We start from the raw sequence: 57,671 nt of genomic DNA, 5'->3' as shown, positions 1-57,671 counted from the left end.
TTGCCGAGCCGACAACGCTGGACATGGCGCCCCTTTGCGCGCGCTTCCCCCACGCCGTGCATGCCATCAACGAAATGGCCCGGGTGTTCAATGGCAGGCAGCGCTTTGGCCAATTCATCCGCCCCCGGCCCATCATGCTGGCAGGCCCCTCCGGATGCGGCAAGACCAGCCTGGCGCGCGGGTTCTTTGAACATATCGGCCTGCCGTTCGATACCAAGAACGTCGCCAGTATTCATGATACGTTTTACCTGACCGGCAACCACAAGGGCTTTTCCGAATCAGGGCCATCACAGGTGCTCGAGCGCATTGCCATGACGCGCTGCCCGAACATGGCGTTCATCCTTGATGAAGTGGACAAGGTCAGCAACAACCCCCAGCACGGTTGCCTGCAGGATGCGCTGCTTGCGGTGGCGGACAAGAAGGAGGCGGAACATTTCCGCGATTTCTGGCTCGATCTCGATGCCGACCTGTCGTGGCTGTCATGGGTGTTTACCGTCAATGACCTCGACAGGGTCAGCCCGGCGCTGCGCTCGCGCTGCACCATCATCCCGCTCGAGGCCCCGCAGCCTGAGCACATGCCCGCCATCGCTGCCAACCTGATGCGCGAAATCGAAGCCGAGCGCGGCCTGCGCCCCGGCTGGTACCATCTCTCCACCCTTGAACTGCGCGCGCTTGCCGAGGTTTTCAAAGGCGACCTGCGCACCTTCAAGCGCTACGTGGAAGCCGTGGCGGATGACCAGGAAGACAACATGGCCCGCGCCTAAGCCGCGCCGCGCCACCCCGCGCACCGTGGCAGGGTGGCCTGGAGCAATTCCACTGAACCCTGGCTCAGTGGAATTGCTCTCACTCATTGTTTATCGGGCATCTTCACCAGTTCGAATGGGTCCATTCAAACTGGATCTGCTCTAGCGCTGCACCACGGTGCGGATGGCGAAATTGCTCTGGATGCGGGCCACGCCGGGCATGCGCGAGAGTTCCTCCTTATGGATGCGCTCATAGTCCGCCGCATCACGCGCCTCGACCCGCACAAGGTAATCGGCATCGCCTGTCATCAGGTAGCATTCACGCACATCGGCGCATTCGCGCACGCGGGCTTCAAAGCGGCGGAGGCATTCCTCCGTCTGCCGTTCCAGCGTGATCTGCACGATAACGGTGGTCATGCCATGAACCGAGCGCTCATCCACCAGGGCACGATAGCCCCGTATCACCCCCTCTTTTTCCAGCATGCGCACGCGGCGCAGGCACGCCGAGGGCGACAGCCCCACCCGTTGGGCAAGGTCGGCGTTGCTCATGCGGCCATCATGGCGGAGGTGGCGCAGGATGGCATCTGTCAGCCGATCGAAGGGCATGGTGAATTTTCCGCTTATTTTCGCATATAATTGCGTCTGAGCGCTCATTAATTGCATGATCATGCACAAAACGACAGGACATTTTATTACCATCCGCATACGATCAGTCATGTTCCGCCCGATGGAGTAAGCGCCATGCCTGACCTGCCCTTCCCCCAGCCCATGGCTTCAGGCTGGGCCTTCGCCGGTGCAGGTGCCGCACTGGAAATCGACCTGGACGCCATCGCCGCCAATTACCGCCTGCTCGATGCCCGCACGGGTGCGGCCACCTGTGCCGCCGTGGTCAAGGCCGATGCCTATGGCCTGGGCGCGGACCGGGTCGCCCCCGTGCTGGAACAGGCCGGGGCGCGGGTTTTCTTTGTCGCCCACCTGGAAGAAGGCATCCGCCTGCGCCCGCATGTCTCGCCCGGCGTGCGGATTTTTGTGCTGCACGGCCCCATGCCCGGCACCGAGGCGCTATTCACCCGCCACGCCCTGCTGCCCGTGCTCAACAGCATGGAACAACTGGCGGGCTGGCGCGCCCATGCCGCGCAGGCGCAAAAGGCCCTGCCCGCCGCCGTGCAGGTTGATACCGGCATGTCGCGCTTTGGCCTGTCGGAGGCGGATGTGGCGACACTGGCGCAGGCCCCCGCCCTGCTTGAGGGCATCGACACGAAGCTGGTCATGAGCCACCTCGCCTGCGCCGACACGCCTGCGAACCCGGCCAACGCCATGCAGCGCGACCGGCTGCGCGCCATGGCCGCCCGGCTGCCCGCGGCACCATGCGCGCTTTCGGCCTCATCGGGCATTTTTCTCGGGCCGGATTACCATTTCGATCTCGTGCGCCCCGGTGCCGCGCTCTATGGCCTCGCCCCCAATGCGCAGGCGCCCAACCCGCTGCGCCCCACGGTCAGGCTGCGCGCGCGCATCGTGCAGCGCCGCGTCATTGCCGCGGGTGATGGCGTGGGCTACGGCCTGACATGGCATGCAACCGGCACGCGACGCATTGCAACGCTGGGCATAGGCTATGCCGATGGCTTCCTGCGCAGCGGGGCCAGGGATGGCTGCGCATGGCTGGGTGACTACCGGCTGCCCATCCTGGGGCGCATTTCCATGGATTCCACCACGGTGGATGTCAATGACGTACCTGAAAGCGTGCTCGACGCCGCAACGCATGTGGACATGATCGGCCCGCGCCGCAGCGTGGACGAGGTGGCGCACGGCGCAGGCACCATCGGCTACGAAGTGCTGACCGCACTGGGTTCACGTTTCCATCGCACATACCGGCAACCCGTCGCGTGCGATGCTTCTCCCTGCCAGAACAAGGCCTCCGTGTAATGAAAATCATCGTACTGGGTAGTGGTGTCGTTGGCGTGACATCGGCATGGTATCTCGCGCAGGCGGGCCATGAGGTCACGGTTGTTGACCGCCAGCCTGAAGCCGGGCTTGAAACCAGCTTCGCCAATGCGGGACAGGTCTCACCGGGCTATTCCTCGCCATGGGCCGGGCCGGGCGTGCCGCTCAAGTCCATCAAGTGGCTGCTGATGAAATACCGCCCCTTCGTGTTCTGGCCCATGCCCGACCCGCATCTGTGGAAGTGGCTGGTGCAGATGCTCGAGAACTGCACCACAAGCGCCTATGACCGCAACAAGGGCCGCATGGTGCGCATTGCGGAATACAGCCGCGACATGTTGATGGACCTGCGCGCCACCACCGCCATCACCTATGATGACCGCCAGCAGGGCACGCTGCAGGTATTCCGCACGCAAAAGCAGCTTGACGGCATTGCAGGCGATATCCGCGTGCTTGAGCAGTATAACGTGCCCTACCAGGTCCTCACGCGCGAGGGCTGCATCGAGGCCGAGCCGGGGCTGGCCGCATCGGCGCACAAGATCGTGGGCGGCCTGCGCCTGCCCGGTGACGAGACGGGCGATGCCTTCCTGTTCACCCAGCGCCTTGCGGCCAAGGCGGCGGAAGCGGGCGTCACCTTCCATTACGATACAAACATCCGCGCCATGACCGCCGATGGCGGCCGCATTACCGGCATCGAGACCAGCCGGGGCCGGATGGTGGCGGATTCCTATGTCGTCTCGCTCGGCAGCTACTCGCCCGCGCTGGTGCGCCGCCTCGGGCTCGACCTGCCGATCTATCCGGTCAAGGGCTACTCGCTCACCGCCGATATCGTGAACGAGCAGCGCGCCCCGGTCTCGACCATCATGGATGAGACCTTCAAGATCGGCATCACCCGCCTTGGCAGCCGCATCCGCATTGGCGGCACGGCGGAGCTTGCGGGCTTCAGCACCCGACTGCGCGCCCCGCGGCGCGAGACGCTGGAGCACTCGGTGACCGACCTGTTCCCCGGTGGCGGCAACATCCCCGCCGCGCGGTTCTGGACCGGCCTGCGCCCCATGACGCCCGATGGCACCCCCATCATCGGCCGCACCAAATACGACAACCTGTTCCTCAACACCGGCCACGGCACGCTGGGCTGGACCATGGCCTGCGGCTCGGGCAAGGTTCTGGCGGACATCATCTCCGGCCGCATGCCCGACATCCCGCATGAGGACCTGGGCATCGTACGCTACGGGCAGTAACCCCTCACGGGCCTGCCGGGGGCGCAAACCCCTCCGGCGGGCCCTCGCCGCGCGCGCGCACGACGCGATAGACCGTATTGCGCAGCCAGCGATGCACCGGGTCGCCATCGCGCCGCGGGTGCCACGCCTGGAAGGAATGCACCGTGGGCAGTGCGAAGGGAAATTCGAACGCGGCAAGGTGCATGGAGCGGATGGGCAGGTAATCGATGGCGATGCCGGGCAGCGGCAGGATCATGTCGGTCATGCGCAGGGTCTCGACCATGGCGTAATAGGTGGGCACCACCATCACCACATGGCGCCGCAGGCCGAACTGCTCCTTGAGCACCGTATCGATCGGCCCGTGCAGCCTGCCCCGGCGCGATACGCTGATATGTTCATACCGCGCGATGGAGTCCGGCGTGATCCCTTCCGCCAGGATGGGGTGATCGGCCCGCACGAGGGCGCGGAACGCGGTGGGGAAGATGCTCTGGCGGCGTATTTCAGGCCGCATGTCATCCGATGCGCCCAGATACAGGTCGATATGGCCTTCGCGCAGGGCGTTGCTGGGTTCCTCATCCGTCTCGGGCACAAAGGTCAGGGTGCAGCCGGGGCAGTCATGGCGCAGGGCGGCAAGGATGGCCGCGCCAAACGCGCCCACGATCAGGTCATTGGCGCGCAGCATGAAATGCGGCGACAGGCTGGCAATATCGGGGGTGTCCTGCTCTTCAAGCAGTGAATCGGCACCATCGACAATGGCGCGCAACCGCTCGCGCAGGCCGAGCGCAAAGGTGGTGACCACCATGCGCCGCCCCGATGCGACCAGAATCGGGTCATTGAACACCACGCGCAGCTTGGCAAGGCTGCGGCTCATGGCGGCCTCGCTCATCTGCAACCTGCGCGCCGCGTGCGAGACGCCTTCCTCCTCGATCAGGGCCTGGAGGCTGCGGAGCAGGTCGAGATCATAGCGTTTTCTCATGCTCCGTGTGTCTCCCCTTGGCCAGACCGGACCGGATGCGTAGCGATTATCCTAAAAAACCGGATTTGACCAATCCACAACCTTGCCAAAAACTTTTCCTGCCGTCATTCCACCCCCGCTTCCATGGCGCTCAGGCAGGCCGTGGCCGTGCGGGCTATGCCATCAAGGCAGGCCAGCACCTCAAGCAGGCGGCCATTGCCGGGGTCGGCCTTTTCCAGCCGGGCCAGCCGCCTGCGCGCCGCCCGCACCACGGCCACCCCGCGCGGGCTGATGGGCCGGTAGCGCACCAGCGCGCGCAGCAAGGTGGTGATGATGTCCGTCGCGCTGTCGCGCCGCTGGCGCTTGAGCCCGCGCAGCAGCAGGATGTTCAGCCCCACGGAGGAGAACATGAGCATGAGCCGGATGCCGCCACCCGCCGTATGATCGCCCGCCTGCGCCGCATGCCGCACCATGCGCCCGATCCGGTCAACGCTCGTGCCGATCCACCACTGGGGCGAAGGCAGCAGGGGCACGAGGCACAGCCGCCGCAACTCGCCACGCATATGCGCGCCAAAACGCAGCCGCTCGGCCCGTGCGCGAAATGGCAGCACGAGGCGGAACACTAGCACGCTCAGCCCGACGGCCAGCACCGTGTGCAGCGCGTTGTTGAGGAAGGCGATCTCATCCACCCGGCTCTGGTTGCCGGTCATGAGCAGGTTGGGCATGAGCAGCCCGTAGGCCGCAGCCGCCCCCGCCGTGCCCCGGTTGCACTTGGCAAGCCCACCCACGAACAGGAACAGGCCCAGCACGAAGGCCAGTTCCTCATAATCGCTCAGATACGGGATCAGCCACAGGCTGAGGCACCCCGCCGCCACGGCCGACCACACCGCGCCCGACAGGAAGCGCGTAGTGGCCACCACCGGGTTCTCACGCGTGGCGAACAGCCCGCACACCAGCGTGGTGATGGCGATGAACCCCATGCCGCCGGGCCATGCCGTGCATTCATACACAAAGGCTGCAAGCATGATGGCCACGGCCCCACGCAGCCCGTTATGGAATGCCAGGCGCATATCACGGTGGCCGCCGAGGTGAAAGCGGAAGCGGTCATGCGGCGGCGGGCTGAAAATGGCGTGGGCGTGGTCAAGCGCTGTCTGCAGGTCATCCATGGTGGCGGCCAGCACGCCATGGGTCACGCGGGCCATTTCATGCGTGCCGCGTGCCGCACGCTGCGCGAACAGGGCATGCAGATGCGTGACCTGCGCGTACAGATCATCCAGCGCGCCTGCCTCCAGGCGGCAGGTGGCCAGCCGGTCGCACAGATGCAGCAGTTGGCCACGCGTATCGGCCAGCGCTGCATCATCGGCCAGCATGGCCCGCTCCGTGCCGCCAGACAGGCCGACAAGGCGCGTGACCAGAATCGAGACCTCGGCCAGCACCGCGCGGGCATGATCGCCCGCGCGCACCTGCCGCCCCATCTCGATAGCCGGGAACTCCAGCCCCTGATGCACCGAGACCAGCATGTCGGAAAACTCACCGGCATGGACCAGCGTGTCGCGCTCATGCAGCACGATCTCGCGCAGCAGGCCGCCAAGCCGGTGCAGCACGTCTTCTACCTGCCCCACCATGGTGGCCTGCGCGCGCGTGGCGAGGTTGAAGGTGAACAGCACCGCCATCGCCGCTTCGCACACCACGCCCAGCACGATATAGCTGGCGCGCGACATGGCGATGAAAAACACGTTATCGGGCTGGGATGCCGCCGCCACCGCAATGATCGAGCACGTATAGCCCGACAGCACGAACGCATAGGAGCGGAAGTTGAGGCAGAACGTAGCCAGAAAGCTGCACAGCCCGATCCATGTCGCAACAGCGGGGAAAAACAGCCATGACTGCTGCGGAAACGCCCCGATGAACACCACGGCCGCCACCGCGCCGACCAGCGTGCCCACGATGCGCCACCGCGCCTTGGACATGCTCTCCCCACGTCGCACCTGGGCGACCGACCACACGGTGGCCACCGCCCATTGCGGGCTGTCAAGTTCCATCCACAGCGCAATGGCAAGGGCGATGAGCGAGGCCGCCGTATTGCGCAGCGCAAAACCCACCGCCTGCGGCGTGGGGCAAACCAGCCAGCGCAGCCAGTCCATTGCGGGTGGCCAGCGCAGCCGGGCGACCGGGTTGGACATGAGGAAGTGGGGCAGATCCATCTAGGCCCGCCTGCGCCTGCATGGCGGCCTCAGAACGCGGCTCCCCATCGGGTCGGGCGGCGTGCGGCACATGGCCCGCATCCACCCGCCACCGCATGCATGGTCGTTACGACCAGCAGGCACGGGACCGTCGCGCTCGCGCTGCTGGCGGAACGCCGCAAAAAAGGCGGCACCGGGGGGCTTTCATCATCAGGCATCAAGGCATTGCCCGCACACAGGCGACCAGACTTCAGGCTTTCTCATACGGGCGATAGCGCGCGGTCCATACCGCATCGCCCAGGGCCGCCTCGACTTCATGCGCCGAAGCCTGCGGGGCCACGCCTTCCTTCTGCCCCTGCATGATGACGGCGCGGGCAACGGCGGTAGCCACGAGCCGCAGTTCCGATACGGGGGGCAGCAGCGGCGCGGTGGTGGGGTCGGCAGCCCCGGCCGCGGGCGAAAGGGCAGCCAGCGCGTGGGCTGCGGCCAGAAACATGCCGTCGGTCATGCGCGTGATGCCACCGGCCACAACCGCCAGCCCCACGCCGGGAAAGACGTAGGAATTATTGATCTGGTCCACCGGGCGCATACGTCCGGCATAGTCCACCGGCGCGAACGGGCCGCCCGTGCCGATGATGGCGCGGCCCTGCGTCCAGGCCAGCAGATCGGCAGGCGTGGCCTCGATATTGGCGGTGGGGTTGGAGAGCGCAAAGATGATGGGCCGCGCCGCCTGCCGCGCCATGGGGGCCACGATCTCGCGCGTGAACGCCCCGCCCTGCCCTGATGTGCCGATCAGCATGGTGGGCTGCACATGGGCCATGACCTCGGCAAGGGTGATATGGGCAGCATCATCCACGCGCCAGCCCGATGCCACATCGGCAGGCTGGGCGAAGGGCTGCTGGCCCTCGGTCACGCCCGGCATGCCTTCGCGCACGAGGCCGTTGATATCAACCATGAAGAAGCGGCGGCTCGCCTCCTGCGCCGTCATGCCGCCCGCCACCATCATCTGCGCCAGCAGGTCGGCAATGCCGCATCCGGCACCGCCCGCGCCAAAAATGACGATCTTCTGCGCATCCAGCGCCGCCCCGCCTGCCCTGATGGCCGCAAGCAGCGCACCGGCGGTCACCCCTGCCGTGCCCTGGATATCATCATTATAGGTGCACATGTCGCCACGATAACGGCGCAGGATGCGCAGGGCGTCGGCACCCGAAAGATCTTCCCAATGCAGGGCGATGTCAGGCCAGCGCGTGTTCACGGCCTGCACGAATTCGGCAATGAAGGCATCGTATTGCGCGCCGCGCACGCGGGCGTGCCGCCAGCCGATATATTCGGGATCAGCCAGCAGGGTCTCGTTATCAGTGCCCACATCGAGCAGGACAGGCAGCGCGCGGGCGGGGTCGAGGCCGCCACAGGCGGTATAGAGCGAGAGCTTGCCAATGGGGATGCCCATGCCATTGGCCCCCTGGTCGCCAATGCCAAGGATGCTGCCGCCATCGCTCGCAACGATCACGCGCACGCCATCGAATTGCGGGCTGGCCAGAATCTCGGCAATGCGGCCGCGATGGTCGGCATAGTTCAGGAACAGGCCACGCGGGCGGGTCCAGATATGGCTGAACTCACGGCACGCCCGACCAATGGCGGGGGTGTAGATGATGGGCAGCCAGGCTTCGAGCGCCTCGTCGATAATGGCGTAGAAAAGGGTTTCGTTCCGGTCCTGGATTTCGCGTAGCGCAATATGTCGCGCAAAATTGTCCGGCAGGGCAGCCAGGCGGGCGCGGGCGAGGTCGGCCTGCTCGGCCAGGGTGGCGACGGAGGCAGGCAGAAGGCCATGCAGCCCGAACAGGTCACGTTCACGCCTGTCGAATGCATTTCCCTTGTTCAGCACAGGGCAATCCAGAAGTTCCCTGCCAGACAAAGCCGTTTTGAGGGAAGAGGAAAGCATGGTCCGCGCTGTATCCGACATAATGACCCGACATTGTGATAACGATTGAAAGAGGCGCAGGATACGGATCTGCACATCTTCGTGTAGGGCATGGGTGTGCACGCCAACCGTACGCCAAACGCAATCATGGAGCCGCCAGTTGCCCGATGAAATCAGTGACCTGAGATTTTTCTGCATCCTTGCCGCGGCGGGCAGCATTGCGGGGTGCGCGCGCGCCATGGGCCTCTCGCCCGCGGCCATGAGCCGCAGGCTGAGCACCATGGAGGCCCGGCTGGGCACGCGGCTGGTCACCCGCACCTCGCGCCATTTCGCGCTCACGGCGGAAGGGCAGCGCCTGCACGAGCATGCCGTGCGCATCATGCAGGAAGTGGATGAGGCGGAAGCCGAACTGACCGCGCGCGCGGGCATTCCGCGCGGGCTGCTGCGCGTGGGCGTGCCATCGGAGATCGGGCGCAAGATGCTGGCGGGCGTGGTGGCGGCCTTTGTGGAGCAGTACCCCGAGGTGACGGTGCAGCTTACCCTGTCCGATGCCGGGCTGGACGTGATTGACGACGGGCTGGACATCGCCATCCGCCCCGGCATGCCGCCCGATCAGGAAGTCATGACCACCAGCCTGATCAACAGCCGCCGCGTGGTCTGTGCCGCGCCCGAATACCGTGACCGCAAGGGCCTGCCCGCCACGCCGCACGACCTGCTCAAGCATGACTGCATCTGCCTGATCCGCCGCCAGCGCATCTTTAACGAATGGGTGTATTTTGATGGCAAGGCGCGCAAGGAAGTGCATGTCACCCCCCGCCTTGCCACATCAAGCAGCGAGGTGGTGCATGACTGGGCGGTGAGCGGGCGCGGCATTGCGCTCAAGGTGCTGTGGGACATTGCCGATGACCTGAAATGCGGCCGGCTGATCGAATGCCTCAGCACCTACAGGTGGGAGGACGTGACGCTGTGCGCGGTCTATCCCTCACGCACGCACCTGCCCTCACGCACGCGGCTGTTCCTCGATTTCGTACGCAAGGAACTGCGGCAGGCCTATTTCGGCACATAGGCCCCATCAGCCGGGCCGGGTGGGCGCGCGACAGACGCACACCAGTTCCGTCCCGATCAGGGAGAGCGCTTCCAGATCATCCTCGTCCGGCGGCGTGAGAAGCGCGTACCGGAGCAGGCAATCATGCGAATCTGACTGCCGGATGCCGAGCGGGGCGATATTGGCCGTGCCTTCGAGCCTGATCGCCCTTTTCCAGGGACTTGATGAACCGGGCGAGATATGTCGCGGCATCTGTCATGAAGAGACCCTTATGCACAAAACAGCGCCTCCGAAAGCAGTCAGGATCGATAATTACAGGGCATTCGCACTGCCCGGCAACCAGACCGTGCAACAGGTCCCCTGCCCCGGCGCGCTGGTGATGTCGAGCCGCCCGCCATGGCGATCAACGATATGGCGCACGATGGCCAGCCCAAGCCCCGTGCCCTGCTCGCCCCCTGCCCCCGGCGCGGGCGAGACACGGTAGAATCGCTCGGTCAGGCGCGGCAGGTGCTGCGGGGCGATGCCCGGCCCGTTGTCACGCACCGAGAGCAGCAGGCCGCCAGTCTCCTGCCACTGTGCCGCGATTTCGATGCGCGGTTCAATTGGGGGTTGTGGCCTGCCATAACGCAGGGCGTTCTCGCTCAGGTTGACCAGCACCTGCAGGATCTGGTCCGCATCGCCGCGCAACGTGCCTGCGGGGGCGGGGTGCAGCACCAGGGCCGCGCGATCAGCCTCGGGCTTGCCCTGCACTTCATCATTGAAACGGGCAAACAGGTCGCTCACCGCTATCATGCCCTGCGGGCGCTGGTGCTCGAGCATCTGCACGCGCGAAAGGTAGAGCAGCCGGTCGATCAGGCGCTGCATGCGACTGGCCTGCCGGGCCATGATGGCAAGGAATTTATGCCGCGCCGTGGCATCATTGGCCGCCGGGCCCTGCAGGGTCTCGATAAAGCCGATCAGCGCGGCCAGCGGCGTGCGCAGTTCATGGCTGGCATGGGCCACGAAATCGCTGCGCGCGCGATCGAGCGCATCACGCGCCGTGGCATCCAGCAGCACCACCACGCAGGCGGGCTGGCCGTGCCATATCCCGGCCCTGACAAAAGCCTGCACCACGCGGCGCACCGGCACGTCGGCCTCGATGGTCACCTCCGTTACCCCGCCGGGGCGCAGTTCGGCCACGGCGCGTTGCAGGGCGGGGTGGCGCACGAACATGCCCAGCCCCTCGGCAAATTCCACCTGCGCGCGGGCACCGGCATGTAAAAGCCGCCCACCGCGTGCCAGCACCAGCAGCGATACAGGCAGGTCGTCGACCTGCACCGTATCCTCATCCGTGCCCACGGGTTCGGCCTGCAGGCGCGCGGGGTAGCCCGACAGCCGCCCCACCGCGCCATAACGCCACGCGCCATACCCCCCCAGCAGCGCCCCCGCCGCGAAACCCATCACCACAAGCACCAGCGCCGACACACCCTTCTCCCCTTACGCGAGCCTGCCCCACGGCACCACAGGCGCGATACCATGAATGGGAGAACAGCGGAAACATCAATGATATGCGAAAGAAAATTACAATTTGTGCATCGCAAAATTAATATAGTTATGAGTTGTTTGACAATTTTATAATTTTAGGCCATGCTCCCGCAAGCCTGAAGATTGTTTGAAAAAGCCTGCCCCAAAACACCCGCAGGCCGCAACGGTAGTCAGATAACGTTTTTCACGAAAGCGTTGCCACAACACCGCCTGTAAAAAGACGGGACCTGAAAACTTTTATTCTTACCGGCGGTTTATTTTAAACACTCTTCTAAAAAACAAGAACAATGGTGCCTCAAATCATGACCCAGTCCCTCCCGCGCAACCGCGCGCCTGTCGTTTTTCCCGCCACGCTCATGGTCCAGCCCCCCGGCTGAGGCCTGCATCCCCTTTTCCCGGCATTCCTGCCCCGTCCCGTAACGGACCGGGCCGCGAGAAAATCGACAGACATGACAAGACACACTTCCCCACACGCCAGCAGGCGTGCGTGCGCGCTGTTCCCTCCTGCATGGGGGTGGCTGCTGGCCGCAGGCGCAACCGCGCTGGCCCTGCCCCGCCACGCCCATGCCCAGGCGGTCGATCCCAGCATGCGGACAGTGCCCTCCATCATGGCGCCCGGCGCGGTCTCGGCCATGCCCTCGACCGGCGTAACGCAGGAGGAACAGATCAGCATGCGCCTCGATGCCGAGCGGCTTGGCCCGCAGCCCGAGGCCATCCGCAGGCCACCCAACACGCCCATCCCGCCCAGCGGCGTGCCGGTCTACCCCTCTGCCGGCCTGGCCACCATGAGCGTGGCCCCCGTCAGCAGCCCCGGTGCGAGCAAGACCTTCCACCAGATCGAACTCGATGCGCTGACGCACCATGAAGGCCCCTCCGGCCTGCTGCCCGGCTGGATCGATGCCCAGCATGACACCGACCTGGAAGACCCGTACTACGTGCCCACCGCAGGCAGCGGCCACCTGGTGCCGCTGCTCGACCCGCTGCGCAAGCGCCTGCGCGACCACGGCGTGAGCTTTGCCTTCACCTACAAGGGCGAGGCGATGGGCGTGATCGATGGCGGCGTGGAGCGGGGCATGAGCTACGTGCATGAACTGACCGCGCAGGTGAACTTTGACCTGGAGAAAATGGCCGGAATCAAGGGCTGGTCGGTCCATACGCTGGTGATGGAACGCGCAGGCCATGCCGTGAGCCATGACCGGGTGGGCGAATATTACGTCAACTTGCAGGAAGTCTATGGCCTGTCGGGCAACGTTGTGGCGCATCTGGTTGACTTCTATGCCGAAAAGAAATTGCTGAACAACCATCTCGACATCAGCTTCGGCCGCATGGCGCTGACCCATGTGTTTGCCACATCGCCGCTGCTGTGCTCGTTCATGGTCACCTGCTCGGCTCCCGTGGCGCTCAAGCTCGACCCCGGCTTTTCGGTCTACCCCAAGGCCACATGGGGCAGCCGCCTGCGCCTGCGCCCCACGCGTGACACGGCCATCCAGTTCGGCGCCTATTCGGTCAATGCGCTGAGCGACAACCCCAGCGGCTGGGCCTGGGGCAGCGAGAAGGCAACCGGCGTGATGCTGCCAGTCGAGTTCACGTGGCAGCCCTTTCTCACCCGTAACCGCCTGCCGGGCCATTACGTGCTGGGCTATGCGCATGACACCACGCGCTACCCCGACGAGATCGGCATCGGCCTGCCCGCCGCCCTGCGCACGGCGGCAGGCCACCAGCGCTCGGCGCCGATGGACATGTTCTGGTTTGAAGGCGACCAGATGGTCTACCGCCGCGGCGGGCGCAACCAGATGGCCGGTGGCTACCTGATGGCGGGCTACATCCACAACACGCCGCATGTCACGTCCATCTCGGATGAAGCCTATGGCGGCCTGTCCTTCGCGGGCGTCATTCCATCGCGCGTGACCGACCGGCTGGGCATCATGTATTCGTGGTACCATGTCAGCCACCGCAAGGAGGAAGGGCAGATTTTGCGTTACGAGGCCGGTTATTCGCTCGGCACCTCGGTGCGCGCGCCGCAGACGGACTCCCACATCATCGAGGCCTATTACGCCATTGACGCCATGCCCGGCATACTGGTGCAGCCGGAATTCGAATACATGATCCGCCCCGGCGAGACAAAGCACATCCCCAACGCGGCCCTCGTGGGGCTGAAGGTCATCGCCAACCTCTAGCCATGTGGCTCCTGCCCCGCGCCCGGAACGGCGCGGGGTTTTTTATGCACCGTTAATGAGAATGCGAATTTGTTGCAATTATGTGACACATCATGACAAACCCCGCATGGGCATATTGCGACTAATTATCAGAATCGATATTGCAACCTTCTGCAATTAAGAGGCTGTTGCAATATGACCGATAAAACCATCCGCCAGAAACTCAGGCCATTCTCCCTGCTCACTGCCTCGATGGCCCTGGCCTGCGCCACCACCAGTGCCCACGCGGCACAGGACGCGCCGCCCGTAACCGATACACAGGCCACCACCACGCCTACGGGCGATACGCCGGCAAAGGACAGGAAGCACGATGCCTACAACCATGACGCCGAGCATGGATATGACGTAACCCACGTCACGGCCTCGCCCATGAATGTCCTGCATGAATCCATCGGCCTGAGCCGCATGCCGCAGGACGCCATGCACACGCCGCAGAACGTGAACGTGGTGCCGCAGATCCTGATGCAGCAGCAGAATGTCAAATCGCTTGATGAGGCGCTCAAAAATGTGCCCGGCATCACCGCATCGGTGGGTGAAGGCGAAGGCGGCATGGCGGGCGACCAGTTCCTGATCCGTGGCTTTGCGGCCCAGAACGACATTTATGAAAACGGCCTGCGCGATTTTGGCGTCTATGCGCGCGACAGCTTCTATTATGACCATGTCTCGGTCATCAAGGGTCCGTCATCAGAGGTGTTCGGCAATGGCACCACGGGGGGTGCGATCAACATCGTGACCAAGACACCGCACCTGGGCAACAGCTACCAGGCCAGCTTTTCAGGCGGTAGCGGGTCATATTACCGTGGCACGCTGGATGTGAACTACCAGATCAACAGCACAACCGCCTTCCGCCTGACCGGCATGGGCAACGAGAACAACGTGGTCGGGCGGGACTACATCTATTCCCACCGCTGGGGCATTGCGCCCTCCATCGCGTTCGGGCTGGGCAAGAAGGTCTCGTTCGTTCTGGAATACTTCCACCAGAACGACAACCGCATCCCCGATTACGGCGTGCCGGTCGTAACCCCCACCGGCGGCATCGGCTACCCGGTGACCGAAAGGGGCGTGAAGCGCACCAACTGGTATGGCACCACCTATGACCAGGACAATACCAGCGATGACATGATCACCGGCCGCCTGACCGCCAGGGTCAGCCCCATCCTCACGCTGTATAACGACATGCGCGGCGGCATCTTCCACCGCTATTTCTCGGCCTCGCAGGAGGCATGTTCCAACTTCAGCAGCGGTGCCACGCTCACCAACAACACGATCAACGGCGCGGCTCCCTCCTCCACCTGCCAATCGGATTACCTGTCCGGCAACGCGGCGAGCGCGCAGGTGGCGCGTAATGGTGGTGTGGGTGGCCCCGAGCCCTACCGGCAGAGCGACTGGTCGATTCAGGATGTATTCTCGGGTGTGGCACACCTCCACACCGGGCATATCCGCCACGAGATCATTGGCGGGTTTGACATTGAGTATGTGACCGACCACCGGCAGAACTATGCCTATGGCTCCAACCGCCCCAGCACCAGCCTGCTCGACCCCTCGCCCTACGTGCCCGGCCTGACGCTGGGCGACTGCAGCCAGTACCCCAACCGCCTGGTCAATATCGGCAACGGCGTGGGCCGCAAGTGCTACAAGGACAGTTCGGCGCTTGATGTCGGCTTCTTCCTGTCCGATCAGGTGTGGCTGACGAAAGACCTGTCGGTCAAGGCAGGCTTCAGGTGGGATCACTGGAACAGCACCTACAGTGCAACCGGCGGCAGCACGGCCACGCCCGATGTCAGCTATGGCCAGAACGAGACCACCATCAACCCGTCAGTCAGCATCATGTACACCCCGCGCAGCAACCTGATGGTGTATTTCAACTGGTCGGAATCCACCACGCCGCTCAGCCTTTACGTGACCAACAGTTCCGAGCCGATGACCTCCAAGAGCCAGAGCGCCGCCCCCGAGCGCAGCAGGCTGTATGAGGTGGGCGCCAAATACAGCGCCTTCCATGACCGTATCGGCTTTACGGCGGCCCTGTTCCGGCTCGAGAAGAACAATTCCACCCAGACCGACCCCACCACGGGCGATGTCAGCGCCACGAGCGACCAGGAGCGCAACCAGGGGCTTGAACTCAGCGTATCGGGCACGCTGCTGCGCAACTGGATGTTCTATGGCACCTATGCGTTGTATGACCCCACCATTACCAAGGCGGGTTCCACCTCATCCAGGCAGGGCGGGCAGATCCAGTACGTGCCCCATAACCAGGCCACCGCCTGGACCAGCTACGAGATCGCGCCGCGCAGGCCGTGGAACATGACCATAGGCGGCGGCATTACCTGGCGGCAGGGCGTGTGGCTCGACCAGCTCAATACCGCCCGCGCCCCCGCCACGGTGGAGTTCGACGCCATGGTCGCCCACCGCTTCAACAACAACTGGAAAGTGGCCATGAACGCCTATAACCTTGATAACCGGCTCAATTACGGCAGCCTGTTCTCAAACCGGGTTACCCCATCCGTCGGGCGGTCGTTCCTGTTCAACATCTCGGCGCAGTACTGAGCCGCCATTCCCAACCAAGGCTTAACTCCATGCTGCTGCACATCCCCGCCCTGCTCGATGCCGATGAACTCGCCCACTGCCGCGCCCGGCTCAAAAGTGCCGCATGGACCGATGGCCGCGAGACGGCGGGCGTGCAGTCGGCCAAGAGCAAGCACAACCTGCAACTGCCGCGCGATTCCGAGGCATGCCGCGAACTTGGCGAGATCGTGCTGCGCGCGCTCGGGCGCAATGCCCTGTTCAACAGCGCGGTGCTGCCCTACCGGGTCAGCCCGCCGCTATTCAACCGCTACGAAGGCGGCATGCGCTTTGGCGCCCATGTCGATAACGCCATACGCGGCATCGTGGCAGGCGGCATCCACACGCGCATCCGCACCGATGTCTCCTCCACGCTGTTCTTCTCCGGGCCTGATGAATATGACGGCGGCGAACTGACCATCCACGCCAATGGCAACGAGCAGGCCATAAAGCTGCCCGCGGGCGACATGATCCTCTACCCCACCACGGTGCTGCACAGTGTCACGCCGGTCACGCGCGGGTGCAGGCTGGCGGCCTTTTTCTGGTCGCAGTCGATGATAGCGGAGGAGAGCCGCAGGCAGATCATGTTCGACCTCGACATGCAGGTATTATCGCTGCGTGAACGGCTGGGCGATGCGGACCCGGCCGTGCTGTCACTGACCAATATCTACCATAACATGATGCGCCAGTGGTGCGTGCTATGAGCAATTATCCGGTGGGGTAGCGGAAATATTTCCGATTTTGTGAATATTTTACGTGCTATTTCCGGATAACCCCTATAGGAAGGTCCTCACGGCTGGACTTTTCAGCTACGGACAAGATTTCAGAGCAGCTACACCAAGCCGCCTTATGGCATCCCCGATAAAACGAAAAGTCTCGATCCCATGCATGTTCGCGTGGGGGTGCCGGTTATTCTAAGGAGGCCAAATTATGGCCGCAGGAACAGTTAAATGGTTCAACGCCCAGAAGGGCTTTGGATTTATCCAGCCTGATGACGGAAGCGCCGATGCTTTCGTGCACATTTCTGCCGTCGAGCAGGCTGGCCAGCAGACCCTGTCCGAAGGGCAGGCCGTGACGTATGACCTCGAGCGGGGCCGTAACGGCAAGTCTTCTGCAGTCAATCTCAAGATTGGCTGATGAACGCGGCAGGAACTTCGGTTCCTGCCGTTTTTATGTCCACTTCTTTCTGACACCACCTGATGCCTGCTTTCCGACTGATCCTGACAGTCCTGCTCTGCCTGCCCGCCTGCGTGGCCCGGGCGCAGATGCCCCAGCCCGGCGGCTGGAACGGAAGCGTGGCCCTGCCTGCCGCCCCCATGGGGCCAGCCTATACACCCCCTTCGCTGAACCATTTTGCCCCCCTGCCCCATGCGGGCCTGCCGCCTTCGCGCAGCCTCACACCCGGATCGGGCGGTGCCCCTTACGCTGGCGATTCATTACCCACCCCACAGCCTGACCGCTACGAGCAGGACTGGGCGGCGTTCGCGCAATCCGAACACGCCATAGCCCGGCAGATGGGCCGCAGATAGCAACGCCCCGCCCTGATCCCCGCCTTGTGGCGCAAGGCCGTTTCGGGTGGCATTATCTATAAGAAACCTCTGCCAGACGCGGCCTTGAAAAAAGCCGCTATCCTGGCAATCCTGTCGCTGCCACGGCCTGTGCAGGGGGCGGTTTGTGCCCCCCGTTGCTTTTCAGTCCCGTATCGCGGCAAGCGCCCGCGTGCTGGCCAGCGCGGGCAGTTCCAGCAGGTTGATCGCAGCCCCTTCGGCCTGCATGGCACGCGCCATGTCGCGTATGCTGTCGTGATGGGTGAACAGCAGCACCTGCGTGGTGCGGGCAAATTCGGCCAGCACGTTCAGCGTGCAGTGGCTGCGGGCATCATCAAACTGCACCAGCAGGTCATCGGCAATAAACGGCAGCGGTTCGGTGGCGCGGCAATAGGTCTCCACGCTGGCCAGGCGGAAGGCGAGGAAAAGCTGGTCGCGCGTGCCCGCACTCATCTCGCCCACCCCCACCGTGCTGCCATCGGGGCGCACGCTCCGCACCACAGGGTCGTTACTGGCATCGAGTTCGGTCTGTATGCCGGTAAAAGCGCCATCGGTCGCCTGCGCCATGAACCGGCCCGCCTGCCGCACCAGCGGGTCCTGCACCTGTGCGCGCACCCGGTCCATGGCTGCGGCAATCAGGTTACGCGCCAGGGTCAGTTCGGCATATTCCTCCACAACGCGGTACAGGCTGGTCATGGCTGCCTCGCGCCGGGCGGCGGCCTGCGGGGCATCGGTATTGTGCTCGAATGCGGCAAGGGCGCTTTCGGCATGCTGCTCGGTGCGCACGGCATCGTCACGGGCTGCGGCAAGCTGCGCCTGCCGGGCCTGCAATGCTGCAATTTCCGCCTGGAGTTCCGGCCCGTCACGCCCTTCAAGGGCTGCATGAAGCCGGGCGGGAGACTGGCCATCGGTCATGCAGGACAGGGTATGCAGCGCCTGTGCGTGGGCCGCAGCCACGCTGTCGCGCTGTGCCAGCCGGGCGGCAAGCTGGCGCAGCGCCTCCGGGCCCTGCGTGCCGGCGCGGGCCTGTAGCGCATCAAGCACGGCAGTAGCGGCCTGCACGCCAGCCTCGCCCTGCGCCACCATGTGGTTGGCCTTGTCCAGCTCGGGTTGCAGGGCCTCGCGCTGGTGGCGGGCCTTCTCGGCCTCGCGCCAGTGCTGTTCCAGTTCATGGGCAGCCAGGGCCGCGTCAGCAGGCAGGCTGAAGGCAAGATGGGGGCGCAGCCCGTCAAGCCCGCGTGCCAGTTCGGCTTCATCTGCCGCGGCCTGCGCCGTGGCTTCATCCAGTTCGCCCAGCTGGCTGATGGCGGCAGGCGCTGCCGCCCATTCATCGGCAAGGTCGCGGCCCGTCATGGGCAGGGCATCGGCATTCAGGCCAATGGCCTGCATGGCGGGCGCCCAGCGGGCAGCCCATTGCTGCCGTTCGGCCTCAAGGGCCTGCGCCTGCTGGCCAAGCTGGGCGCGCTGGGGCAGCAGGTCATCATGTTCACGCCGCAGCCGGTCATATTCCTCATGCGCGGTGGCATGCAGGCGCAGGGCACGGGTCACGCCCTCCACGCAGGCGGCGGGCGGCAGGTCAGGGTCCACGCCGAGCGTGCGGGCCAGATGGGCAAGCCTGTCACGCTGCACGGCCAGCCTGATGTGCTCATGCTCAAGGGCTGCGCGCTCGGTGGCGACCTGTTCGGCCTCGGCCAGCACGTCGCTGCGCTGCTGCACGAAGGTGCCCAGCGCCGCGGGGGTGGCCGCATGAGCGGTGATGGCAGAAAAGGGCGTGATGAATTCCTGCCAGTGCCGGGCGATCTGCCGTGCCGTATCAGTCACGGTGCGCTCATGGCAGGCAATCGTATCAGTGCACTGGGCCATGTCGTGGCGCAGCGCCTCGATGCGGGCAAGGCGGTCGGCCTGTGCCAGCAACTGGCGTGAGAGGCTGTCCACCTGCGTGAGGGCGCTCTCGAGCATGGCGGCGTTGTGCTGGCGCGTGGCAGGTGGCGTGGTGGTGTCCATGCCCAGATAGGCATCGCGGATGGTGTGCCATGCATCATCACGCCGCGCGCGTGCGGCGTGCAGCATTTCCGGCGTAATGGTGCTGCCCGCGTGCTCGAGGCGCGCGAGGGCCGGGCGCAGGCTGGCCAGCCGCTCGCGCTCCGTGGCCAGCGCCTGGATCATGCGCTCGTGCTGGATGCGCAGCCGCTGCTGGCCCTCGCCTGCCTCGCGCACGGCCTGCGTATCGGGACATGCCACGGCCTGCAGGGCCGCAACCGAGCCGACACCCAGCGCCCCGAGGCGCTCATCCAGCCTTTGCTGAAGGGTGGCAAGGCCCTCCCTGCGCAGTTCAAGGCGCCTGATCTCGGCAGGCAGGGCGGCAAAGGCGGTGGCATCCGCATCTACGGGCCGATCACGCCCCTGTGCCCGCAGGGTGTCGAGGCGGGCCGCCCTGCGCGCAAGGTCGAGGTCGGTGTGGGCAACCTGCTGTTCCAGCGCCGTCACGGCATTGCGCCACTGCATCTGGGCATCGGCCAACTGGCGTATTTCTTCCAGCACCATGCGCGCGGGCATGAACTGGCGCAGATCCGCATCCGGCCCCTTGTCGAGCCACTGGCGCAGGCTGGCAAGGCTGAGGTTGATCTGCTGGCGTTTGGCGTCACGTTCGGGCCGGGCCGCGCGCGCGCGGCGGACCGCCTGCCCTGCAGCGATAACATGCGCCACGCGCGCGCCCTGCGCGATCAGCCGGGCCTGCTCGGGGGGCACTTCCGTCTGCCGTTGCAGCCGCTGCGCCTGCGCGCACGCGGTGGCATGACTGGCCCGGGCCGCTGCAACGCCATCAAGGGCAGCAATAATGTCAGCCCCCATGCCGGTGGGCAGCGCGGCCAGGTCGGCCAGGGTTGCGCGCTCGGCTTCCAGCCGGGTCAGGGCATGAAGGTGCGGCAGCGCTTTTGCCAGTTGCTCAAGGCGCGCATGCAGGTGGCGCAATTCGGCCTGTTCGCGGTCAAAATCGGCCCGGTGCTGGCGGGCCTCGTCACGCTGCTGGCAATGGCGGGTATAGACATCATGCGTAAGCGAGGCATCGCGCAGGCTGTCCTGTGCCGCGCGGACGGCATCGGCGGCCTGATAGAAGGCCCGCTTGCCCGATCGATAGGGGGTAAAAAGGGCCGCGCGCCGTTCATCGATCTCGGCCAGCCGGGTCATGAGGGCGCGCAGGCCGCCGCCCGCCTCCACGATCAGCCGCCCGATATCGCCATTGGCCCTGAGCAGGGCCGCGCCCCCGCTGCGCAGGGTTTCGTCATTGAGGCCGAACAGGGCGGTAAAGCGCTCGCGCGTCATGCCGCCAAGGGCCGGGGCCAGCACGTCATCACTGACCGGCTGGCCATCAAGGCCGGCCAGCGTGCGGGTGCGGCCCTTGCGGCGGCGCAGGTCGAGCGTGGTGCCGTTGGCCAGCACAAGGCTGGCCTCAAGCTGGATCTTGTCATTGCCAAACACGGCGCCCGCGTCGGACTGGTTGGGAATGCCGAACAGGAAATCCGTCATGGCGGAAAGCGTGGTGCTCTTGCCCGCCTCGTTCGGCCCATGAATGACATGCAGGCCGGGAGCCGCGCCAAAATCCAGCTCCAGATCCGCAATGGCGCCATAACGGATGATGCGCAGGTTACGAAAATGCATCGCGGCTTTCTTCAGGGTTTTCCACCAGGGACAGGGCAAGATCGACCGCGCGGGCGGGGATGTCGGCTGCAAGCCCTGCCCGCAGGGCATCGGTGCGGGCCTGGGCGGGCATGCGCTCGAACACGCCAGCAAGAATGGCATCAAGTTCCGCGCGCAGGGCATCCGGGGTCGCGCTGGCGCGGATATCGGCGGCAATACGCCCGCCGGTGGAGGTATCAAGCACCGGCGCGCGGGGGGGGGCGTGGGTCTGGACCTTGAGGCGTTCAAGCCAGATTTCATCCGAGATGCTGGCCAGCACGGTCTCGACTTCAAGCGTCAGGTCATGCGCGTTGCGGATCAGGCCCGCATGCAGCGCCGTGGCCCCTGCCAGTTCCAGCCGCAGGGCGATGGGGCGGCCATCTGCCTCATGCACCACGCCCTCGACCGCATGGCGGATCAGGCCGGTCATCTCGCCGCGCGTGGTGGCGGCAGACAGGTCAACCCGCACGCTGGCCCAGCGCACCACGTCAAGCACCTGCGGGGCCACGTCCACCACGGCACCCGCGCGCACGCTCACCAGCGAGGCCCCCTTCGGCCCGGCCTCGCGCGCGTGGCGGCCCTGCAGGTTGCCCGCATAGACCACGTAGGGGTCGCGATGCAGGATCTCGCGGGTGTGCACGTGGCCCAGCGCCCAGTACTGGTAGCCATGATTGACCAGTTGCTCGACCGTGCAGGGCGCGTAAGGCTCATGCCCCTCGCGCCCCTGGCAGGCGGTGTGCAGGATGCCGATATTGAACAGGCCGGGCACCGGGGCGGGGTAATGCCGGGCGATATTGTCGGTCACGTCGCGGCGGCCGAAGCTGCGGCCATGCACGGCCACGCCAAGGTCGTCCATCACCTGTGTTTCGGCCTTGCGGGTATCGAACAGGTGCACGTTGTCGGTCACGTGCAGGTGGCGGACAAAACGGTTCTCGGCATCATGGTTGCCCAGGATCATGAACACGCGGATGCCCGCCTGCTTCAGCCGCGCCATGCCGTTGACAAAGAACAGCCCGCACTGCGCATCACGCAGGTCGCCATCAAACACGTCGCCCGCCAGCACGACGAAGCGGCATTCACTGCTGATGGCAAGGTTGATCATGTCGCTAAAGGCCCGGCGCGAGGCATCGCCAATCAGGCGGGCATACTCATCCGAGCGCGCGCCCAGGCCGCGCAGCGGGCTGTCAAGATGCAGGTCGGCAGCATGAAGGAAGCGGAATTCGTTCATGCCGCCATCGTACTCCATTGAAAGCGGATGTAAAAGTAATCAGGCACCCGGATCGGTAATGTCGGTGCAGACATATTTCATCTGCAGGTATTCATCCATTCCGTAGCGCGAGCCCTCGCGCCCCATGCCCGACTGCTTGATGCCGCCAAAGGGCGCGACCTCGTTGGAGATCAGGCCGGTATTATGGCCCACCATGCCATATTCCAGCGCTTCGGCCACGCGGCAGGCGCGGGCGTGGTCGCGGGTGAAGAAATAGGCGGCCAGGCCATATTCCGTATCATTGGCCATGGCAATGGCTTCCGCCTCGGTATGAAAGCGCATGAGCGGGGCCACGGGGCCAAAGGTTTCCTCATGGGCGATGCGCATCTCCGGCGTCACGTCGCGCAGCACGGTGGGGCGGTAGAACAGCGGGCCCGCCCTGTCGCGCGTGCCGCCGCACAGCACGCCCGCGCCCTTTGTCACGGCGTCGCGCACATGGGCCTCCACCTTGTCACGCGCGCCAGTGCTGATCAGCGGACCGATGGCGGAGCCGGGCTCGCTGCCCGGCCCCACATGCAGCTTGCCCACCACCTTGGCAAAGCGGGTGGCGAAGTCATCATAGATGCTGTCATGCACCAAAAAGCGGTTGGCGCACACGCAGGTCTGGCCAGCGTTGCGGAATTTGGCGGCGATGGCGCTTTTGATGGCCTGTTCGATATGCGCATCCCCGAACACGATGAAGGGCGCATTGCCGCCGAGTTCAAGCGACAGGCGCTTGAGCGTGGGAGCGGACTGCGCCATGAGAATGCGCCCCACCTGCGTCGAGCCGGTAAAGGACAGCTTGCGGATGTCGGGGCTTGCGCACAGCGCCTTGCCCAGCCGCACGCCATCACCGGGCAGGACCTGCACCAGCCCTGCGGGCACGCCTGCCTGGCGGGCGAGTTCGGCCAGCGCCAGGGCGGTGAGCGGGGTCAGTTCCGATGGCTTGATGATGATGGCGCAGCCCGCCGCAAGGGCGGGGGCGGCCTTGCGGGTGATCATGGCGGCGGGAAAATTCCACGGGGTAATGGCGGCGCACACCCCCACCGGCTGGCGGATCACGCTCAGCCGGGTGGCGGGGTTGGTGGGGGGGATCACATCGCCATAGCCGCGCATGGCCTCGGCTGCAAACCACAGCAGGAAGCTTGCGGCATAGCGGATCTCGCCCGCCGCTTCCGCGCGCGGCTTGCCCTGCTCGGTCACGATCAGGGTGGCGAGGTCATCAAGGTTGTCCATGACCAGATCATGCCAGCGCGCCAGAACCACCTGGCGCTGGGCCCCGGTGCGGTTGCGCCATTGTGCCTGCGCCACCACGGCCGCCGCAATGGCGCGCGCCGCATCGTCCGCCCCGCATTCCGCCACCTGCGCCACAAGGGTGCCGGTGGCCGGGTCGTGAACCGGTCGGCATGCGCCTTTCGCCGCCGGAATCCATTCACCGTTGATGAACGCTTCCTTGCGAAAAAGCGATGTATTGGCGAGATGCACGGTCATGTCAGGCTCCGATCAGGCATGGTGGCGGATTGGATGATGCTTACGCCATTCATCAGGGATCGCATCCGATGCCGTCAATGCCGCAGGGGGCGCAGACCTGCCCCGGCCAGTGCCTGCACCCCCGTTTTGCCTGCACGGGCGCGGATCGTGGCGGCCGTGCCGCCACGGCAGGCGTGCCATGCGCTTCATGAATATCATTTTGTCATGCCTTCCGGACCGCGCGCCGGGCGCGGGTGGCACGGCTGATCCATCGCCACGGGGTAGCCGCGCGGGGCCAGTGGTGCGCCATGCCATTGTCATATAAGTATGGGGCCAGCCTTATCAGGATGGATGTAGCGTGTTTCTGCGGCAGTTGACCTATCTCATAGCGCTTGATCGCTACCGGCACTTCTCCCGCGCGGCGGAAAGCTGCGGCGTGTCGCAGCCCGCGCTCTCCTCGGCCATACGCCAGCTTGAGGCCGAACTGGGCATTACCATCATCCGCCGCACCCGCCGCTTCAACGGCCTGACCGATGAGGGGCAGCGCGTGCTCGACTGGGCACGCCAGACGCTGGCGGCCCTTGATGGCCTGCGGCAGGAGGCCGCCTTCGCGCAGGCGGTGGCGGGCGGGTCGCTGTCGATTGGCGTCATGCCGCCTGCGCTCCAGGCCTCGCCCGTGCTGCTGGAAAGTTTCCGCACCGCCATTCCCGGCCTGCACCTGCAGGTGCGCCTTGGTTCCTGTGCCGACACCATCCACCGCCTGCGCCAGCAGCAGCTTGACCTGGGGCTGGTCTATCTTGACCAGATCCCCCCCGATGGCCCCTTTGAGGCCATGCCGCTCTATACCGAACAGCATGTGCTCGTGGCTGCCGAGCCGTTCGTGCTGCCCGCGGGCCGGCGGGAATGGCACACGCTGGCCGACCTGCCGCTCTGCCTGCTCAGCACGGAAATGCGCACCCGCCAGATCGTGGATGCGGCCTTTCGCGGGGCGGGCGTGACGCCTGCCATCGTCATGGAAACCAATTCGCTTGAAGTGCTGTATGCCGAACTGCTGGCCGGGCGCCTGGCCAGCATCCTGCCCGTTGCAGCCCTGCCCACCCATACGGGGCATGGCCGCCTGCAGGTGCGCCCGCTGGGGCCATGCGCCGCACCCGAAGTCGGCCTGGCGCGGCTGACGCAGTCCCTGCCTACCGCATTGAGCGTGCGGGTATGGGAGATCGCGGCAGGCATGGACATACGCGACATCTTCGCCCTTGGGTAAAAGGGCTGGCGGGCCGCAACCCTGTCTTTACGCCACGGCCCGGACCGTATTTACCGGCCCCATCCCTGACCGAACTGCTGCATCTGCTGCTGTTGTTGCATCTGCATCTGCTGGCGTTGCTGGCCAAGCTGGTCCTCCTGCTGGCGGAACTGCTGGTCCATCTGCTGGCGCTGCTGGTCGTGCTGCTGGCGCATCTGCTCGCGCTGGCGCTCGATCTGTTCGCGGCCGCCGGGCTGGTTGCCCATCTGCCGGGCCTGCTGGTCAAGCTGCATGTCCTGCTGGCGGTACTGCTGCTCCATCTGCTGGCGCTGCTGTTCACGCTGCTGGCGCATCTGCTCGCGCTGCTGGTCAAGCTGCATCTGCTGCTGGCGGAACTGCTGGTCCATCTGCTGTCGTTGCTGGTCGCGCTGCATGCGCTGCTGCGCGTCCTGCTGCTCACGTTGCATGCGCTGCTGCATGTCAGGCTGGGCATGGGCCATGCCTGCACCCATCAGGCAGGCTGCGAAAGCAGAGGCCGCAACGCGGCGGGGATACCGGATGGAAAGACGGGCCATGGCTGTTTCCTTCTGTTACAGACCCCTTCCTTCCTACAGGATCAGGGCTGGTAATCCAGCCCGATATCCATGACGCGCACGGTATGCGTAAGCCAGCCGAGCGAGATCAGGTCCACCCCGGCCTGGGCCACGGCGGTGACCGTATCGGGCGTGATCCCGCCCGAGGCCTCGGTTATGGCGCGGCCATTCACCAGTTTCACTGCCTCGCGCAGAGTCGCTGGCGGCATGTTGTCGAGCAGGAACACATCCACGCCGCCGGTCTCAAGCCCCTCACGCAACTGTTCCAGCGTGTCCACCTCAAGCTCGATGCGCACCAGGTGGCCCGCCGCCGCCCGCGCGCGCTCGACTGCCGGCCTGACGCCACCGGCAAAGGCGAGGTGGTTGTCCTTGATCAGGATCGCATCATCCAGGCCGAAACGGTGGTTGCTGCCGCCACCGGCCCGCACGGCGTATTTCTGGATGGCGCGCAGGCCGGGCATGGTCTTGCGCGTGCAGGTGATGCGGGCGTGGTAAGGCCGCACAAGGTCAACCACCGCAGCGGTGGCGGTCGCAATACCGCTCAGATGCGACAGGAAGTTCAACCCCACCCGCTCACCTGACAGGATGCCGCGCGCCGGGCCTTCCACCATGGCCAGCACGTCACCCGGCCCGACCTTGCCGCCATCACGCAACTTTGGGGTGAATGTGATGCGCCGGTCCATCAGGGCAAAGGACAGGCGCGCCATGTCCAGCCCCGCGATCACGCCTTCCTGCCGTGCGACGAAAGCGGCGCGGACGATGGTGTCGTCCGCCCCGATCACGGCATCGGTGGTGAGATCGCCCGCGCGGCCCAGATCCTCCAGCAGGCCCGCGCGCACGAGGGGTTCGAGCATGATGTCGGGCAAGGGATGGAGCATGGGGGCGTTTCTTTCCTTCATTGGGGCGTGGCCACGGGGGCAGCCACCTGTGCGTTCAGGCGGGTCAGGTCTGCCAGTGTCAGGCGCGAGGTGTGGGCCGTGGGGGCCGTGTGCGGATAATCGCTGCGGAAATGCCCGCCCCGGCTTTCGGTGCGCAGCACGGCCGCATGCATGATGGCGGCACAGACCAGCCGGGCATCGCCCTGTGGCTGGGCCAGCACCTGCCGCAGCCCGGCCTCAAGCTCCGCCCCGCTGCGGATGACACCGGCATACCGGCTCATGAGCCGCCGCAGGCCAAACGGCGGAGGCACCCAGGCGGGCGCATCGGCCTTCTCGCTGGCTACGGGCCTTGCCGGGCGGTCATGGCCGTCAAGCGCCTGGCCGATCCATGTGCCGAACGACACCGCTTCAAGCAGGGAATTGCTGGCCAGCCGGTTGGCCCCGTGCAGGCCGGTGCAGGCGACCTCGCCCGCGGCCCACAGGCCCGGCACGCCAGTACGCCCGGCGGCGTCCACCACCACGCCGCCCATATGGTAATGCGCGGCAGGCCGAACCGGGATGGGCTGCGTGAGCGGATCGATGCCGTGTGCCGCGCACAGCGCGGAAATGGCGGGGAAATGCTGCGTAAAGGCCGCGCCGATGGCCTTGCGGGCATCGAGATAGACCGTGTGCCCTGCCATCATGTGCCGCCACACCGCGCGCGATACGGCATCACGCGTGGCCAGTTCCTCAGTAAAGCGGGCGCCGGTCTCGTCAATCAGGGTGGCGCCTTCGCCCCGCACGGCCTCGCTGACAAGGCCCAGGCGCTGGCCATCCGCCCCGGCGGAAAGGGCGGTGGGGTGAAACTGCACGAACTCCATGTTGCCCAGCACGGCGCCCGCGCGCACGGCAATGGCCAGCCCGCTGCCCGTAGCCCCCGCGGGGTTTGTGGTATCGGCAAACAGCCCGCCCACGCCGCCCGTGGCCAGCACGATGGCGGTGGCGGGCAGGATGACTTCGGTGCCCGCAATAACGGCCTGCAGCCCCGCCACCGCGCCATCATGCAGCACAAGGTCACGCGCATGGGCATGCTCGATGACCGTAATGCGCGGGGTGCGCCGCACGCGGGCGATCAGCGCGCGCATGATGGCGGCCCCCGTCGCGTCCTCGCCCGCATGCACGATGCGGCGGCGCGCATGGGCGGCCTCCAGCCCGCGTTGCAGGCTGCCATCGGGGTTGCGGTCCCATGCCACGCCCAGGGCTGCAAGGCGCCGGACCGCGGCAGGCCCATCATCGGTGACCCGCGCAACGATGGCGGGGTCACACAGGCCCGCCCCTGCGGCCAGCGTATCGGCGGCATGCAGGGCGGGCGTGTCATCCGCGCCCACGGCTGCGGCCAGGCCACCCTGCGCCAGCCAGCTTGCGGCATGGGGCGGGCGGAACGCATCCAGCCGGCCCGCGCAGAGCAGCGCGCAGGGCCGCGTGGTGGAGAGCGCGGTCATCACCCCCGCCAGCCCCGCGCCCACGATGAGCGGCTGCCCCACCAGCGACGACAGGGGCGGGCGGGCGGTCATATCGCCAGCATGCGCTCGACGGCACGGCGGCCACGGCTGGCCATTTCCGGGTCGAGCGTGACCTCATGCGTCATGTTTTCCAGCGACTGGCGGATATTGGCCAGCGTGATGCGCTTCATGTGCGGGCACATGTTGCACGGGCGGATGAACTCGGTCTGCGGGTAGCGCACGGCCAGGTTGTCGCTCATGGAGCATTCCGTCACCAGCAGGATGCGCCCACCCTTATGGTCGCGCACGTAATCATCCATCATGGCGGTGGAACCGCTGAAATCCGACACCGCCACCACCTCGGGCGGGCATTCGGGGTGGGCGAGCACCACAAGGCCGGGATGGTCGGCGCGCATGCGCTCGATCTCGCCGGGCGTAAAGCGCTCATGCACCTCGCAGTGGCCTGCCCATGTAATCATCTTGATGCCGGTCTCGGCCTCGATGTTGCGGGCGAGATATTCATCGGGAATCATGATGACCCGGTCCGTGCCCAGGCTTTCCACCACGCGCTTGGCATTGCCCGAGGTGCAGCAGATGTCGCTCTCGGCCTTCACCTCGGCGGAGGTGTTCACATACGTTACCACCGGCACGCCGGGATAGCGCTGGCGCAGAAGGCGCACGTCGGCCCCCGTGATGGAATCGGCAAGCGAGCAGCCGGCCCTGAGGTCGGGGATCAGCACCGTGCTGTGCGGATTGAGCATCTTGGCGGTCTCGGCCATGAAATGCACGCCCGCCATCACGATCACGTCGGCATCGGTATTCTGCGCCTCACGCGCCAGGGCGAGGCTGTCGCCACGGATATCGGACACGCAATGGAAGATTTCCGGCGTCTGGTAGTTATGCGCCAGAATGACGGCGTTGCGCTCGCGCTTGAGGGTCTCGATCGCGCGGATGTCCTCGACAAAGGTTTCCCATTCCATCTCGGGGACCAGATGACGCACCCGGTCATACAGCCCGTCCGTTTTGCCACGTGGCGCAATCTGGTTCATGCCTGTTCTCCCTTCCCATTCCCGCATGCCATTTATGCTCATATTGAGTATAAGTCAGGCCGCAGGGACCGGCCCCACACTTCCAGAGCGAAACAGCCCGCTTGTCAATCAGGATTTTCGTGAGGTGTGCCCGGCCGCCCTCAGGGCTGCACCAGCGGAATCTTGGTGCCGACAAACTGCCGCGCCTGCCGCACCTCGCCACAGAAGCGGAAAAGACGGGCCGGGCGACCGCCGGTGCGTTCCTCGATTTCGCCCGTTTCTTCAACCAGTTGCTGCTGCATGATCAGGCGGCGGAAATTCTGCTTGTGCACATGCACGCCCGACAGGCTTTCCATCACGCGCTGGAGCTGAAGCAGGGTGAAAGCCTCGGGCATCAGTTCAAACACAACCGGGCGATAACGTATTCTTGCACGTAGCCGCGCCATGGCTGTTGCCAGAATGCGACGGTGATCATGGTGCATGGACTGCCCCGGCACGGCGCGATCGGGCGGGCAGCCTGCCTCGGCCACCAGCCCTGCCTCATACAGCAGCTCGTAGCGCTGGAGCACCAGTTCGTCATTCCAGGCCACCATGTCACCAATGGCGAACAGGCTGACACAGCGCTGCCACTGCCGCACGCGCTCGGCGGCATGGCCCATGCCCGCCACCCAGTGGCACAGCAGGCGCTCGATCAGCGCCAGGCAGGCGCGGCCCTCGTCGCTCTTGCAGTTCTCCCACGGGAAGTAGTCGTACCAGTCGCGCCACCCCGTCTCGCCCGCGTGGCTGCGCGTGAGGGCGAGATAGGAGATGGCGATCATCCGCCCCTGCGTGGTGGCAAGGATGCGGTCGTGATCGGCAAAGGTGTAAAGCTGCTCGACATGCCCGATGGGGTGGCCGGTCTGGCGCTCGACCCATGCCCTGACGCCTGCCTGCAACGAGCGATGCGTGCTTTCCAGCGGGCCGGAAGGCAGTTGCCGCCCATGGTCGATGGTCATGACCTGGGGAACATCCCCCCGCACGGCGGTCAGCACAGCGATCAGTTCGATCATCATATGGGTTGTCATGGCGGGCGGGAACCTATCACGCCCTGCCCCGGTTTGGGGAGGGATTTTCCTGGCCTTACCCCGCAGGCGGACAAATGGCGATGCGGAGGGGCCGGTCATTGATATCCGCCCGGATGGCGGTGTGGCCATGCGCGTCGCCATCGCTCTGCACAGGCAGGCCGGTGGGCGCGGGAATGGCAACCGTCTTGGCCCGCAGCACCGTCACGTCCTTCTGCCGTGGCAGGGTGCCGCACAGCAGGGCCAGCCCGTAGCGCAGGGTCGCCCATGGCCCGGCATTGCCAAACAGCACGACGGAAAACGCCTTTTCCCCCTGCATGGAAACAGGGGCAAGCACATGCCGGCCGGCATACAGCGCGCCTTTGGAGATGATGGCGGACGAGGCTCCATGCATCACGCCATCCACCTCCACGCGCAGGACCGGATAGCGGTAGCCCCACAGCGCCCGCAGCACGGACACCACATAGGCCGCGCGGCCCACCGCCTTCTTCAGCCGTGGCGAGACGGTGTGGACCACATGGGCATCAAACCCCACCCCCGCCATCTGCACGAAAAGCGATGGACCCTGCGCCGTATGCAGCACGCCCGGCCACACGGTGGTAGTGGTGCCTGCGATGATGCCGCGCGCAAGCGTTCTTTCATCAAACGGCAGATCGAGTTCGCGCGCCAGCACGTTGGCCGTGCCAACGGGCAGCACCGCCAGCACCACATCGGAGCCTGCCAGCCCGCGCGCCACTTCGGCCACGGTGCCATCGCCGCCGGTGGCCACGACATGACTGCACCCGCCATGGCGCACTGCCGCGCGCGCCAGCTCGGTGGCATGCCCCCGGTCGCGCGTGTGCACGATCTGCACCGCAACACCCGCGCGGCGCAGGGCCGCGGCAAGACGGGTGGCATGGCCCGAACGCCGCCGCCCGGCAGCAGCAGCAGGGTTGACGATAATGGTAACGGATCGTGACGCATTCATGGCCATAGCATGTAGAACACCCCATGCGTCATGACTACCGGGCCCATTGAACGCGCCATGCCCTGCAACAGGGCCGGAGGCACCTGCCTTCTACTGGAAAACCAGCGTGTTATGACATCACGGCCTGACCCTGCCGCCCTTTACAGGCCATGCGGCTTCCTGTCCTAATGGTGCGGATGAAAGTGAAACGGTTACAGCTCTGCCAGCAGGGCCACGCGGGCCGGGCATTGCAATGGGCGCCCGTTGAGACGCCTGTGGGGATGCATCCGGCCCAGGCATATTTCCGCCGCCCCGTTACGCGCTCCGTGCGGGCAGGATGGCAGGCACCATGACTGACGGCACGCTCCCCTGCCCCGCCCGGCCAGCCTCCATGCTCCGGCAGCGCCACATCATCATGATTGCGCTTGGCGGCGCGATCGGGGCCGGGCTGTTCGTGGGCAGCAGTGCGGCCATTGCGGCGGTGGGGCCTGCGGTGCTGCTGGGCTTTGTCGCGGTGGGCATGCTGGTCATGCTCGTCATGCGCATGCTGGGGGAAATGGTGATTGCAAGCCCGGGCAAGGGATCGTTCGTGGAATATATCCGCGCCGCCCACGGAAACGGGGCGGCATTTACCACGGGGTGGCTGTACTGGTTCTTCTGGCTGGTGGCGCTGGGCAGCGAGGCGATTGCAGGCGCGATCCTGCTGCAGGACTGGATCAGGCTGCCGGTGTGGGTGCTGGCCACGGCGCTGATCGTGGCACTGAACCTGATCAACCGCATGGCGGTGCATATTTTTGGCGAATGCGAGTTCTGGCTCTCGCTCATCAAGGTGAGCAGCATCGTGGCCTTTGTGGTGGCGGGCGGGTTGTACGTGGCGCATGTTTTTGGCCCCGGCGTGCCGGTCATGCGCAATGTAACGGGTCATGGCGGGATTTTTCCCCATGGCGGGCTGGGGGTGCTGTCCATCATCCCCACCCTCCTGTTCACCATGATCGGCTCGGAAATCGCGACCGTGGCCGCCGGTGAATCCGCCGAACCGGCCAAAAACGTAGCGCATGTCACCCGCAGCCTCGGCACGCGCATCATGCTGTTCTACAGCCTGTCCATTGCGCTGATCCTGATGATCGTGCCGTGGTGGACCATTGTGCCCGGCCATTCGCCCTTTGTGGCGGCCATGCAGGTCATGGGCATTCCGGGGGCGGCGGCGTGCATGCGGGTGGTGGTGCTGACGGCGGTGCTGTCCTGCATGAACTCCAGCCTTTACATCACATCGCGCATTCTGGCCGAACTCGCGCGCCATGGCGATGCACCCGCCCTGCTGCAACGCCGCAACAGCCAGAACACGCCGGTCAATGCCATCATGGCCAATTCACTGGCGGGGGGCGTGGTGGCGTTTTCCTCCATCCTGGCGCCGGATACGGTGTTCTCCTTCCTGCTCAGTTGCAGTGGGGGCGTGATCCTGCTGGTCTATTCGCTGATCGTCACGGCCTATGTGGTCACCCGCCGCGCGGTCATGCCCGCGGCACAGCGGGCCTGTTTCCGGCTGCCGTTCTTTCCGGCCATCAACATCGCAACGCTGGGGGGCGTGCTGGTCATTTTCGGGGCGATGCTGCTCACCCCCTCGCAGCGCATGACCGCGCTGGCCAGCCTGGGCACCACGGTGTTTTTCATGCTGATCCACGCCCTGCGCCGCAAAAACCCGGCGTGATGTTCACGCTGAAGCGGGGCAGGCCTGCGGCAGGATCTCGAACAAAATCTCCTTCGGCCGGCATGGGCGGGCCTGTGTGTCGGTCATGACAACGGGGCGGTTGAGCAGGATGGGGTGGGCGGCGATGGCATCAAGGATCTGCCCGTCACCCAGCGCGGGGTTATCCAGCCCGAGTTCGGCATAGGGTGTGCCACGCTCGCGCAAAAGCGCACGCACCGGCACGACCAGCCTGCTGGCCAGCACATCGAGTTCGGCCCGCGTGGGTGGTGTCCTGAGGTATTCCACCACGACCGGCTCGATCCCGGCCTCCCGGATCAGGGCCAGCACGTTGCGCGAGGTGCCGCAGGCACGGTTATGATAAATGGTTACGGTCATGGCATGCCCCACACGGCGCGAGAAGAACAACGAAGCGGGCCTTGCGGACAGGCCCGGGCGTGGTCGTCCACCATTTCCGCGCGGGCGTAAAGGGGCTGCTGTTCAGAAGGGAATTTCATCCGGATCGATCCCTGTTTTCCTTGCGATGTGGTAGGCCTCAATGCAGGGCACGTCACGCGGAAAGTGGAACTGCCGCAATGGGGGCGGCGGTGTGATGTCTTCCTCCGGCACATCAACGGGCAGGATGAGACCTGCCTTGAGGTTCTCCCCAGCCCTGTCAACCACAGGCGGAATATCCGCGCTGTTGATGATATTGGCCGTTGCAATGACATGCCCGCCCCTGAGCACGTAGGCATTATGCTGGCTGTCAAAGCGCACGCACAGACCGGCATCGATCTCGGCCACAGCCTTGCAGATGGCGGCGCGGATATGCCCCGTCTCCTGCACAAAGCCCACCCAGGCCGCCCTGATGGCCTGCATATAGGCGATATGATGGGCGATCAGGGTTCGCATGGGTGCGACATGCGCCCATACCTCGATGCCGAAGGAGGGGAAGACGATGCACCCCTCTTTTTCAAACCCGATGAGGCGCGTGCCACGCAGGGCCAGTTTCTGGCCTTTGTACAGCAGCAGGTCAAAATCCCCGGCCGCACCGGGGGGATAGACCTGGTCGACAAATGTGCTGATATCGGAAAAATCGCCACCCGAGACCATATCCAGCAGGAAATGCTCCCAGTCATCGCGGCGGTAAAAGAGATTCCCTGTCAGGTCATCCGTCATGTTTGCAGGTCCTGCTGGCGTTGTGGCGCATGGTGCATTCACGCCGCGGTTCGGCTATATAGCATGGCGTCATGTATCCGCATGCATGTGGCCGTTTCTAGCGCAGGGTTGCCAGAGTGACAGATCCATCCCCTTCTTCCGCGTCTTCTGTGGCAGACCTGCCCATCCGTGTCGCGGCCCTTTATCATTTCACCCCGTTTGCGGATGTCGCCGCCGTGCGCGAGCAACTGCTTGCCGCCTGCCACGCGCTGGACATACGCGGCATCCTGCTGGTGGCGCATGAAGGGATCAATGGCACCATTGCCGGAACGGATGCGGCGATTGACACCATGCTGGCCACCATCCGCGCCCTGCCCGGCTGCGCTGACCTTGAGGTCAAGTTCTCGCGCGCGCCCGCGCTGCCGTTTCACCGCATGAAGGTGCGCATCAAGCGCGAGATCGTGACCATGGGCATCGCGGGCCTCGACCCACGGCGCGACGTAGGCCATTACGTGCCGCCCGAGGACTGGAACGCCCTGATTTCAGACCCCGACACCATCGTGATCGACACGCGCAATGACTATGAGGTGGCGATCGGCACCTTTCGCGGCGCGATTGATCCGGGCATGAAAACCTTCCGCGAATTTCCGCAATGGTTCCGCGCACGCCACGCCGAACTGCTGCACGAAGGCCGCACGCCAAGGATCGCCATGTTCTGCACCGGCGGCATCCGTTGCGAGAAAGCCACCGCCTTTGTCCGCGCCGAAGGGGTGGAGGATGTGTTTCACCTGCAAGGCGGCATCCTGAAATACCTTGAAACCGTGCCCGAGGCCCAGAGCCTGTGGGATGGCGAATGCTTTGTATTTGACCAGCGCGTAAGCGTAGGCCACGGGCTGGCCCCCGGCACGTTCGACATCTGCCACGCCTGCCGCACGCCGCTCAGCGCAGCGGACCGCCACTCCGCCGACTATGAGGAAGGCGTGCGCTGCCCGCATTGCACGACGGACCGCACCGAGGCCCAGCGCCAGCGCTATGCCGAACGCGAACGCCAGATAAAGCTGGCCAGACGCAAGGGCACGCACCATATGGGCCTGCCCCTGCCCGCAAGCGCTGATACTAATGGGAACGGGCAGGTGGAAGCAGGCCCGGCGGCACAGCACGAAAAACCGGTTTCAGAGTAAAGGGTTACGGACGCTTTTAGCGCAGCGTTTCGAGCAGGCGGCGCAGGAGTTGCTTGCGGGGCTGGATTGAGGAAATCTGTATATGTTCATGCAACGTATGCGCCCCTGCCCCAACCGGCCCCAATCCATCCAGCGTTGGCACGCCGAGGGCTGCGGTAAAATTGCCGTCGCTGCCGCCACCGGATGAAACATCACGCAGGTCGATGCCCAGCTCCGCGGCAAGATGCGCTGCATGGTTGAACAGGGCCGAAATGCCCGCATCCTTGCTGTAGCCGGGCCGGTTGATGCCCCCGGTTACCGTAACCGTAACATCGGGATCATGGGCCTGACACGCCAGTATGCGCTCGACAACGGGCATGCCCGTGGCATTGTCGGGCATGCGCATGTCAATCTCCGCCGTGGCTTCTCCCGGCACCACGTTGGCGCCCGTTCCGCCATGAATGATGCCGACATTAACCGTAATGCCACGTGCCGGATCGGTCAGGGCTTCCAGATCGAGAATCTGCCGCGCCAGTTCCTTGACCGCACTGCGGCCCTGGGCATGATGCGTGCCCGAATGCGCCGGCCTGCCAGCCACATGCAGGCTGAAACGGGCCGTGCCCTTGCGCCCTGTCACCACCTCGCCACCAGGGCGGGCGGGTTCCGTAACCAGAACATAGCGTGCCTTGCGGCCAAGGGTTTCGATAAGGCCGCGTGAGGACGTGCTGCCGATTTCCTCATCCGACACAAAAAGCTGCCGGATTGGCAAGGGGGTCGCGCTTCCTTCGGCAATCAGTTCGCGCCATGCCGCAAGCGCCATGAGCGCACCGCTTTTCATGTCATAAATACCCGGACCAAAAGCCTGGTCGCCTTCAATACGGTAGGGCAGCTTATGGCTGAGGGTGCCAAGGGGATGCACCGTATCCAGATGGCTCAGCAACAGGATGCCGGGCCGGGTGCGATCATCATCGGGGGCAAAGACAAGAACGTGGTCCCCATAGCCCTGCGTGCCGGCAAATCGCTCATGGCCCAATCCCGCCCGTCGCGCGGTCTCCTGCGCAAGGTCCATCATGCGGTTGACGGCGGCGGAATTACTGGTCGGGCTTTCAGTTTCAACCCATGATTTTATTTCGTCGAGCAAGGATGTCATGATTGTACCCCGTCCGGTTTACTGGCGCAGAACGTCAAACTGTTACGTAAAATCATGATGAGACCAATACAGGCCACGCCATCGGGTCATGACACTCCCTGCCCGACACGTTCATGTTCACCTTCCTGTGTGGCGGGCATGCGCCACAGGAACACGAGAGACAGCGAGGAAACGAGCAGCATGCCCACGACAAAGTATATCCATGACAGGTTATTGCCGGTTCTGGAGATCAGCAGCGTGAATATGGGCTGCGCCGTACCGCCAAAAATGGTGACGCCGAGCGAATAAGACAGGCCGGTGCCAAGCGTGCGCACGCTCATGGGAAACAGATCGGGCAACACGCGCAGGCTGGCCCCGCTTGCCAGGGCATGCAGCGCCATGAGCACCATCAGCACAACGGTAAACACAAAAGGCGACGGATAGGCCAGCAGGAACATGAAGGCCGGAAAGAACAGAACACACAGGACCAGTCGTGCCGAGAGCGTGATGACATAGGGATTGTAATGATCACTCAGATACCCCCCCAGCAGCGCGGCCGGAAAACCGACCAGGCCAAGGGCGATATTGATCGATATTGAAAAAGTTTCTGGAAAGTGAAAATCATGTATGGCGAAAATGGTGCCGTAAAGGAAAAAATACTGTGAAATGGTCCCCCCCGCCGTAAGCAGGACGCAAAGGCAGATCCGCCCGGGCATGTGTGTAAAGATATGCCGGATGGTGGCCCCCATGCTGCGCAGGGTCTGGCTTGGCTGAAGCGTTTCATCCACATTGCGACGTATCCAGAACCCGACGGGCGCGATGATGGCCCCGAAGATGAAAGGCAGGCGCCACCCCCAGCCCGCAATCTGCGCCGATGACATGGTCAACCCCAGCGCAATGCCACAGATGCCGGAAATGATCGTGCCGACCTGCTGGGTGGCAATCTGCCAGCTTGCCGCAAGGCCAATGCGGTCCTGCGCCGAGGATTCGACAAGGAATGCCGTGGTGCTGCCCATTTCGCCGCCAGTGGAAAAACCCTGTATGAGGCGCGCCACCGTCAGCAGGATTGGCGCGGTCAGGCCAATGGTGGCATAGCCCGGCAGCACGCCAATCATGAGGCTGCCCAGCGCCATGAGCCAGATGGTCAGCGTCATGGCCCGCTTGCGCCCGTACTGGTCGGCAAACGCGCCCATCACGACCGCCCCGATCGGGCGGGAGAGAAAGCCGATGCCAAAAATGATGGTGGACAGAAGCAGCGCCAGCCCGGGATTGCCTACGGGGAAGTAAACCTGCGATATGATGGTAGAAAAGGCAGCGTAAACCGTGAAATCATAAAATTCCAGCGTATTTCCGATTGTTGCTGCAACGAGATTATGAATTTTCCTCGACTGACCCTGCAAAACGGCGGCTCCCCTGGATCTTGCGCACGCAATATGATGGCACGCGATGTCTGTTCTGGAAAAATAATGATGTATCCTGTTGATGGATTATTTATCTCATTCTTTCATCATTATGAATATCGTCTGGGCGGACACATAATGTTTTTTTGGCCCTCTGGCCATGTCTGTTGCCTGAAAACAACAAGCAGCGTGCACTGAATGCCTAAAAAAATCACGCATTTACATTTTTTAATAGCTGCCTTCACAGGCATGCAGGGCAATCTCATTGCTTGCCTATAACATATGTGAAAGACTTTACTTCTTCGTGTGCTATCATGTTGAACGATTCATGCTGTCTTTCAGTATAAATAAAACAGGCCAGGAACGAATGACCGCTCTCGAAAAAATCGGTACCTACCGAAAAGACCTGACGGATATCCGTCATGATTTCCATGCCCACCCTGAAATTGGCATGGAAGAATTCCGCACGTCCGATATTGTTGCCGGCCTGCTGCAGAAATGGGGCATTGCCGTGCATCGGGGCATTGGCGGCACCGGCGTTGTGGGCGTGCTGAAAAATGGCACCTCGCCTGCCGCCATTGGCCTGCGGGCAGACATGGATGCGCTGGCGATGGATGAACTGGGCGCTGTTCCCTACAAAAGCCGGAACGCAGGCCGAATGCATGCCTGCGGGCATGACGGGCACACGACCATGCTGCTCGGCGCTGCGCGTTACCTGGCGGAAACCCGGCAGTTTGATGGCACTGTCAACTTCATTTTCCAACCGGCGGAAGAAGGGCGCGGGGGCGCGAGCGCCATGATACGGGATGGCCTGTTCGAGGATTTTCCCTGCGATCATATTTTTGGCATGCATAACTGGCCCGGCCTGGACGTGGGAAAATGCGCCATCAATACCGGGCCTGTCATGGCGGGAGGCGGTTTTTTTGAAATTCTGGTCAAAGGCAAGGGCTCGCATGCCGCCCGCCCCGAAAGCGCGATTGATCCGATGCTGACGGCCTGCCACATCATTACCGCGCTGCAATCCATTGTTTCACGCAATATTCCCGCATCAAAGGAAGCCATTATCAGCGCAACCCGTATTGAAGGGGGGCATGCCTCGAACGTCATACCGGATTCCGTTACCATCAGCGGCACGTTGCGCTGCCTCGATACAGAGGTGCTGCATCAGATCCGCGAGCGCATGAAGGAGATCGCAACAGGCATTGCCAATGCTTTTGGCGCCACGGTCGAGATTTCACATCCGGTCGAGTTCCTGCCTACCGTCAATGATCCTGCCAGCACTAATATGATGATCCGGGCCGCAAGCCGTATTTGCGGCGCCAGCAACGTGAAATGCGATATGGAACCGGTCATGGCATCAGAAGATTTCAGCTATATGCTGCACAAGGTGCCGGGGGCCTATATGTGCCTTGGCAATGGTGCAAGCCAGATGCTGCATCACCCGGAATACAACTTCAATGATGAAGCCCTGGTTTACGGCGCTTCCATTCTGGCTGAAATCACCGAGCAGGGGCTGCCTGCCAGATAATTCAATCCTGCAATCCCTGCCTTGCCCGTTCGGCGTGCAAGGCAGGGCCATTGTTATTTTTTACTTCAGGGTGCAGGTATTGTTTCATAAATATCGTGCAGCCTGCCTTGGTGGTGGTTAACCCCGTTTTTTCAGTACTGGAAGCCAAAGCGGCCACCAACGAAACGCGGCGTGCCTGGAATCCAGAAATAGGTGGTCGTCGCCATGCCACCCGTGGTGTAGTAATCGCGATTGAGCAGATTGGTCGCATAGACAGACACCGTCCATGGCCCCTTGGTGGGCTTGAAGGTCGCATGCGCTCCCAGCAGGAAGTAGGCTGGCAGATGATAACCATAAGTATTCAGGCCACCAGGAATCATGGCCTGCTGCCCACGATACATCCAGGCAACACCCGGGAATCCGCATTTTCATCAATGGGTTGGTTTGAAATTTCCTTTATGATTTCAGGGTGTTTCTGGACCTGCCCTTTCAAACAGTCTTTAAAGCATTAAATGCATATTACAGTTATAATTTGTCGTTCATTAAAAAAATACTTTCCCGGCTTTATGTCAGCGTCTGATTTAATAAATATAGGAGAAAGACCATGCTCAAATACTTTGATGATAAATTCAAAAAAGATTCTTATTACTGCAGCAAAGAAAATAATACTGACCTATATCCTGCCAACATGGCGGGAAGTCTATGCCATCTGTTTAAAAATTATGGTGGGGACTCGTTTAACGGTGGCTTGTATAGAATTGTAAAGCCGAAAGACGTCAAGACATGGTCAGAACGCATTTGCAAGGCATTCCCTGCCTACGAAAAAACAATGGTATGCTTTGGATATGATTGGCTCGGCAGGGCATTTGCGACCCAAAACCCGCGAAAAGGCGATCATATATTGCTGTTTGAACCGGAAACAGGCGATGTGTTCAAGATTGAAGGCGATATTATTTCATTCCACAATGATGAACTGGTCAGATATGGCGATGCTACCCTGGCGGAAGGTTTCTTCGCGGAATGGCAGAAAGAAACCGGTTTATCATTGAAATACAATGAATGTGTTTCCTATAAAATACCTCCATTCCTGAGCGGAAAGGATGAACTCGATAATCTATACGTAGAAGATATTGATATTTCATGGTATATTATTGCACAAATACTAAACAAGATAAGGGGATAAAAAACAGGGGCCATTCAGGGTCGGTGCATGGATTTCATGTCCATGCCCCACGCATCGTGTACGACATGCCGCTTTTTTGAAAAAAGACGGTGCGTGAAACCTTTTTTGTCAATAAGTTGGTTTCAAACAGCTTTTTATCGGGAGCACAGACTGATTGAACGCTGAGACCCACCCGTCGCGCCCCTCTTCCCCCCGGCCCCGAATGCACCAGTCCCGAACGCATCAACCCTGGGCTGCGCGGCTGAAGCGGCGCTTTGGCGTATATGCCCATGTGCCGCGCATGTTCCGCCAGATCTGGCGATGCAGCCCGGCGCTGACAGTGGCCAGCATCGGCCTGCGGCTGGCGCAGGCCATCCAGCCGCCGCTGGCGCTGTATCTGGGCAAGCTGATTGTTGATGAGGTCATCCGCCTTAGCGGCCATGCCATGCCCGCCGGCTCACTCGCGCACTGGGCGCTGCATGGCCCGGCGATGCGGCTGGAACTGTGGATCGCGCTGGAATTCGCGCTCATCATTTTGTCGGACCTGACATCACGCGCCATCTCGCTGGTCGATGGGCTGCTCAATGAGCGCTACATCAATTCTGTCAGCCTGGCATTGATGGAACATGCCGCAACGCTCGACCTGCAGCAGTTCGAATCAAGCGAATTGCAGGACCTGCTCGAGCGCGCGCGCCGCCAGGCTTCGGGGCGCAACAACCTGCTGGTGCAACTGTTCAATATTGCCCAGACCGCGGTTACGGCACTGGTGCTGGCGGCGGGGGTCATGGCGTTTGCGCCGTGGCTGGTGGTGGTGCTGCTCATCGCCCTGCTGCCTGCGGCTGCGGGGGAGGCCCATTTCAACGCCGAGGGCTACCGCCTGATCCGCGCCAAGACCGCCGAGCGCCGCGAGATGGACTACCTGCGCCATGTCGGCTCCAGCGCGGAACATGCCAAGGAACTCAAGCTGTTTGGCCTTGGCGGCTTTCTGGTCGGGCGATTCAGCGCGGCTGCGGCCACCGTGCTGGAACAGAACCGCAGGCTGGCGCTGCGCCGGTTTGCGTGGAGCGGGGCGTTCGCCGCCATCGGCTCGGTGGCATATTATGGCGTCTATGTCGTGATTGTATGGGATACGGTGCGCGGACGCTTCTCGGTAGGTGACCTGACCTTCCTGTCAGGCTCGTTTTTGCGGCTGCACGGGCTGCTGTCGAGCCTGCTGCTGGGGGTGACGCAAACCGCCAGCCAGGCGCAGTACCTCGATGATTTCTTCGCTTTTCTCGACCTGCGCCCGGCCATTCTCTCGCCACCCGTGGCAAAACCCTTCCCCTCCCCCATCCGCCACGGCATTCATTTCGAGAATGTGGGCTTCCGCTATCCCGGCACGGACAGGTGGGCCCTGCGCGGCCTGAACCTGCACATTGGCGCGGGCGAGACGGTGGCGCTGGTGGGTGAGAATGGTGCGGGCAAGACCACCATCGTCAAGCTGCTCACCCGGCTTTACGAACCTGATGAGGGGCGGATCACGGTTGATGGCGTTGACCTGCGCGACATGGACCTTGCCGAGCTGCGCGCGCATATCGGCGTGATCTTTCAGGATTTCATCCGCTACAGCCTGACCGCATCGGAAAACATTGCCGTGGGCCGGATCGAGGCGCTTGATGATACCGCGCGCATCACCGCCGCCGCCCATGAGGGGCTGGCCGATGGCGTGCTGGCCAGGCTGCCCATGGGCCTTGACCAGCCATTGGGCAAGCGGGTGGCGCAGGGGCGCGACCTGTCAGGCGGCGAATGGCAGAAAATCGCCATATCGCGCGCCTATATGCGTGATGCCGACCTGCTGATCCTTGATGAACCGACCTCCGCCCTTGATGCCCGGGCCGAGACGGATGTGTTCGAGCGCCTGCGCGCGCTGCGCCGGGGCAAGGCGGCGCTGGTCATCTCGCACCGTTTCTCCACCGTGCGCACGGCAGACCGCATCGTGGTGCTTGAACACGGGCGCGTGCGGGAGGCAGGCACGCATGAACAGCTCCTGGCCCTGGGCGGGCGCTATGCGGAACTGTTTGAATTACAGGCGGCGGGGTACCAGTAGCGCCTGCCCCGCCGCCCGCGGCCTACTTGGTGGTGTACCCGCCATTGACCAGAATGGTCTGGCCGGTCATCCACCACCCTTCCGATACGATGAAACGGATATAGGGGGCTATATCCTCGATCTCGGTCAGGCCGGTCCGGCTGAAGGGCGAAAGCGCTGCGGCCGATTTGTGATAGGCCACGGCCTCGGGCGCTTCCTGCCCGTAAAAGAAGGGGGTATCCATCGGGCCCGGCCCGATCGCGTTGACCGAAATGCCGCGCGCGCCATATTCCTTCGAGGCCGCGCGGGTAAAGTGCTCGACCGCCGCCTTTGAGCCCGCATAGGTGGAATAGAACGGCGTATAGGCCCCAAGCAGCGAGGTGACGAGGGTGAGCAGCTTGCCGTTATCCTTCAAATGGATGCCCGCTTCCTTGATGAAGAAATACGCAACCCTTGTATTGACCGCAAACATGGCATCGAACTCGGCCTCGGTCGTCTCGGCAATCGGCTTCTTGAGCACCTGGCCCACGGTATTGATGGCAATGTCGGGGCGACCGATGGCGGCGACCGTATCGGCAAACAGCTTGGCGACCGCGCCATTTGCGGTCAGGTCGGCCTGAAAGGCCACGGCATGCACGCCAGCCGCCTTCAGCGCCGCGAGCGTTTTCTCGGCCTCGGGTTTCGCGGCTGCGCTGTGGTAGTGAATGGCAATGGCCTTTGCGCCATGGGCCGCAAGGTCATGCGCCACGAGCGCACCAAGGTTCTTGGCCCCACCTGTTATGAGAACCGTCTTACCCTTGATCCTGTGATCGACCATATCAAGCCTCCGTTCATGCGTGGCAAGCGCGGGTAGCGCTTTTGCTATCCGCACAGTATCAGTTAGGATCAGGCTATAAAGTTCCTGTTTCTGACAATACCTGTCAGGAATAACGAACAAACACCCAATGCGTGCCGGGGTTGCCATGGATCGTATCGACCTGTTCCGTATCTTCGCCCGCGTGGTGGAAACCGCAAGCTTCACCCGGGCGGCCAATACGCTCAACATGCCGCGCTCCTCGGTCTCGGCCGCCATACAGGAACTCGAGAACCGGCTGGGCACAAGGCTGCTCGCCCGCACCACCCGCTCCGTCACTCCCACGCCTGATGGCACCGCGTTCTATGAGCACTGCATCAGGCTGGTGGCGGATGTGGAGGAAGCCGAAACCCTGTTCCGCAAGGACCGCACCGCGCCGCGTGGCCAGTTGCGTGTCAACCTGCCTGGCCGCATCGGACGACTGATCGTAGCCCCGGCCCTGCCCGCCTTTTTGCGCGACTACCCCGATATCGACATCGAGCTTGGCGTCAGCGACCGCACCGTGAACCTGATCGAGGACGGGATCGACTGCGCGCTGCGTGTCGGCCCGCTGGCGGATTCAGCGTTGATAGCGCGGCAGTTGGGCGAACTGCCGCTCGTCAACGTGGCCAGCCCCGCCTATCTGGCCCACAGGGGCACGCCGCGCACACCTGCCGACCTGCCCCGGCACGAGGCCGTGCGCTATGCCTCGCCCGCCACTGGCCGGGTGGAAGCATGGGAATGGATGGCGGGCGGCACGGTGCACAGTTTGCAGATGCCGGGCCGGGTTACGGTCAACAGCGCCGAAGCCCTCGTGGCCTGTGCCCTGGCTGGGCTGGGGCTGATACAGGTGCCCGCCTATGACGTGCGCCACCATATTGCAGCAGGCGAACTCATTGACGTCATGCCCGACTGGCGGCCTGAACCCATGCCCATGGCGCTGCTCTATCCGCACCGCCGCCATCTGTCGCGCCGGGTGCAGGTGTTTGCCGACTGGCTTGCAACATTGCTGGCGAGCGTAATGGAAGACCGCCCCGGCAAGGCGAATTGATAAAGCAAACGTTTTTGGGTGCCCCCTTTTTTTTCAAAAAGGCGACGTGCTTTCCAAAGCTTTTTGAAAAAAGCTTCACCCAAAACTTCTATGGTCTGCCCCTGAAACGCAGCCACACCCAACCCGACAGCGCAGCGATAAGGGAGCCTGCGAATATGCCCAGCTTCGCCGCCCCCACCAGGGCCGGGTCCGTAAAGGCAAGGCTGGCAATGAACAGGCTGATGGTAAAGCCAATGCCGCATAAAAGCGAAAGCCCGAACAGCATGTGCCGCGAGGTGGCCTCCGGCAGGCTTGCCACCCCCAGCCTCGCCGCCAGTATGCTCGCGCCAAAAACGCCCACGGGCTTGCCCACCACCAGCCCCAGCATGACCCCAAGCGGCACGGGCGCCAGCAGCATGCCCATATGCGCCCCCGCAAGCGACACGCCTACATTGAGGAAACCAAACAGCGGCAGCACCCCCCATGTCACAACCGCGTTCAGCCCCGGTCGCGCCAGCGCGGCGGGCAGGCACGCGCCAATCGCCACACCCGCCAGCGTTGGCTGCACGCCCGCGCGCACGCACAGGCCCCATAACAGCACGCCACCCAGCCCGTACACACCCGCATTGACCACCCCGCAACGACGGGCCGCAACCAGCCCGGCCAGCACCATGCAGGCACCCCCCAGCGCGGGCCAGCAGGGCGCGGAGCCGTAAAAGACCGCAATCACCCCGATGCCCAGCAGGTCATCAAACACGGCCAGCGCCATGAGCCACACCCGTGCCGCAGGGGCCACGCGCGCGCCGAGCAGCACGATGATGGGCAGGGTAAAGGCGGCATCGGTCGCAATCGGTATGGCCCACCCGCGCGCCGCCTCCGCCGCGCCACGGGTCACGACAGCGTAGATGAGCGCCGGAACCACCATGCCGCCCACCGCCCCGATCAGCGGCAGGGCGACCTTGCAGCGTGAGGAAAGATGGCCATCGCTGATTTCGTGCCTGATTTCGAGGATGATGGTCAGGAAAAACAGCGCCATCAGCCCGTCAGATACCCAGGCACCCAAGGTGTCTGGCCCCTGCGCACCCAGAATGGAAACGCTGAGCGGCCAGTGCACCACCGCCCCGTAAGCCCCGGCCCATGGCGAATTGGCCAGCCCGAAGCCCAGAACGGATGCCAGCAGCAACGCGCAGGCCCCGCCTGCGGGGGAACATAAGAAAGCCCGCAGGCGCAGGGGCAGGAAAGCGGTCGGAACAGTCATCGCGTGGTCATTGCACCCGAACATAGCCGCATTGCAATAACCCGCCGCTGCACACAAACACGGTGGCAAGACACGTCACCACCAGACAGACAATCCAAAAACACGCTCAGATCAAAGCCCCTTCCGCCGTCATCTGCTGCAAATCGAGTTCATGTTCAAGCTGGTGCAGCACGGCGTCATGAATCTCCCCACTGCGGTGCAGGCGCAGCAGTTCGGCGCGGCCCGCCTTTATGGTGGCCAGCAGGGCGCGGTAATGGGCATCCTGCCGCCCCTGCAGGGCCTCCTGCTCGTGGCTGAAGCGCTCGGCCAGTTCCGCGCGGTAGGCATATTGCTCCAGCAGGCGGTCATGCACCAGTTGCCCATCTGCGTCATAGGCCAGATGCTGCATGACGCGCTCCTGCACGCGGGCGATCTGGGCGCGCGCCTGCGATACCGACAGGTAATGCCGCTGCCCCGCCACCTGCCCGCGCGCGCCCTCCGTCATGCGGATCAGCCAGCCAATGGTGGTGCCCTGCCCCAGCACGGTTGCCAGAATGACCACGAAGGTCGCGATCTGCATGATGTCGCGCTCTGGCATGTCCTCGGGCAGTGCCAGCACGATGGCAAGGCTGACCACGCCGCGCATGCCGCACCACCCCATGACCGCAACATAGGTCATGAACCCCCGCACGCCCGGCCGCCGGGAGGGTGGCACGCAGGCGATGCGCAGCCCCTCGGTCAGGGCCATCCACACAAAGCGCGAGAGCAGCACCGCCAGCACGATGCCCAGGACGGGGCCAAACACATCCTGCGCCACCCAACCCGTGCCCCTGTGGCGCAGCACGATGGCATGCAGCGCCATGCCGATCAGCACGAAGACGAGGGATTCAAGCAAGAACACCAGCACCTCCCACACCGCCGCCCAGCGCAGGCGCTCATCGGCACTGAACACGTCATGCTGCCGCCACCCCAGCACCAGCCCCGCCACGACCGTGGTAATGACCCCTGATGCCCCAAGCCACTCGCCGCCAATATAAGCCACCCAGGGCAGCAGCAGCGTCATGGTAATGCTCAGGATCCGGTCGCGCACCCGGCGCAGCAGCCTGATCCACAGCCACCCCAGCCCGCCGCCCAGCACCAGCCCGCCCATGGCCAGCCATGCAAAGGCGATGGTGGCATGCACAAGGCTGAACGATCCGGTCAGCACCGCGACGGTGGCAAAACGGTAGATGACGAGGCTCGCCGCATCATCCAGCAGGCTTTCGCCTTCAAGCAGCGTGGTGATCCGTTCGGGCAGGACCACATGCTTGAGCACGGCCTTCGCCGCCACCGCATCGGGGGGCGCGACAATGGCGCCCAGCACGAAGCACCCCGCCCACGGCATGGAGGGAATAAGCCAGTGCGCGGCCAGCCCCACCGCAAACGTGGTGAACGCCACCCCACCTACGGCAAGCTGCAAAATGCCGAACAGGTGCAGGCGAAACGCATGCCAGACGGAAAAATACGCCCCCGCCAGCAAAAGCGGCGGCAGGAACACGATCAGCACCAGGTCAGGGTCGATTTCAAGCACCGGCAGGCCGGGGGCGAGCGCTATGGCAATGCCGCCCAGCACAAGGGCCGCGGCAGGCGGCAGGCGCATCTTGCGCGCGGCAAGTTCCAGCCCGACGATGAGCACGATCAGCATGAGGATATACTCAAAGCGTGCTACATTCGACATGAACGTCATACCTGTCTCAGCCGGGCCTGCCCCCCCTTAACGCACAGGCCGCGCCATCGGTATCTGACAAAATATTCATGGCCATGATCGAAAATAATTCATGTCTTTTTGGTGTCCCGTTACACCATTAAGCCAATCATGAAGGCATGGATGAAATAAAATACCGCCGCCGCCATGAAACGGCGCCGCATGCCAGCCGTTCATGTCATGCAGGCAGCCCCCGTGCCCACGGCCCCTGCCCCGGATACACCTTCACCTTTACACCCGGATACACCTTCACCTTTACATCTGCCCACCCGCTCCAGACAAAGGAGGACAGCCGATGGATGCACCCCGCACCCGCCCGGCAAACGGCCCGGACAAGCCCGGGGCCGCAGCAGGCCCCCCATCCCGCACGCAGGCGCCCGCGCGCCCCGATACGCCGCCGGCACAAGCCAGGCCTTGCCTGTCGCATCTTCTCGCCCCCCAGGCGCAACAGACAAGGAAAAGCCTTTTCCGCAAATGAAAACACGCGGGCGCGTGGCGGTTCACAGCCCCCACGCCCCCGGCTGGAGCATGACATGAACGCCACCACACGCCCCTCTCGACCCGGTGGTGCGTTGCGCTCCTGGCTGGCGCGCCTGCCCCGGTGGGCCGTCCGACCGGCATGGCAGGACGATGCCACGCCGATCAGGGGCGAGATTTTTGGCCCCGAACGGCTCGAAGCCCATGCCAGAAGCCTGGCCGCAGCCCAGGCCATAACCCCTGACCCACGCGGATACGGGCAGCCCCTGTCACGCAGGCTGGCGCAGAACAGCGCCTTTCTGCGCGCGGCGGACGTGCGCATAGCCGAGGCCATGCAGGCAGGCAGGCAACTGACCCCCGCCGCCCAGTGGCTGGCCGACAACTATGCCCTGATCGACATGCAGATCCGCGAGACGGACCTCGACCTGCCGCCGGGCTATTACGCGCGCCTGCCCAAGCTGGCGGGTGGACCGTTTGCGGGCCTGCCGCGCGTATTTGGCGTAGCGTGGGCGTTCGTGGCGCATACCGACAGCAACATCCAGCCCGCCATGCTCTACGCCTACCTGCTGGCCTACCAGAGTGTCACGCCACTGAACATTGGCGAATTGTGGGCCGTATCCATCACGCTGCGCATCGTGCTGATCGAGAACCTGCGGCGGGTTACGGGCGCCATCATGGCCAACAATGCCAGCAGGCGCGAAGCCGATGCCCTGGCCGACCGGCTTGCGGCCTGCCGCCAGGACACGCCCGCCGCCCTGTCCGCCCTGCTTGCCTCGGTGGCGCCCCACACGCTCACCCATGCCTTTACCGCCCAGCTTGCCCACCGCTCGCGCGGGCTGGACCCGGACAGGGACCCCGCCCTGATCTGGCTGGCCCAGCGCCTGGCCGACCGGGGCACCAGCATGGACAACGCCGTGCGCGATGACCTGCTTGAACAGGGCGCGTTCAACGCCACCATCCGCAACATCATCACCAGCCTGCGCCTGATCGCGGGGTTTGACTGGACCGAGGCGTTCGAGCGGGTCTGCCTCGTCAACCGGGTGTTTGCGGCCTATGACAGCTTCACCAGGGCCGATTTTGCCAGCCGTGACCTGTATCGCAAGGCCATAGAGGAACTGGCACGCGGCAGCGAACTGGGTGAAATCGCCATAGCCGAACGCGCGCTCGCCCTGGCGCGGCAGGCGCAGGCCGCCACACCGGATGACTCCCGCCGCGCCGATCCCGGCTATTACCTGCTCATGGCGGGACGGGCGCAACTGGAGGAGGCCATCGGTTTCCGCCCGCCCCTGAAACTCACGCTGGTCAGGGCATTCTGCGCACGCGGCATTACGGCCTACAGCATTGTCGTCACCGCGCTGACGCTGCTGTTCCTCGCCGTGCCGCTCTGGCTGTGCGATGCCGCCATGGGGGGCAATTCATGGCTGCTGGCGGCCCTTGCCTTCGTGCCCGCATCCGAGGCGGCGGTGGCGTGCGTGAACCGCCTGGCGCTTGAGGTCATACAGGCCACCGCCCTGCCGGGGCTTGAGTTCCGGGAGGGGATTGGACATGCCCGGCGCAGCATGGTGGTGGTGCCCGCGCTGCTCACCGCGCCCGCCACCGTGGCCGCCCTGCTGGCCCGCCTTGAGGTGCATTACCTCGCCACGCGTGATGATGAAGTTCACTTCGCCCTCCTGACCGACTGGCCCGACAGCCCCACGCCAGACACGCCCGATGACCAGCCCCTGCTGGCCGCCGTGCTGGCGGGGGTGGAAAAACTCAACCACAGATATGGCCCCGCCCCCGGCGGCACGCGCTTTTTCGTGCTGCACCGCAGGCGGGTGTGGGTGGAAAGCGAGCAGGCATGGATGGGCTGGGAGCGCAAGCGCGGCAAGCTGCATGAACTCAACCGCCTGCTGCGCGGCGCGACCGACACCACCTTCATGCCAGCCCCTGCCGCCCTGCCGCAGGCCATAAAATACATCATCACGCTCGATGCCGACACGCGCCTGCCGCTTGAAACCGTGCGCCGCCTGATCGGCAAGATCGCCCACCCGCTCAATGCCCCGCGCTTCGACCCCGTATCGGGCCGGGTGCATGAAGGCTATGCCATCCTCCAGCCACGGGTCACACCGGCGCTGCCGGTGGGCCACCACAGCACGCTGTTCCAGCGCATCTATGCCAGCGCCAGCGGCATAGACGCCTATTCCGCCGCCGTGTCCGACCTGTACCAGGACATGTTTGGCGAAGGCTCATATGCCGGCAAGGGCATATACGACATCGATGCCTTCGAGGCGGCGCTGGACCAGCGCGTGCCGGACTCCACGCTGCTCAGCCACGACCTGTTCGAGGGCATTTTCGCCCGCGCGGGGCTGGTGTCGGACATCGAGGTGGTGGAAGATTTTCCTACCGACTACCTTGTCGCCGCCCAGCGCCTTCATCGCTGGACACGCGGCGACTGGCAGCTTCTGCCCTGGATCGTGTCGGGCGCGGGCCACACGCCACGCAGCCATGTTTCGGGCATCGCGCGGTGGAAGATGCTCGACAACCTGCGCCGCACGCTCAGCATGCCGCTGGCGCTTGCCGCACTGGCAGGGGCGTGGTTCCTGCCTTTCCACATGGCCCTTGTCTGGACCACCTTCATGCTGCTGGCCCTTGCCCTGCCCGCCTACCTGCCCGTGCTGGCCGACCTCGTGCCCCGGCGGGAATGGATCACGCTGCGCAGCTATTTCAGCGTGCTGGGCGCCGCCAGCGCCGAGGCAGGGGTGATGACCTTCCTCAACATCACTTTCCTCGCCCATCAGGCCAGCCTCATGATGGATGCGATCGGGCGCACGCTGGTGCGCGTGTTCATGACAGGGCGGAACATGCTGCAATGGGTGCCCGCCGACCAGTTGGGCGGGCGCATGCGCCCCGGCCTTGCGGGGTATTACGGGCACATGCTGTCCGGCCCGGTGCTGGCGGGTGGCATGACGTGTGCCACCAGCCTGTGGGCGCCGTGGAGCCTGTTTTTATGCGTGCCGGTGGCGGTGCTGTGGGGGCTTTCGCCCGCCATCGCCATGTGGGCCAGCCGCACGCCGGTCATTGCCGCGCGCTCGCGCCCCTCGCGCACCGATATCCGCGCCCTGCGCATGACGGCGCGGCGCACGTGGCGCTTTTTCGAGACCTATGTCACCCCTGCCGACAACATGCTGCCGCCCGACAATTTTCAGGAAGACCCCACCCCCCTGCTGGCACGCCGCACCTCGCCCACCAATATCGGCCTTTACCTCCTGTGCACCATCAGCGCGCATGATTTTGGCTGGGCGGGACTGGCTGATACCGTGGCCCGGCTGGAGGCAACCTTCGCCACCCTCGCCCGCATGCCACGCTACCGGGGGCATTTTTACAACTGGTACGCCACCGATGACCTGCGCCCGCTTGATCCCGCCTATGTCTCGAGCGTGGATAGCGGCAACATGGCCGGTCACCTCATTGCGCTGGCCAGCGCGTGCCAGCGCTGGGCCGAACGCGGGCCGGAAACCGATCCCTGGCGGGCAGGCATGGCCGATGCGCTGAACATCGCCATGGCCGACCTTACCTTCAGCAACGGCGCACGCCGCAATCACAGCGCCCCCGAGCGGCAGTTGCTGCGCCTGCTCATGGGGCTCAAAAACGCGGTCCTGGCCGATACCGCCCCCCGGTCAGACGCGGAACTGGCCCGCCTGCGCCGCCAGGCGGCAGCCGGGGTGGACCATGCCGACGTGCTGTACAGCAACCTGCCCGACACGGCGCCTGACACCGCAACCGACCTGCTGTTCTGGATCGCGGCCCCGCTGCGCACGCTGGAGAGCCACCAGCGTGACCTCGACCCTGACCTGCACGCAACCCTTGGTCCGCGCCTTGCCGCAATCGCGCAGGCAGCGCGGCGCATGGCGCAGGAGATGGATTTCAGGTTCCTGTGCGACCCGGCGCGCAAGCTGCTCTCGATCGGCTACCTCGTGGCGGAGGACACGCAGGATACGAACTGCTACGACCTGCTGGCCTCGGAGGCGCGGCTGGCGGTGTTTTTCGCCATCGCCAAGGGCGACATGCCCGCACAGGACTGGTTCCGCCTTGGCCGCTCCATCACGCCGGTGGGCAACGGGGCGGCGCTGGTGTCGTGGTCGGGGTCGATGTTTGAATATCTCATGCCCTCGCTGGTCATGCGCGCGCCCATGGGCAGCCTGCTCGAGCAGACCAATACGCTGATCGTGCAGCGCCAGATCGCCTACGGGCAGGCCCGCGGCCTGCCGTGGGGCATATCGGAATCCGCCTATAACGTGCGCGACCTGGAATATACCTATCAGTATTCCAACTTCGGCGTGCCGGGGCTGGGACTCAAGCGCGGGCTGGGGCTTGACCGGGTCGTGGCCCCCTACGCCACGGCACTCGCCGCCATGGTCGACCCGCAGAAGGCGGTGGCCAATCTGTACGTGCTGGAAAAAACCGGCGCGCTGGGCCGGTACGGCTTTTATGAATCCCTCGACTACACGCCCGGCCGCGTGCCGGACCGTAGTCCTGTCGCCATCATACGGGCCTATATGGCGCACCATCAGGGCATGTCGATCCTGGCCGTGGCCGATACGCTGATGGGGGGCATCATGCGCACGCGCTTTCATGATGATCCGCTCATGGCCTCGGCCGAACTGCTGCTGCAGGAGCGCGCGCCGCGCCGGGGCGCCGTGGCCCGCCCCCTGCCGCTCGAGGATGACAGCAAGGCCCCGGTGCAGACGATCACCATGCCCGCAGGCCGTTACCTTGACCGGGCCGACACGGCGCAGCCGGTCACGCACCTGCTGTCCAACGGGCGGTACACGGTCATGCTCACGGCGGCGGGGTCAGGCTACAGCCGCTGGCTCGGCCACGCCATCACGCGCTGGCGCGAGGACATGACATGTGATGAATACGGCCAGTACATCTACCTGCGCGACCGGGGCACGGGCCGGGTGTGGTCCGCCACGGCACAGCCAGTCGCCGCACGGCCGGATGAATATGGCGTGGCCTTTCATGAAGACCGCGCCGAGTTCGCCCGCCGCGACGGCAACCTGACCACGACGCTGGAGATATTCGTCTCCGCCGAGGATGACGCCGAGGCCCGCCAGCTTTCTCTCTACAACGCCGGCAGCGAGGCGATGGATCTCGAGATCACGAGCTACGGCGAGCTGGCCCTGCTGGGGCAGGATGCCGACCTGGCGCACCCCGCCTTCACCAAGCTGTTCGTGCAGACCGACTACCTGCCCGAAGCCCGCGCCCTGATCGCCACCCGCCGCAGGCGCGCGCCAGATGAAGACGGGATATGGGTGGCGCATATGGCGGTGTGTGACAGCGCGATCGAGGTGGAGACCGACCGCGCCCGCTTTATCGGTCGCCGCCATGATGTGCATGACCCTGCCGCCCTGAACCCGCGCGCGCGCCTGTCGGGTACGACCGGCACGGTGCTCGACCCTGCTTTCGCCCTCCGCGCCACGTTCTCCATCCGGCCCGGTGCGATGGCGCGCATCACGCTGTGGACCATGGCCGCCCCCACCCGCGCCGCCCTGCTGGACATGATCGACACCCATCAGGACGCCGCGGCCTTCGAGCGCGTACGCACGCTGGCCTGGACGCAGGCACAGGTGCAGTTGCGCCATCTCGACATCAGCCCCGCCACGGCGGATCTGTTCCAGCGCCTTGCCGCCCACATCCTTTACGCAGGCCCCGCCCTGCGTGCCGATGCCGCGACCATTGCCCGCGGGGCCGGGCCACAGCCACTGCTGTGGGCGCAGGGCATTTCAGGCGACCTGCCGCTGCTCGTGCTGCGCATCAGGGCGGCAGATGACACGGCCCTGGTGCGCCTGCTGCTGGTAGCGCAGGAATATCTGCGCCTCAAGCAGGTGGCGGTGGACCTTGTCATCCTTAACGAACACCCGTCCTCCTACATGCAGGACCTGCAGGTGGCACTCGACCAGATGGTGCATGCAACCCCGCGCTCGGCCAGTACGGCGGGTTCGGTGCGCGTGCTGCGCGCCGACCTCATCACCCCCGTGGTGCTGGACCTGATCCTTTCGGTTGCGCGCGTGGTGCTGGTGGCAGGCCAGGGGCTGGCCGAACAGCTTGACCAGGCCGCAGCCCCGCAGGCACGCTCCGGCCCCCCTGCGCCCCCCGTGCCGCGCCAGCCTGCCACCGCCTTTGCCGTGCCGCCCGTGCCTGCGCTTGAATTCTTCAACGGGCATGGCGGATTTGCGCAGGACGGGCGCGAATACGTGATCGTGCTTGGCCCCGGCCAGACCACGCCCGCACCGTGGGTCAACATCATCACCAACGAGACCTTCGGCTTTCAGGTCACGGCGGAAGGCAGCGGCCATACCTGGTCGGGCAACAGCCGCGAGCACCAGATCACGCCGTGGTCGAACGACCCGGTCAGCGACCATAGCGGCGAGATCCTCTACCTGCGCGACGAGAACAGCGGCACGCTGTGGTGCCCGAGTGCCGCGACACGGCGCGACGCGGCGGCAACCTATGTTACCCGCCACGGGCGTGGCTACACACGGCAGGACCGCGTGGCCCACGGCATTGCCAGCACGCTGGTGCAGTACGTGCCACCCGCCGATCCGGTCAAGATCACGCGCATACAGTTGCGCAACCTCTCGGCCCAGCCACGCACCCTGTCGGTCACGGCCTATGTGGAATGGGTGCTTGGCCCCGCGCGCAGCAGGGCCGCCCCTTTCATCCTGACCGAACGCGACGGCGAGACGGGGGCGCTGTTCGCACATAACCGCTGGCAGGCGGACTATGCCGGGCGGGTCGCCTTTGCCGATATGGGCGGCTACCTGAGTGCAAGCTCGGGGGACCGCACGGCCTTTATCGGGCGCAACGGCACGGTGGAAAACCCTGCCGCCTTCACCCGCCCCAATGGCGTGCAGGGCCGCACCGGCGCGGGGCTGGACCCGTGTGGCGTGGTGCAGACCATGGCCACCGTGCCACCGGGCGGCCGTGTAGAGATCGTCTTTCTGCTCGGTGAAGGCGAAAACGAGGCCGAGGCCCGCCGCCTCATCACCCACTACCGTACGGCCAACCTTGACCGCGTGCTTGAAGCCGCAACCCGCCAGTGGGAACAGGTGACCGGCTCCATACAGGTCAGCACGCCCGACCGCTCGCTCGACATCATGCTCAATGGCTGGCTGCTGTACCAGACCCTGGCCAGCCGGGTGTGGGCGCGGGCAGGCTTCTATCAGGCCAGCGGGGCCTATGGCTTTCGCGACCAGTTGCAAGATGGCATGGCACTGGCGCTATGCCGCCCCGAAGCCGTGCGCGCCCACCTTCTGCGCGCCGCCAGCCGCCAGTTCGTGGAAGGCGACGTGCAGCACTGGTGGCTGCCACAGACCGGCGCGGGCGTGCGCACCCATATCTCCGATGACCGGGCGTGGCTGGCCTATACGGTGGCGCATTATGTCAGCACGACGGGAGATACGGGCGTGCTTGACGAGATCATCCCCTTCCTCGAAGCGCCGCCCCTGCCCATTGAAGAACATGACCGCTTCATGATCCCGGATGTCTCGTCACAGGCAGGCACGCTGTTCGAGCACTGCGCCCGCGCGCTGGATCAGGCACTGGCCACGGGCGCGCACGGCCTGCCGCTGATGGGCACGGGCGACTGGAACGATGGCATGAACCGCGTGGGCGAGCATGGCCGGGGCGAGAGCGTGTGGCTGGGCTGGTTCGTGCATGCGGCGCTGGGCGCCTTCATTCCACTGGCCCGCGACCGGGGTGAAAACGCGCGCGCGCAGGCGTGGGAAGCCCACAGGCAGGCCCTTGCCGTGGCGCTTGAAGCCACATGGGATGGCGACTGGTACCTGCGCGCCTATTTTGACGACGGCACGCCACTGGGATCGCACACCAGTGCTGAATGCCAGATCGATGCCATATCCCAGTCCTGGTCGGTGCTGTCCGGCGTGGGGGCGCCCGACCGGGTGGCCCATGCCATGCGCTCGGTGCGCGCACGCCTGGTCCGCGCCGATGAAGGGCTGGTGCTGGTGCTTGCCCCGCCCTTTGATAGCATTGGCCCTGATCCGGGCTATATTCGTGGCTACCCGCCCGGCATACGCGAAAATGGCGGCCAGTACACCCATGCCGCCCTGTGGACCGTCATGGCCATCGCCGCCCTGGGCGACGGCGCGCAGGCGCATGCCCTGCTGCACATCATCAACCCCATCAACCACAGCCTGAGCGCCGCCGCCGCCGCGCGTTACCGGCTGGAGCCCTATGTCGTCGCAGCCGACATCTATTCCCGCCCGCCGCATGTGGGCCGCGGCGGCTGGTCATGGTACACCGGGTCAGCGGGGTGGATGCAGCGCGTGGGCGTGGAGACCCTGCTCGGCCTGCGCGTGCTGGGCACGAAGCTGGTCGTTGACCCGTGCATTCCGCCCGGGTGGCCCGGATTTACGGCCCGGCTGCGCTGGCGCACCGCCACCTACGCCATAACGGTCAGCAACCCCGCGCATGTCAGCACGGGCGTGCGCGATATTGTGCTCGATGGCGCGGCCCTGCCCCCCACCGAGGCGATCGGGATGGTGGATGATGGCGCGACCCATGGCGTGACCGTGACACTCGGCCCGCCACCGCAGCCAGATCCATGATGGACGGGGTGGATTTGAGGCGCGGTTGCATCACTTATTAATTTACCACCACCCCTGCAAAAGCCCCGAACCATGCCACGCGTATGCCGTTGACTGACTGACAGCAGGAAAAGACGCGTTTTTTACTGCTGCCTTCCTATAAAGGACAGGAATCATGTCTTACCTTACGCACCAGCGCGCGCGTGGCGGCCCTACCCCTTCGACCCCCGTGGACGAAGGCCATGCCGCCCCGAAGGCTGAAGGGCACGGCAAGCCCCGCAAGGGCGAGGACGAGCCGGAATCCAGCCTCGACAATGACGAACGGGTCGAGGCCACCAGCCACAAGGGCCCGCAGCAGCACTGCGCCGAAAGCCGCGACAAACACGCCCGCCCCGCAGGCCAGCAGGGCGCGACACCCGCCCGCAAGCCCTGACGGCGCAACGGGCAGTCCGTCAGGTATTCATACCCGCATTCAGGCCGCATGGAAGTCTTCGCACGGCAGGCAGGTGCATGATGCACCCTTTGCCGGGCGCGATGCCTTCAATGCGCGGTGCATGCCCAGATGAAAGAAGACACAACCATGAAAAAGATCCTGCATTCCACCCTGCTTGCAGCCGTCGTGGCAAGTGTACCCGCCCTTGCCGCAGCCCAGTCATCGGCCATGCCCAACAACGGGCCTGCGCCCACGGCGGATTCAGCGGCCTCGCAGGTAGGGCGCAACCCGCCCTCGGCCACCTCCACGAACGGCCAGCGCGTCGAACCGTCGGACAAGCTGTGGAACAACCCGCGCACCGTGGGCGAACAGCCCGGCACGCAGCCGCCGGACAATAATGATCCTTCCGGCAGCGCCACCCCGCATGGCCACAGCCATACCCACCCCGGCTCAGAGGGGCGCAGCAGCCGTGGCGGGAACAAGACCCCCTCCCCCGCCGATAGTGGCGAACAGTAAGCCAAGCAGCCGCATGGAGCCCGCGCCCGATACCGCGCGGCTCCGTGCCTTATGTGAGAACAGGCATGTACTTCCCC

Annotated in this window: 41 protein-coding genes and 1 pseudogene (1 of these 42 running past the window's edge); 19 read left to right on the top strand and 23 right to left on the bottom strand. The window is 64.5% G+C overall.

Annotated features, from left to right (window positions below; genetic code table 11):
* Positions 1 to 764 carry the end of an AAA family ATPase gene (locus tag HNW77_RS08520; protein WP_172156885.1) on the top strand. 1,558 nt of this gene lie to the left of the window's left edge, so 764 of the gene's 2,322 nt are visible here — the last part of the coding sequence; its start codon lies beyond the left edge, outside the window; the stop codon is at positions 762 to 764.
* 141 nt (positions 765 to 905) lie between these two features.
* Here HNW77_RS08520 and HNW77_RS08515 read toward each other — a convergent pair whose 3' ends face one another.
* Positions 906 to 1,349 carry an Lrp/AsnC family transcriptional regulator gene (locus tag HNW77_RS08515; protein ID WP_130731805.1) on the bottom strand — a complete coding sequence of 148 codons (444 nt, stop codon included), beginning with the start codon at positions 1,347 to 1,349 and terminating at the stop codon, positions 906 to 908.
* Positions 1,350 to 1,484: 135 nt separating this feature from the next.
* Between HNW77_RS08515 and alr the strand changes: the two genes are divergently transcribed.
* Together alr and HNW77_RS08505 are read left to right on the top strand one after the other, a co-directional pair.
* The gene (gene alr / locus HNW77_RS08510; protein WP_172156884.1) at positions 1,485 to 2,666 is read left to right on the top strand and encodes an alanine racemase; all 1,182 of its coding nucleotides are present in this window, start codon (positions 1,485 to 1,487) and stop codon (positions 2,664 to 2,666) included.
* Complete coding sequence (locus HNW77_RS08505) at positions 2,666 to 3,922, top strand: D-amino acid dehydrogenase (RefSeq protein WP_172156883.1); 1,257 nt, start codon at positions 2,666 to 2,668, stop codon at positions 3,920 to 3,922. Before alr ends, HNW77_RS08505 begins: the two co-directional genes overlap by 1 nt.
* A 4-nt stretch (positions 3,923 to 3,926) precedes the next feature.
* Here HNW77_RS08505 and HNW77_RS08500 read toward each other — a convergent pair whose 3' ends face one another.
* From HNW77_RS08500 to HNW77_RS08490, 3 genes are all read right to left on the bottom strand, one after another.
* Positions 3,927 to 4,877: a LysR family transcriptional regulator gene (locus HNW77_RS08500; RefSeq protein ID WP_172156882.1), complete on the bottom strand. Its 951-nt coding sequence runs from the start codon at positions 4,875 to 4,877 to the stop codon at positions 3,927 to 3,929.
* A 104-nt stretch (positions 4,878 to 4,981) separates the two neighbouring features.
* Positions 4,982 to 7,060 carry an FUSC family protein gene (locus HNW77_RS08495; RefSeq protein WP_172156881.1) on the bottom strand — a complete coding sequence of 693 codons (2,079 nt, stop codon included), beginning with the start codon at positions 7,058 to 7,060 and terminating at the stop codon, positions 4,982 to 4,984.
* Between the two features lie 229 nt (positions 7,061 to 7,289).
* Complete coding sequence (locus HNW77_RS08490; RefSeq protein WP_172156880.1) at positions 7,290 to 9,002, bottom strand: NAD-dependent malic enzyme; 1,713 nt, start codon at positions 9,000 to 9,002, stop codon at positions 7,290 to 7,292.
* A gap of 118 nt (positions 9,003 to 9,120) precedes the next feature.
* Here HNW77_RS08490 and HNW77_RS08485 point away from each other — a divergent pair, with 118 nt between their 5' ends.
* Entirely contained in the window at positions 9,121 to 10,026 is a 906-nt protein-coding gene (locus HNW77_RS08485; RefSeq protein ID WP_172156879.1) for a LysR family transcriptional regulator, read from the top strand.
* Positions 10,027 to 10,032: 6 nt separating this feature from the next.
* Here HNW77_RS08485 and HNW77_RS08480 read toward each other — a convergent pair whose 3' ends face one another.
* The gene (locus HNW77_RS08480) at positions 10,033 to 10,257 is read right to left on the bottom strand and encodes a hypothetical protein (RefSeq protein WP_172156878.1); all 225 of its coding nucleotides are present in this window, start codon (positions 10,255 to 10,257) and stop codon (positions 10,033 to 10,035) included.
* Between the two features lie 60 nt (positions 10,258 to 10,317).
* Complete coding sequence (locus HNW77_RS08475) at positions 10,318 to 11,469, bottom strand: sensor histidine kinase (protein WP_276592080.1); 1,152 nt, start codon at positions 11,467 to 11,469, stop codon at positions 10,318 to 10,320.
* Positions 11,470 to 11,978: 509 nt separating this feature from the next.
* Here HNW77_RS08475 and HNW77_RS08470 point away from each other — a divergent pair.
* From HNW77_RS08470 to HNW77_RS08450, 5 genes are all read left to right on the top strand, one after another.
* The gene (locus HNW77_RS08470; RefSeq protein WP_172156877.1) at positions 11,979 to 13,706 is read left to right on the top strand and encodes a carbohydrate porin; all 1,728 of its coding nucleotides are present in this window, start codon (positions 11,979 to 11,981) and stop codon (positions 13,704 to 13,706) included.
* A gap of 174 nt (positions 13,707 to 13,880) precedes the next feature.
* On the top strand, positions 13,881 to 16,289 hold the full coding sequence (locus HNW77_RS08465; RefSeq protein WP_172156876.1) for a TonB-dependent receptor: 2,409 nt from the start codon (positions 13,881 to 13,883) through the stop codon (positions 16,287 to 16,289).
* A gap of 29 nt (positions 16,290 to 16,318) precedes the next feature.
* Positions 16,319 to 17,008: a Fe2+-dependent dioxygenase gene (locus HNW77_RS08460; protein WP_172156875.1), complete on the top strand. Its 690-nt coding sequence runs from the start codon at positions 16,319 to 16,321 to the stop codon at positions 17,006 to 17,008.
* Between the two features lie 226 nt (positions 17,009 to 17,234).
* Positions 17,235 to 17,441: a cold-shock protein gene (locus HNW77_RS08455; protein WP_061271879.1), complete on the top strand. Its 207-nt coding sequence runs from the start codon at positions 17,235 to 17,237 to the stop codon at positions 17,439 to 17,441.
* Positions 17,442 to 17,503: 62 nt separating this feature from the next.
* On the top strand, positions 17,504 to 17,833 hold the full coding sequence (locus HNW77_RS08450) for a hypothetical protein (RefSeq protein ID WP_172156873.1): 330 nt from the start codon (positions 17,504 to 17,506) through the stop codon (positions 17,831 to 17,833).
* Between the two features lie 162 nt (positions 17,834 to 17,995).
* On the opposite strand, the gene HNW77_RS08445 is transcribed toward HNW77_RS08450, so the two are convergent.
* Genes HNW77_RS08445 through HNW77_RS08435 form a run of 3 tightly spaced genes read right to left on the bottom strand, consistent with a single transcriptional unit; the run spans position 17,996 to position 24,263 of the window.
* A complete protein-coding gene (locus HNW77_RS08445; protein WP_172156871.1) occupies positions 17,996 to 21,508 on the bottom strand; it encodes a YhaN family protein in 3,513 nt (1,170 codons plus the stop codon).
* On the bottom strand, positions 21,495 to 22,754 hold the full coding sequence (locus HNW77_RS08440) for a metallophosphoesterase family protein (protein WP_241694366.1): 1,260 nt from the start codon (positions 22,752 to 22,754) through the stop codon (positions 21,495 to 21,497). Before HNW77_RS08440 ends, HNW77_RS08445 begins: the two co-directional genes overlap by 14 nt.
* Before the next feature lie 39 nt (positions 22,755 to 22,793).
* On the bottom strand, positions 22,794 to 24,263 hold the full coding sequence (locus tag HNW77_RS08435) for an NAD-dependent succinate-semialdehyde dehydrogenase (protein ID WP_172156867.1): 1,470 nt from the start codon (positions 24,261 to 24,263) through the stop codon (positions 22,794 to 22,796).
* A 337-nt stretch (positions 24,264 to 24,600) separates the two neighbouring features.
* Between HNW77_RS08435 and HNW77_RS08430 the strand changes: the two genes are divergently transcribed.
* Positions 24,601 to 25,503 carry a LysR substrate-binding domain-containing protein gene (locus tag HNW77_RS08430; protein ID WP_172156865.1) on the top strand — a complete coding sequence of 301 codons (903 nt, stop codon included), beginning with the start codon at positions 24,601 to 24,603 and terminating at the stop codon, positions 25,501 to 25,503.
* 50 nt (positions 25,504 to 25,553) lie between these two features.
* On the opposite strand, the gene HNW77_RS08425 is transcribed toward HNW77_RS08430, so the two are convergent.
* From HNW77_RS08425 to HNW77_RS08400, 6 genes are all read right to left on the bottom strand, one after another.
* Positions 25,554 to 26,057, bottom strand: coding sequence for a hypothetical protein (locus HNW77_RS08425; RefSeq protein ID WP_172156863.1), 504 nt, complete (start codon positions 26,055 to 26,057; stop codon positions 25,554 to 25,556).
* Between the two features lie 41 nt (positions 26,058 to 26,098).
* Positions 26,099 to 26,953, bottom strand: a complete 855-nt coding sequence (nadC, locus tag HNW77_RS08420) for a carboxylating nicotinate-nucleotide diphosphorylase (protein ID WP_172156861.1) — start codon at positions 26,951 to 26,953, stop codon at positions 26,099 to 26,101.
* Positions 26,954 to 26,970: 17 nt separating this feature from the next.
* Positions 26,971 to 28,506 carry an L-aspartate oxidase gene (locus HNW77_RS08415; RefSeq protein ID WP_172156859.1) on the bottom strand — a complete coding sequence of 512 codons (1,536 nt, stop codon included), beginning with the start codon at positions 28,504 to 28,506 and terminating at the stop codon, positions 26,971 to 26,973.
* Positions 28,503 to 29,483 (bottom strand): quinolinate synthase NadA, encoded by a 981-nt coding sequence (nadA, locus tag HNW77_RS08410; protein ID WP_130731788.1) that lies wholly within the window; start codon positions 29,481 to 29,483, stop codon positions 28,503 to 28,505. Before nadA ends, HNW77_RS08415 begins: the two co-directional genes overlap by 4 nt.
* Positions 29,484 to 29,623: 140 nt before the next feature.
* Entirely contained in the window at positions 29,624 to 30,514 is an 891-nt protein-coding gene (locus HNW77_RS08405) for an NUDIX hydrolase (RefSeq protein WP_172156904.1), read from the bottom strand.
* 67 nt (positions 30,515 to 30,581) lie between these two features.
* Complete coding sequence (locus HNW77_RS08400; protein WP_241694365.1) at positions 30,582 to 31,490, bottom strand: diacylglycerol/lipid kinase family protein; 909 nt, start codon at positions 31,488 to 31,490, stop codon at positions 30,582 to 30,584.
* 328 nt (positions 31,491 to 31,818) lie between these two features.
* Here HNW77_RS08400 and HNW77_RS08395 point away from each other — a divergent pair, with 328 nt between their 5' ends.
* A complete protein-coding gene (locus HNW77_RS08395) occupies positions 31,819 to 33,177 on the top strand; it encodes an amino acid permease (RefSeq protein WP_172156855.1) in 1,359 nt (452 codons plus the stop codon).
* A gap of 3 nt (positions 33,178 to 33,180) precedes the next feature.
* Here the strand turns inward: HNW77_RS08395 and arsC are convergent, their stop codons facing one another.
* Positions 33,181 to 33,552, bottom strand: coding sequence for an arsenate reductase (glutaredoxin) (gene arsC, locus HNW77_RS08390; RefSeq protein WP_172156853.1), 372 nt, complete (start codon positions 33,550 to 33,552; stop codon positions 33,181 to 33,183).
* A 102-nt stretch (positions 33,553 to 33,654) separates the two neighbouring features.
* Positions 33,655 to 34,332: a hypothetical protein gene (locus HNW77_RS08385; protein WP_172156851.1), complete on the bottom strand. Its 678-nt coding sequence runs from the start codon at positions 34,330 to 34,332 to the stop codon at positions 33,655 to 33,657.
* 116 nt (positions 34,333 to 34,448) lie between these two features.
* Between HNW77_RS08385 and trhO the strand changes: the two genes are divergently transcribed.
* On the top strand, positions 34,449 to 35,492 hold the full coding sequence (trhO, locus tag HNW77_RS08380) for an oxygen-dependent tRNA uridine(34) hydroxylase TrhO (RefSeq protein WP_276592079.1): 1,044 nt from the start codon (positions 34,449 to 34,451) through the stop codon (positions 35,490 to 35,492).
* A 16-nt stretch (positions 35,493 to 35,508) separates the two neighbouring features.
* Here the strand turns inward: trhO and HNW77_RS08375 are convergent, their stop codons facing one another.
* Together HNW77_RS08375 and HNW77_RS08370 are read right to left on the bottom strand one after the other, a co-directional pair.
* Positions 35,509 to 36,621, bottom strand: a complete 1,113-nt coding sequence (locus HNW77_RS08375; protein ID WP_172156849.1) for a M20/M25/M40 family metallo-hydrolase — start codon at positions 36,619 to 36,621, stop codon at positions 35,509 to 35,511.
* A gap of 86 nt (positions 36,622 to 36,707) precedes the next feature.
* A complete protein-coding gene (locus HNW77_RS08370) occupies positions 36,708 to 38,000 on the bottom strand; it encodes an MFS transporter (RefSeq protein WP_172156847.1) in 1,293 nt (430 codons plus the stop codon).
* A gap of 367 nt (positions 38,001 to 38,367) precedes the next feature.
* Here HNW77_RS08370 and HNW77_RS08365 point away from each other — a divergent pair, with 367 nt between their 5' ends.
* Positions 38,368 to 39,528: a M20 aminoacylase family protein gene (locus tag HNW77_RS08365; RefSeq protein ID WP_172156846.1), complete on the top strand. Its 1,161-nt coding sequence runs from the start codon at positions 38,368 to 38,370 to the stop codon at positions 39,526 to 39,528.
* A gap of 131 nt (positions 39,529 to 39,659) precedes the next feature.
* Here the strand turns inward: HNW77_RS08365 and HNW77_RS08360 are convergent.
* Positions 39,660 to 39,920 (bottom strand): annotated as a pseudogene (locus HNW77_RS08360) (TonB-dependent receptor); the annotation flags it as partial.
* Between the two features lie 191 nt (positions 39,921 to 40,111).
* On the opposite strand from HNW77_RS08360, the gene HNW77_RS08355 reads away from it, so the two are divergent.
* Complete coding sequence (locus HNW77_RS08355) at positions 40,112 to 40,690, top strand: DUF1851 domain-containing protein (protein ID WP_172156844.1); 579 nt, start codon at positions 40,112 to 40,114, stop codon at positions 40,688 to 40,690.
* 154 nt (positions 40,691 to 40,844) lie between these two features.
* Positions 40,845 to 42,755, top strand: coding sequence for an ABC transporter ATP-binding protein (locus tag HNW77_RS08350; RefSeq protein ID WP_254455536.1), 1,911 nt, complete (start codon positions 40,845 to 40,847; stop codon positions 42,753 to 42,755).
* A 22-nt stretch (positions 42,756 to 42,777) separates the two neighbouring features.
* On the opposite strand, the gene HNW77_RS08345 is transcribed toward HNW77_RS08350, so the two are convergent.
* On the bottom strand, positions 42,778 to 43,551 hold the full coding sequence (locus HNW77_RS08345; RefSeq protein ID WP_172156843.1) for an SDR family oxidoreductase: 774 nt from the start codon (positions 43,549 to 43,551) through the stop codon (positions 42,778 to 42,780).
* A gap of 145 nt (positions 43,552 to 43,696) precedes the next feature.
* Between HNW77_RS08345 and HNW77_RS08340 the strand changes: the two genes are divergently transcribed.
* Entirely contained in the window at positions 43,697 to 44,617 is a 921-nt protein-coding gene (locus HNW77_RS08340) for a LysR family transcriptional regulator (protein WP_172156841.1), read from the top strand.
* 88 nt (positions 44,618 to 44,705) lie between these two features.
* Here HNW77_RS08340 and nhaA read toward each other — a convergent pair whose 3' ends face one another.
* Positions 44,706 to 45,854 (bottom strand): Na+/H+ antiporter NhaA, encoded by a 1,149-nt coding sequence (gene nhaA, locus HNW77_RS08335; RefSeq protein WP_172156839.1) that lies wholly within the window; start codon positions 45,852 to 45,854, stop codon positions 44,706 to 44,708.
* A gap of 106 nt (positions 45,855 to 45,960) precedes the next feature.
* On the bottom strand, positions 45,961 to 47,550 hold the full coding sequence (locus HNW77_RS08330) for a cation:proton antiporter (protein ID WP_172156837.1): 1,590 nt from the start codon (positions 47,548 to 47,550) through the stop codon (positions 45,961 to 45,963).
* 560 nt (positions 47,551 to 48,110) lie between these two features.
* Between HNW77_RS08330 and HNW77_RS08325 the strand changes: the two genes are divergently transcribed.
* From HNW77_RS08325 to HNW77_RS08315, 3 genes are all read left to right on the top strand, one after another.
* The gene (locus HNW77_RS08325) at positions 48,111 to 56,666 is read left to right on the top strand and encodes a GH36-type glycosyl hydrolase domain-containing protein (RefSeq protein ID WP_172156835.1); all 8,556 of its coding nucleotides are present in this window, start codon (positions 48,111 to 48,113) and stop codon (positions 56,664 to 56,666) included.
* Between the two features lie 154 nt (positions 56,667 to 56,820).
* Positions 56,821 to 57,078 carry a hypothetical protein gene (locus HNW77_RS08320; RefSeq protein WP_172156831.1) on the top strand — a complete coding sequence of 86 codons (258 nt, stop codon included), beginning with the start codon at positions 56,821 to 56,823 and terminating at the stop codon, positions 57,076 to 57,078.
* A gap of 147 nt (positions 57,079 to 57,225) precedes the next feature.
* Complete coding sequence (locus HNW77_RS08315) at positions 57,226 to 57,594, top strand: hypothetical protein (protein ID WP_172156833.1); 369 nt, start codon at positions 57,226 to 57,228, stop codon at positions 57,592 to 57,594.
* Positions 57,595 to 57,671: the final 77 nt, after the last annotated feature.

Source organism: Komagataeibacter melomenusus (genome assembly GCF_013155395.1).
Classification (GTDB): Bacteria; Pseudomonadota; Alphaproteobacteria; order Acetobacterales; family Acetobacteraceae; genus Komagataeibacter; species Komagataeibacter melomenusus.
The sequence above is the reverse complement of the archived record's forward strand: the minus strand, read 5'-3'. Positions and strand labels throughout refer to the sequence as shown.

Coding starts and splice junctions, on each gene's coding strand:
- arsC (WP_172156853.1), bottom strand. CDS start 33,552: ATGACCGTAACCATTTATCATAACCGTGCCTGCGGCACCTCGCGCAAC.
- HNW77_RS08415 (WP_172156859.1), bottom strand. CDS start 28,506: ATGACCGCCCGCCCGCCCCTGTCGTCGCTGGTGGGGCAGCCGCTCATC.
- HNW77_RS08490 (WP_172156880.1), bottom strand. CDS start 9,002: ATGTCGGATACAGCGCGGACCATGCTTTCCTCTTCCCTCAAAACGGCT.
- HNW77_RS08440 (WP_241694366.1), bottom strand. CDS start 22,754: ATGAACGAATTCCGCTTCCTTCATGCTGCCGACCTGCATCTTGACAGC.
- HNW77_RS08325 (WP_172156835.1), top strand. CDS start 48,111: ATGAACGCCACCACACGCCCCTCTCGACCCGGTGGTGCGTTGCGCTCC.
- HNW77_RS08500 (WP_172156882.1), bottom strand. CDS start 4,877: ATGAGAAAACGCTATGATCTCGACCTGCTCCGCAGCCTCCAGGCCCTG.
- HNW77_RS08495 (WP_172156881.1), bottom strand. CDS start 7,060: ATGGATCTGCCCCACTTCCTCATGTCCAACCCGGTCGCCCGGCTGCGC.
- HNW77_RS08505 (WP_172156883.1), top strand. CDS start 2,666: ATGAAAATCATCGTACTGGGTAGTGGTGTCGTTGGCGTGACATCGGCA.
- HNW77_RS08330 (WP_172156837.1), bottom strand. CDS start 47,550: ATGTCGAATGTAGCACGCTTTGAGTATATCCTCATGCTGATCGTGCTC.
- HNW77_RS08480 (WP_172156878.1), bottom strand. CDS start 10,257: ATGCCGCGACATATCTCGCCCGGTTCATCAAGTCCCTGGAAAAGGGCG.
- HNW77_RS08460 (WP_172156875.1), top strand. CDS start 16,319: ATGCTGCTGCACATCCCCGCCCTGCTCGATGCCGATGAACTCGCCCAC.
- HNW77_RS08315 (WP_172156833.1), top strand. CDS start 57,226: ATGAAAAAGATCCTGCATTCCACCCTGCTTGCAGCCGTCGTGGCAAGT.
- HNW77_RS08340 (WP_172156841.1), top strand. CDS start 43,697: ATGGATCGTATCGACCTGTTCCGTATCTTCGCCCGCGTGGTGGAAACC.
- HNW77_RS08400 (WP_241694365.1), bottom strand. CDS start 31,490: ATGAATGCGTCACGATCCGTTACCATTATCGTCAACCCTGCTGCTGCT.
- HNW77_RS08395 (WP_172156855.1), top strand. CDS start 31,819: ATGACTGACGGCACGCTCCCCTGCCCCGCCCGGCCAGCCTCCATGCTC.
- HNW77_RS08445 (WP_172156871.1), bottom strand. CDS start 21,508: ATGCATTTTCGTAACCTGCGCATCATCCGTTATGGCGCCATTGCGGAT.
- nadC (WP_172156861.1), bottom strand. CDS start 26,953: ATGCTCCATCCCTTGCCCGACATCATGCTCGAACCCCTCGTGCGCGCG.
- HNW77_RS08355 (WP_172156844.1), top strand. CDS start 40,112: ATGCTCAAATACTTTGATGATAAATTCAAAAAAGATTCTTATTACTGC.
- HNW77_RS08465 (WP_172156876.1), top strand. CDS start 13,881: ATGACCGATAAAACCATCCGCCAGAAACTCAGGCCATTCTCCCTGCTC.
- HNW77_RS08365 (WP_172156846.1), top strand. CDS start 38,368: ATGACCGCTCTCGAAAAAATCGGTACCTACCGAAAAGACCTGACGGAT.
- HNW77_RS08425 (WP_172156863.1), bottom strand. CDS start 26,057: ATGGCCCGTCTTTCCATCCGGTATCCCCGCCGCGTTGCGGCCTCTGCT.
- alr (WP_172156884.1), top strand. CDS start 1,485: ATGCCTGACCTGCCCTTCCCCCAGCCCATGGCTTCAGGCTGGGCCTTC.
- nadA (WP_130731788.1), bottom strand. CDS start 29,483: ATGAACCAGATTGCGCCACGTGGCAAAACGGACGGGCTGTATGACCGG.
- HNW77_RS08345 (WP_172156843.1), bottom strand. CDS start 43,551: ATGGTCGATCACAGGATCAAGGGTAAGACGGTTCTCATAACAGGTGGG.
- HNW77_RS08405 (WP_172156904.1), bottom strand. CDS start 30,514: ATGATGATCGAACTGATCGCTGTGCTGACCGCCGTGCGGGGGGATGTT.
- HNW77_RS08470 (WP_172156877.1), top strand. CDS start 11,979: ATGACAAGACACACTTCCCCACACGCCAGCAGGCGTGCGTGCGCGCTG.
- HNW77_RS08385 (WP_172156851.1), bottom strand. CDS start 34,332: ATGACGGATGACCTGACAGGGAATCTCTTTTACCGCCGCGATGACTGG.
- nhaA (WP_172156839.1), bottom strand. CDS start 45,854: ATGACTGTTCCGACCGCTTTCCTGCCCCTGCGCCTGCGGGCTTTCTTA.
- HNW77_RS08375 (WP_172156849.1), bottom strand. CDS start 36,621: ATGACATCCTTGCTCGACGAAATAAAATCATGGGTTGAAACTGAAAGC.
- HNW77_RS08320 (WP_172156831.1), top strand. CDS start 56,821: ATGTCTTACCTTACGCACCAGCGCGCGCGTGGCGGCCCTACCCCTTCG.
- HNW77_RS08515 (WP_130731805.1), bottom strand. CDS start 1,349: ATGCCCTTCGATCGGCTGACAGATGCCATCCTGCGCCACCTCCGCCAT.
- HNW77_RS08450 (WP_172156873.1), top strand. CDS start 17,504: ATGCCTGCTTTCCGACTGATCCTGACAGTCCTGCTCTGCCTGCCCGCC.
- HNW77_RS08435 (WP_172156867.1), bottom strand. CDS start 24,263: ATGACCGTGCATCTCGCCAATACATCGCTTTTTCGCAAGGAAGCGTTC.
- HNW77_RS08455 (WP_061271879.1), top strand. CDS start 17,235: ATGGCCGCAGGAACAGTTAAATGGTTCAACGCCCAGAAGGGCTTTGGA.